The organism is Sediminicoccus sp. KRV36 (assembly GCF_023243115.1).
GTDB lineage: Bacteria > Pseudomonadota > Alphaproteobacteria > Acetobacterales > Acetobacteraceae > Roseococcus.
Genome location: NZ_CP085081.1, coordinates 1,643,643 through 1,697,735, shown reverse-complemented (window position 1 = coordinate 1,697,735; position 54,093 = coordinate 1,643,643). Strand labels below are relative to the sequence as shown.

Here is a 54,093-nt window from a genome sequence, read left to right as displayed (position 1 = left end):
GGATGGCCTCATCCACGTCATGCGTAATCATGAACGCCGTCTGCCCGGCCTCGGTGACGAGGCGCGAGACTTCCTCCTGGAGCGAGCCGCGCGTCAGCGCATCCAGCGCGGAAAACGGCTCATCCATCAGAAGCAGCTTCGGCGCGACGGAGAGTGCCCGCGCAATGCCGACACGCTGCTTCATGCCGCCCGAGAGTTGCGAGGGCTTGCGCTCGGCCGCCTGCGTCAGGCCGACGCGCGCCAGCGCCTCCCGCGCCGCATCCCGCACGCGGTGTTTGTCCCAGGAGGGGTTCCGGCAGGAGACGGCGAAGGCGACATTCTGCTCGGCGGTCAGCCAGGGCATCAGCGCATGGCCCTGGAAGATCACGGCGCGGTCCAGCGAGGGGCCGGTGATCTCCTTGCCATCCACCAGCACCACGCCATCGCTCGGCGCATCCAGCCCCGCGAGGATGTTCAGGATGGTCGTCTTGCCGCAGCCCGAATGCCCCACGAGGCAGACGAATTCGCCGCGCTCGATCCCGAACCAGACATCCTGGAAGACGGTGAGGCCGGGGAATTTGCGCGCGATTCCCTCGACGGAAACTATTTTCTGCGTCACTTCGTGCCGCCCCTCAGACGGCGCGCGGCCGCGTTCGCGGCCTTGCCTTCGGAACGCTGAAGCGTTCCGGCTCGGTTATTCGCCTTCGCACCCTTGGGGGTTGCGCCGGTTCTCGGGAGAATGCGCATCTTCCTATTCCTGCCAGGCCACGGCCTGGGCGATGAAGCCCAGCAGCCGGTCCAGCGCCAGGCCCACCAGCCCGATCATCAGGATCGCGATCACGATGTCGGCGATGCTGAGATTGTTCCACTGGTTCCACACCCAATAGCCAATCCCCGTGCCGCCCACGAGCATCTCGGCCGCCACGATCACCAGCCAGGCGATGCCGATGGAAATGCGCATGCCGGTCAGGATGGTGGGGGCGGCGGCCGGCAGGATCACGCGCATCGCCGTGCGCCAGCGCCCGGCTTCCAGGGTGCGCGCCACATTCAGCCATTCGCGCCGCACCGACGCCACGCCAAAGGCCGTGTTCAACAGCATCGGCCAGATCGAGCAGATGAAGATCACGAAGATCGAGGAGATATTGCTGTCCTTGATCGTGTAGAGCGCGAGCGGCATCCAGGCGAGTGGCGACACCGGCCGCAGCACCTGGATGAAGGGGTTCAGCGCCGCATTCAGCAGCGGCGACATGCCGATCACGAAGCCCAGCGGAATGGCGATCACGGCGGCCAGCAGGAACCCCGCCATGACGCGCCAGAGCGACCAGGCGATCTGGATGCCGATGCCCTGGTCATTCGTGCCGCGCTGATGAAACGGGTCGCTCAGCAATTCCAGCAGACGCTTGCCGATGGCGGTGGGGGCGGGCATCGCCGTCTGGCTGCCGCGCGCGGCCTCGGGGCTCAGCAACGCGGCCAACTCCGGGTCCACCGTCGCGGGGCCGCCGGTCGCACTTCCCTGCACCGCCATTTCCCACGCGAAGAGGAAGGCGAAGAGCAGCGCGGCCGAAAGCAGCGCGGCCCGCCAGACCGGAACCGTGGCGTTCATGGATCAGTTCCGCTTGATCGCGAAGCTCGCCATGTAGGCTTCGGGCTGCGTCGGGTCGAAGGTCTTGCCCAGGATGGTCTCGGTGCGCAGCGGATTGGCCGGCACCGCCATGCCCAGATCCCGCATCACGCGCCCGGCATCGAGGGCGAGGAAGGTCTGCTCAGCCACGGCGCGCCAATCCACATCGCGCGGCAACTGGTTCCAGCGGCGCATCTGCGTGAGGATCCAGACCGCCATGGAGTGATAGGGGAAGGGATCAAAGCCGATGCGGTTGGGTACGCGCTGCACACCGCCCAACCCATCCGCGAAGGTGCCGGTCAGCACCTGCTGCACCACCGTCAGCGGCTGATTCAGGTAGTTCGGGCCGTGGATGGCATTGGCCACCTCGACGCGGTTGGCCGGGTTGTTGGAATGCGCGGTCGCTTCCACGATGGCGCGCAGCAGCGCCGCATAGGTGTTGGGCGTATCGGTGATCATGCTGCGCGGCACGGCGAAGGCGCAGCAAGGATGCCCATCCCACAATTCACGCGTCAGCAGATGGATGAAGCCGACACCGTCAAACACCGCGCGCTGGTTGAACGGATCGGGGCCGAGGAAGCCGTCAATGTTATCGGCGCGCAGATTGGCCACCATCTCCGGCGGCGGCACGGAGCGGATCTGGATGTCGCGGTCCGGATCGAGCCCGGCTTCGGCCACATAGGCGCGCAGCAGGTAGTTGTGGATCGAGAAATCGAACGGCACCGCCAGGCGGAAGCCGCGCCAATCCTTCGGGTCGCGCTTGTCCCGGTGCTTGTTGGCCAGCGTGATCGCCTGGCCGTTGATGTTCTCGATGGCGGCGACCGAGAAGGGGATAGGGTTCGCCACGCCGATGCCGAGCGACATCGCGACCGGCATGGGTGCCAGCATATGCGCCGCGTCATATTCGCGGGCGATGGCGCGGTCCCGAATGACGGCCCAGCCAGCCGTGCGGATCACTTCCACATTGAGGTTATGCTTGCGGTAGAAGCCCATCGGATCGGCCATGATGATGGGTGTGGCGCAGGTGATGGGGATGAAGCCGATCTTGAGGTCGCGCTTCTCGGGCGCACCGGTCGCTTGCGCCATGGCTTCGCGTGCATTCTGCAGCGGCAGGAAGCCCTCGATGGCGGCGAGCAGGGTGCCGGCGCCAAAGGCGGTCAGCATGGCGCGGCGGGTCGAAGCCTCGGGGAAAGCCGCGCGCATCGCCGCCTCATTCACCGCCCGGCCGAGTTCGCCCGTGCCGTCACGCGGCGCTTCCTCGGCGCAGGTGAAATCGGCGCTGTGGCTGACACCGCAGCCGCAAAGGCGGTCGAACAACTTGGCCATGTGGCACTCCCTGGGGTTGGCGCGCGCCATGCATGAGTTGTGCCAGTTAGCGAGGGGGCGCCGCCCCCTCCCGCTCCCCCGGCAGGAAACTCAGTTTCCTGCACCTTCACCGAGTGGGGTGCAGGGGACTGGTTCCCTGCTGGGGGGCTCGGGGGGCAAAGCCCCTCGATCTTGTGCCTAACTCTTAGGCAGCCTCAAACCACCGGCGACCGCCCACCATCCACATTGATCGCCGTCCCGGTCACGTAACCGCCCTGCTCGCTCGCCAGCAGCAGCGCCATCGCCGCGAATTCCTCGGCCTTGCCGATGCGGCCGAGCGGCACGGAGCGGCCCTGCTCCTCCTTCCATTCCTCCCAGCTGATATTGCGCTTGTCGGTCGCGTGGCGGCGCACCCATTGGTCGCTCTCGATGATGCCCACCAGCAGCGCATTCACCAGCACGTTATCCGGCGCGTATTCATTGGCCAGCGCCTTGGTCAGCGCCATGCCCGCCGCGCGGCTCACGCTGGTCGGCGTCGAGGTCGCGAGTGGCGCCTTGGCGCCGATGTTCAGCACGTTGATGATGCGGCCCCAGCGGCGTTCCCGCATGCCCGGCAGCACGGCCCGGCACAGGCGCACGGCGGCCATCAGCTTGAGGCTGAGATCATCCTCCCACAGCGCGTCGGTGATATCGAGGAACGGCCCGCGCTGCGAAGTGCCGGCATTGTTCACCAGGATATCCATGGGCCCGAGTGCCGCCACGGCCGCATCCACCGCGGCGATGCAGCCCTCGGCCGTGCGGATATCGGCCGGGATGGCGGCGACGCGCGCGCCAGGTGCCGCCGCCTGGATTTCGGCCTTCGCGGCTTCGAGGGCCTCGGCGCCGCGCGCCACCAGCGCCACATGCCCGCCCGCCTTGGCAAAGGCCAGGCCCATGGCCAGGCCCAGCCCCTTGGAGCCGCCGGTGATCAGGGCCTTGCGGCCATCGAGGGTGAGTTGCATGCGACGATTCCTCCGTGTTTGAAGGTTATGGTGCCTGCCAATCCGGCCCGTCGTAAAGCCAGGCCATGCCCTCCCAGGCGGCCTCCGCCGGGCGGCCCGTCAGCATCGCGTCGCGCAGCTCGGCCCGCACATCGGCGGCGTGGTAGATATCGCCATAGAGGCGCGCCATGGATTGCACGCGGCCGGTGCGCAGCACGCGCGCGGCCTCATAGGCCGGCAGGGCGGCTTCGACGGGCAGGGCGGCCAGCATGTCCGTCAGGCACAGCGCATCCTCCAGCGCCATATTCGCCCCCTGGGCGAGGTATTGCAGCATGGGGTGCGCCGCATCGCCCAGCAGCACGGCGCGGCCATCCTGCCAGCCGCGCTTGGGCTCACGGTCACACAGCACCCAGTATTTCCAGGTTTCGATCTTCTCCAGCATGGCGCGCACTTCGGGCCGCGTGCGGGCGAAGTGCCTTTGCAGAAGCGCCGGGTCACCCGCCTCGTCCCAGCCTTCGGAATATTCGGCGCTGTGAAACACGGCGACGAGGTTCATGAGTTCGCCGCGGCGCAGCGGGTAATGCACCAGGTGCAGGCGGGGGCCGGCATGCAGCACCACCTCATCGCGCGGAATGCCCTGCGGCACCGCCTCCATCGGCAGCACGGCGCGATAGGCGATATGCCCCGAGACGACGGGCTTTTCGGCACCCAGCATGGCGGTGCGGATGCGTGACCAGAGCCCATCCGCGCCGATCAGCAGATCGCCCCGCTCGCTTGACCCATCCTCGAAATACAGCGCGACCTGGTCCCCGATCCGGCTGTAGTCGCGCGCGGCGCGGCCGGTGGTGAGCGCCACACCCGGATGCGCCGCGCAGGCGCGCAGCAGCACGCCATGCATGTCGCCACGATGGATCACCGCATAGGGCTGGCCGAAGCGCGCCTCGAAACCCTCGCCCAGCGGCACGCGCGTGATCTCATGGCCATGGATGGCGCAACGCATGACCAGCGCCCGGGGCATGGCGGCCAGGGCCAGCATCTCGGCGCGCACGCCCAGCCGGTCGAACATCTTGAAGACATTGGGGCCGAGCTGGATGCCGGCGCCGATCTCGCGGAACTCGGTGGTGCGTTCGAAGACCCGCACCGTGTGGCCGCGCTGCGCGAGGGCCAGCGCGGCGCCGAGACCACCAATGCCACCGCCGGCGATGAGGATCTTCATGAGGGGCCTCCACAAAAAAGACAGGAAAGGGCCTCCGGCGGCTGGGGCCGGGGCCCCAGCCGCCGGAGGCCTCTTTTTGACTTACGCCAACTCCGCCAGCACCGAAGGATGGAACAACTCCTCCGGCGAAACATCCCGCGCGGCCAGGCCATCGGCGCGGGCGAAGCGGATCATGGCGGCGATTTCCGCGCGGTTTTTCGCGAAGCCATAGGGCCAGACATCGCCGCCCATGGCGCGCTCCTGCTCCTCCATGGCGGCGGCGATCCAGGGCAGCGAGACGCGCAGCACGTTGACCAGGCGCAGCTCCTCCAGCGAGAGGCGGCGGGCTTCGGCGAAGGCGCGGAACAGCACCAGCGGCAGCCAGGGGTTGGCTTCCGCCACATCGCGCCGCACGGCCAGGCAATGCATGATGGGGAAGAAGCCGGTCTGCCCGAACCAGGCTTTTTCCGCCGCCGGATAATCCGGAAAAAGCCGCGCGATCTGCGGGTGCGGCGCGGGCGGGCGGGGCCCGATCATCGCATCCACGCGGCCTTCGCGCAGCGCCTGCTCGGGGCTTTCACCCAAGGGCGCCACATCGAAGCCATCCGGCAGGGTGATGGCGATGCGCTCGGCACCGATGCGCCATTTGATGCCGCGGGTGTCCACCCCATGCGTCTCGCGCAGGATGCCGCGCACCCAGAGGGCCGCGGTCTGCTGGTATTCCGGCAGGGCGATGGTGCGGCCGGCCAGATCCTCGGGCCGCGTGATGCCGCGATCGGTGCGGATATAGATCGCCGAGTGGCGGAAGGCGCGCGAGAGAAACACCGGCACGCCGATATAGGGGCTGTCGCCGCGCGCCGTGGTGGTGATGTGGCTGCCCATCGAAAGCTCGGAGACGTCAAAGGCGCGGTCCCGCAGGGCGCGGCGAAAGATATCCTCGGGCTCGCCCGGGAGGGCGATGAAATCCACGCCGGGAATTGGCACGCGCCCATCCAGCACGGGGCGCGTGCGGTCCGAGAGGGTGCAGGCCAGCGTGATACGCAGCTTGGTCATCAAACAAGATTCTCCGGCGTGAAAGGCAAGCGGTCCGGCCTGACGCCGAGTGCCGCGTGAATGCCGCCCGCAATGGCGGCGATGCTGGGCGCCATGCTGGCCTCGCCCGCGCCCAGCGGCGGCGCATCGGGCCGGGCGATGAGGTTCACATGCACGCGCGGCACATCGCGGAAGCGCAGCACCGGGTAGTTCTCCCAGGAATCGGAGGTGATGCGCGTGCCATCCGTGCGCGCCGATTCATGGAGTGCCACGGAGACGCCATGGATGGCGCCGCCTTCCAGCTGGTTCATCGCGCCATCGGGGTTGATCACCTCGCCCATATCGGCCGCGATATGCAGCGAGAGGCAGCGCACGCGCTCCTCGGCGCGGATATGGGCGGCAACGGCGCACCAGGCGCCGCTGTTCTTGTAGCGCGCAACGGCGATGCCCAGCCCCTCATTCTCCGGCAGGGTGCGGCCCCAGCCGGCCATGCGCGCCGCCTCACGCAGCACATGCGCCGCGCGCTCATCCTCGCAATGGCGCAGGCGGAAGGCGACGGAATCCTCTCCCGCCAGGGCCGCCAGTTCCTCCATCACACTCTCGATGGCCCAGACATGGATCAAGGCGCCCAGCCCGCGCAGGGCGGAGGTGCGGATGGGCATCTCGGTCAGCCGCGTCATCGTCGCCGCCAGATGCGGCACGCGATAGAGCGGCACCATGTTGCGCTGCGCGCCGCCGCCGCCGGCCAAGGGCGGGTTGATCGAGGGCGGGATGGGCTGGCCACCCTCCATCAAGGGCGCTGCCAGCAGCACGGGTGTGGCGATGCGCCCCGGCCGCCCGGAATGCCCGTTGGAGCGCACATGCACGCGCCATCCGCTGAGGTTCTTCGCCGCATCCAGCCCGGCCTCGATCTCCACCAGCATGGCCGGCGAATGCGGGGCCTGGGCCAGTTCCTCGGCCCGGGACCACAGCACGCGGATGGGCGCGCCGGGGCTGAGGCGGGCGCAGATGGCGGCATCCAGCGCCACGTCATCGGCGCCGTTATGGCCGTAGCAGCCGGCCCCTTCGACATGCTCGATGATGATGTGATCGGCCGGCAGCTTCAGCGCGAGGGCCAGATCGGCGCGCAGATTGTAGGGCCCTTGCGTATGGCTCCAGACGCGCAGCGTGGTGCCATCATACGCCGCGATGGCGCAGCAGGTGCCCACCGAACCATGCGCGATGAAGGGGCGGAAGAATCGGCGCGTGATGCGCTCTGTCGCCGCCACCGCCGCGCCATGCTCGGCGACGACACTCTCCTCGCCTGGTGCCGTGGCGAGCCAGTCGCGCCAGGCCAGCGGCAGGGGCGCGCCTTCGCTCCAACGGGCGGCGCGGGTCGCGCGCTCGGCCAGGCGCTCGGCCTCGGCTTCGGTCGGCGCGAGGACGGCCAGCACATCGCCATCGCGCAGCACGCCGGGTGGTGCGTGCAGCAGCCGGGCACCGGGTGCGGGCGGGCGGATCATCCGCGCATGGCGCATGCCGGCGAAGCGCAGGTCATGGATGAAACGCGCCTCGCCGAAGACCTTGGCCGGCAGGTCGAGGCGCGGCGCGGATGTGCCGGTGACACGGCGCTGCGCCGCGGGCTTGGGCCGCGCATCGGGCGAGGCTTCGGCATCCAGCAGGTCCCGTTCGGCGAAGGCGGCATAGGAGCCGACGGGGCCATCGGGGCCGAGGAAACGGCCATTCTCCACCCGCAATTCCGCCAGCGGCACGCCACTCGCCTGGGCCGCGACCGAAAGGCACAAGGCGCGCGCATCGGCACAGGCATGGCGCAGCGCCATGCCGCCTTCCTGGATGGAGAGGGAACCCGATGTCACCGCCTCATTCGGGCTGATGCCGGTGATGGTGGGTGCGACCAGGATGCGCTCCAGCGCCACGTCCAGCTCCTCGGCGGCGATCTGCGCGAGGGCCGTCAGGATCCCCTGCCCCAGCTCCACCTTGCCCGGATGGATGGCGACGCGGCCATCCGCCAGGAAGGTCAGCCAGGTGCCGAGGCGGCGATTGGCATGCAGGCTGCCGGGCAGCTTCGGCTTGTCATCCGGCGTGGCTCCGCCAAAGGCGAGGTTCATGCGCGCATTTCCTCAGCAGCCTTCATGATCGCGCGCAGGATGCGGTTGTGGCTGCCGCAGCGGCACAGATGCCCATCCAGCGCCACGCGCAGCGCCGCCTCATCGGGGGCCGGGTTCTCACGCAGGAAGGCCGCCGCCGTGACGATGATGCCCGAGAGGCAGAAGCCGCATTGGCCGGCCTGCTCCTCCAGGAGGGCTGTCTGCAAGGGGTGTGGCGCGGCGCGCGTGCCAAGCCCTTCCAGCGTGATCACATCGCGCCCCGCCACCGCCTCCATCGGCAAGGCGCAGGCGGGGACGGAGCGTCCATCCAGCAGCACATGGCAGGCGCCGCACGCTTCCGCCCCGCAGCCGAAGCGCGGGCCGTTCAGCGCGAATTCGCCGCGCAACGCCTGCAGCAGCGTGCCGTCGGCCGCATGCTCCACCGCCACGCCGTTCAGCGTGAAGCGCGTCACGTGGCGGTGATCCGCGCCATCCGGATCCATTCGCGCTGGCGCTCGATATCGCGCCGCAGGAAGGCGTCGAAATCCTCGACCGACATGGGCAGCGGCTGCGCGCCGGCCGCTGCCTGGCGCTCCCGCGTTTCCGGCCGTTCCAGCATGCGGTTCACCTCGGCATTGAGGCGATCCACGATGGCGCGCGGCGTGCCCGTCGGCGCCATCAGCCCGAGCCAGATCGAGGCTTCGTAGCCGGGCAGCGTCTCGGCCACGGCGGGCACGTCGGGCAGCAGCACGCTGCGCTGCGGGCCGGTGGTGGCAAGCCCGCGCACGCGCCCGGCGGCGATCTGCTCGCGCATGGTGGGGATGGCGTCGAACATGATGGGCACCTGGCCCGAAATCACCGCCGTGCGCGCCTCATTCGAACCGCGGAAGGGGATGTGCTGGATCTGCACATCGGCCATGGCGCGGAAAACCTCGCCCGCGATGTGATAGGGCGTGCCGGGGCCGCTGCTGGCATAGTCGTATTTGCCGGGATTGGCGCGCAGCAGCGCGATCAGTTCCGCCACGTTGGTGGCGGGGATCGAGGGATGCACCACCAGCGCGTGATAGGCGATGTTGATGGCGGCGACGGGGGCCAGATCCCGCATCAGCTGGTAGGGCCGGTTGGGCAGAAGCGTCTCATTGGCGGTGTGCGTATTGCTCATCAGCAGCAGCGTCTGGCCATCGGGCGGGCTCTTCGCCACCTGGTCGGTGCCGATGGTGGCTCCGGCGCCGGGCCGATTCTCGACCACGAAGGGCTGGCCGAAGGCCTGCTGCAAGGGCTCGGCCAGCAGCCGTGCGGCGACATCGGCCGAACCGCCAAGGCCGAAGGGCACGATGATCCGCACCGGCCGCTGCGGCCAGGATTGGGCATGAGTCCGGCCCGCCAGCAGCAAGGCGGGTGTGGCGAGCAGGATGTGGCGGCGTTGCGGCATGGCGGTTCCCCTTGGCATTGCGCGCACACATCGCCCACGCCCCGCCGCACCGCAAGTGGGGTGGGGGGCGCCGGCAAGAAAGCATTTCGACGCGGCGCATCCGCTGTGCCAGTCTCGCGCAGCGTCGCGATGTCGCCGACCAGATGAGGAAAGCCCGCCAAGATGTCACCATCCACCATGCGGCCCTGGCGCAAGGCGGCGCTGGGCCTCGCTCTCTGCCTCGCCGCCTGCGCCGAGACGCCGCCGCCCACCACCACCGCGCCCGCCCCGGCGGCGGCGCTGGAGCCCGAGGCCAGTGCCGCGCTGCGCCGCATGTCCGCCACCCTCACCGGAGCGGCGGCCTTCACGCTGCGCGTCAACACCCTGCGCGAGGCGCCCGCCGCCCCAGGCCAGACCATCCTGCTGAGTGGCACCACTGCCATCGCCATCCGCCGGCCGGACCGGCTCTATGCCAGCACCGGCAGTGACCTCGGCAGCTTCAACCTCTGGTATGACGGCCGCAGCTTCACCGCGCTGAACACCCACCAGAACATCTTTGCCAGCGAAGCGCTGACCGGGCCGCTGGAGCCAGCGCTCCATGCCGTGCAGGAGCGGCTGGGCGTCGCCCTGCCGATCCTGCCGCTGTTTGCCGCCGACCCCTACGCCACGCTGACGCCGCCGGGCACGACGGGCCGGCGGATCGGCCGCTCCATCATCCGCGATGTGGTGGTGGAGCATTTCGCGCTCAACGGGCCCAATGGCCACTGGGAAATCTGGCTGGAAGCCGCCGCCAGCGGCCTGCCGCTGCGCGTCTCCTATGTGGAGCCGGGGCCGGAGCGGCTGCGCGTGATCCTCGATTTCGAGACGTGGGACCTGCGCCCCCGCCTGCCCGAGAGCACCTTTGCCTTCACCCCGCCGCCCGATGCGGCCCGCGCCAGCTTCCTGCCACCCGGCCAAAGCCCGGCCGCCGCCGCCCTGACCCGGAGGACCACGCCATGATCCGCCCCCACCTGGCCCTTATCCTGCTCGGGCTTGGCGCCGCCACCGAGGCGCAGGCCTGGACCTCCGGCAGCGGCCCGCGCGGTGGCAGCTACGCGGCCGGCCCACGCGGGGCGGTGGCGGAAGGCCCGCGCGGCGGTGTGGCGGCCAGCGGCCCGCGCGGGGCGGCCGTGCGCGGCCCCGAAGGCAATGCCGCCGCCGTCGGCCGCTATGGCGGCGCCGCCGTGCGCGGGCCCGAGGGCAATGTCGCCTATGGCGCGCGGCCGGGTTACCCCGCGGCCCCGCTCTATCCCGTGGCGCGGCCACCTGCCGCGGTGATCCGGCCGGTGCCGGTCTATCCCGGCTATCCCACGGCCGGCGCGGTGGCGGCGGGCGTCGCGGTCGGCGCCGTGACCGGGGCGGCGGTCGCTGCCGCCGCGCGCCCGGCGGCGGGCCCCGCGCCGATGGCGATCGGCGCGGCCTACAGCAGCCTGCCCTCGGGCTGCGTCACGCAATCCGGCCCGCAAGGCACGCTGTTCCGCTGCGGCGATGCCTGGCTGCGGCCCTACATGCAGGGCACGGATGTGGTCTATGTCGTGATCCCGCCGCCCTGAGCCAGGGCGGGCCGTCACACGCTCCAGCTCTCCCGCTCATTCAGCAGCGCCGGGTCGAAGCCGGCCAGGCGCTTGTAGTTGGACGCCGTCTCGGTCAATTCGCGCTCGCTGATCACGGCATGCAGGTCGTTGAAGCCCTGCGGGGCGCGGCGATGCACCTCCTCCAGGATCAGGTCCGGGCCGAGGGCGCGGTTGGCCAGGGTCAGCTTCGCGGTCGGCGGCAGCCGCGCCGCCTCGTAGCGCGCCAGCCCCTCGGCGATGTCACCCGCACGCGCCAGGTGCAGCGCCAGTTGCCGCGCATCGAGGATGGCCTGCGAGGCGCCATTGGAGCCGATCGGATACATCGGATGCGCCGCATCGCCGAGCAGCGTGACCCGCCCCTCCGACCAGCGCTCCAGCGGATCGCGGTCCACCATCGGGTATTCCAGCACGCGCTCCGCACCCCGGATCAGCCCGGGCACGTCGAGCCAGCCCCAGTTCCAGGATTCGTAATGCGGCAGGAAGCTGTTGCGATCCGCCTCGCGATTCCAGTCCTCGCGGTTGAAGCCCTGCTCGACGGGCATGCGCATCTCCGCGATCCAGTTGGTCAGCACCTGGCCATCGGGCAGATGCCGGATCGGGTAGCAGACGAATTTCTGGTCATGATGCCCGGCCTGCACCATGGTCGCGCCCGTCAGGAAGGGGGGTGCCACGGTGGTCGCGCGCCAGAGCACGGCGCCCTGCCAGGAGGGTGCGCCCTCATCCGGCGCGAAGTGGCGGCGAATGGCGGAATGGATGCCATCGGCGCCGATCAGCGCGGCGCCCCGGGCCTCGGCGCCGTTGTCGAAATGCGCCGTCACGCCATCCCCGTCCTGCGCGAACCGCGTGACGCGATGGCCGGTGTGCAGCGGAATGCCCCGCGCGCGGCATTCCTCCACCAGCAGCATCTGCAGCATGCCGCGATGGATGCTGTATTGCGGCCAGCGATAGCCCGCCGCCAGGCCGCGATCCTCCCGCCAGATCTCCTGGCCATGCGCGCTGATGTAGCGCAGCTCCCGCGTGGCGATCCCGGTGGCGGCCAGCGGCTCCGCCAGCCCCAGCTCGGTCAGCTCGCGCACCGCATGGGGCAGCACGTTGATGCCGACGCCGAGCGGCCTGTACTCGGCCACCGCCTCGAAGACGCGCGGCGTGAAGCCCGCCGCCTGCAATGACAGCGCGGCGACGAGGCCACCAATGCCACCGCCGGCGACGAGGATCTCACCCATGGAGCGCGCCATGCAGCCACTCGCCCCACATCAGGCAGGCGGCATCCTCGCCCCGCCGCGTGACGATCTGCGCCCCCAGCGGCAGGCCGTGCGCGCCCTGCCCCGCCGGCACCGTCACGCAGGGCGTGTGCAGCAGGGTCCAGAGCGTGTTGAACATCGGGTCCCCCGTGTAATCCTGGCCCGCCGGCGCCTCATCCGGGGCGGAGGGCGTCAGCACCGCGTCATACCCCGCGATGGCGTCGTTGAAGGCCAGCTGCGCGGCGGCGAAGGCGGCACGGCCCGCGGCCAGCTTGGCGCGCGGCTCGCTCATGCCCCATTCCATCCGCTCGCGCAGGATGGGGCTCAGCTGGGCGCGGGCATGGTCCATCTCCCAGGCCAGCGCCTCGGCCGATTCCATGTTCATCACATGCGGATGCAGCGCCACCGCCTCGGTGAAGGGCGCGCCGAGGGTGATCAGCGTGACGGTCGCGCCAGCCTTGCGGGCCGCCTCGCTCACGCGCTCCATCAGCGCCGCCGTCTCCGGCGTGCCGGCCAGCCCGGGGGCGAGCACCAGGGCAAGCTTCGGCGCGCGGCCAGGCTTGGCCGCCGCGTGGTCCACGCCGGTCAGCGCCGTCATGCCCAGGGCCACATCGGCGATGGTCGCGCCCATGAGGCCGATGGTGTCCAGGCTCTCGCTCATCACCTTCATGCCGGCGCGGTGCAGCGTGCCGTAGCTCGGCTTGAAGCCGATCGCGCCGCAATAGGCGGCCGGGCGCACGATGGAGCCCGCCGTCTGCGTGCCGAAGGCCAGGTGCAGCACGCCCGCCCCCACGCCCGCGGCCGAACCGGAGGAGGAGCCACCCGGCGTGTGCGCCGCGTTATGCGGATTGGTGGTGGGCCCTGGGAAGCGCGTCGCGAATTCGGTGGTGACGGTCTTGCCGGCGATGATCGCACCCGCCCGCCGCGCCAGCGCCACACAGGCCGCATCGCTGCGCGGCCGGTGCCCGCCCCAGATCGGCGAGCCATATTGCGAGGGCTGGTCGGCCGTATCGATCACATCCTTCACGCCGACGAACAGGCCAGCCAGCGGCAGCTTCGCACCCGCCTTCACCGCCGCATCCACCCGCGCGGCCTGCTTCATCACCAATGCCGGCTCGAGATGGGTGAAGGCGCGCAAGACCGGCTCGCGCTCGGCGATGCGGCCGAGCATCACCTCGGCCAGGGCGGTGGCGGAAAGGCTGCCGGCGGCAATGCGGGCGGCGGCCTCGGGGGCGGGGAAGGATGCGGGATTGATCATGGGGCGGGAAGCTAGAGGGGATTTCCCGCGCGCGGAACCACCCCGCAGCCGCGGCGTTTCAGCGCCGCCGATCACCCGGCTCGGCTGTGCCGATGGAACGGGCGCACCCCCGGCGCGCCCCATCCCTACCTCGCCTCGGCCACACCTTGCGCGATGAGGTCCCCCAGCGCGCGCGCCAGGCAATCATTCAGCCGGTCCGTCATGGCGCCACGCTCCGCGCGCGGCGCGCGCTCCAGGTCGAGCGCGCTGGCTTCCACCCAGTACTGCATCAGATCATAGCGTTGGAACAGCGGCGCGCCGGCCGCCGCCGCCACCAGGCGCAGCTTGTCCCGATAGGGCTCGATATTCGTATTGGCGCGCAGGAAGCGCGAGAATTGCTGGTCCATCACGATCATGTCGGCACCACGCCGGCGGATCCGGTCGAGCCCCTGGAGCATCGCCTCGCCCATGTCATCGGGATCAAGGCCGCGCACCGCCTCGACCGTCCCGGCCTGCCACACGACGAGGTTGGGCATGCCCACATTCAGCCCCTCACGCAGCAGGGCCAGGTGGTCATGCACCGTGACACCCCGGCCACCGCGCACCGTCAATTCCACCCGCAGCCCGGGATGCGCCGCCGCGAGCAGGCTTTCCAGCCGGGCCGGCCAGGTGGCATCCGGCCCCGAGGCGCCCGGCCCGGTGATCGAGCCCGAGCCCAGCACCAGGATGCGCAGCACGCCCGCCTGCAAGGCCCGCGCCACGGCGGGCAAGGGCCGGACCGCGCCCGCCATTTCGGGCGGGACGTCGCAGCTCAGCGCATGGGCCGGCAGCGGCCCGGCGAGGAGGCCAAGGAGGAGGATGCTCCGCAGGAAGGGCATGCGCATGGTTCAACGAGCCTCCAATGGGGCAGACAGGACGGTTGCGGCAGGCAGGGCGGGCTCGCGCGGGCGCATCGTCCCGCGTGACCATTCGGCGACCCAGCCGACGAGGATGAGCGCGCACAGGCACAGCATGTTGACCGCCACCTGCATCGCCCAGCCGTCGCCGGCCTCCAGCATCAGCCGTGCCAGGAAGGAGAGCAGGATGCCGAAGCAGAAGACCGGCAGGCTATGCCGGCCCATCATGGCGAAGGGCTCCATCCAGACCGAGCGCAGGAACCGCCCCTCCCGCGGGACATAGGCCGCGACCAGGTAGGCCAGCGCGATGATGGAGGCGAGGCGCAGCGGATGCAGCGAGGTCTTGTCGATGCCGGCGAGGAACCCCGGCACCCAGAGCGGCCATCCCTCCATCATCCCCGGCCGGTCCGAGGCGAACATGGCCGCGAGGCCGAGGCCCAGCAGCAGCAGCGCGGCCCCCGTGCTCCAGCCACTGCGCGGCGGCAGGGCAATGGAGGGCGCGCCGCGCACCGACTGGCCGAGCAGGAAGCCCAGCACGAACAGCACCTGCCAGGCGAGCGGGTTGAAGAACCACCCCCCCTCCTGCCAGCGCGGGAAATTCACCCCCAGCGCCCGCGCGCCCAGCCAGAGCGTGAGCGAAAGCCCCAGCATCAGCCAGGGCCAGGGCCGCATCACCAGCCCCGGGATCAGCATGGTCAGCAGCACGATGTAGAGCGGCAGGATATCGAGGAAGGCCGGCTGGAAGCGCAGCAGCAAGGCCTCCAGCAAGGTGCGGTAGGGCTGCTCGGCGAAGGGGTCCAGCGCCAGTTCATCGAGGTAGATGGCGCGGTCCAGCGTGGCGGCCGAGAAGCCCACCTGCGCGGTGAACACCACCAGCAGGAAGATGTGCGCGACGTAGAGCTTGCTGACGCGCCGCACCAGGGCGGCGGCGGCCGGCGCCCAGCCCTGCCGGTCCGCCTGGCCGGCATAGGCGAAGGCGGCGGCATAGCCCGCCAGCAGGACAAACACCTCCGTCGCGTCCGAGAGGGTGAAGTTCTTGATGGTCAGGCCACTCAGCCAGTTTCCCGGCGTATGGTCCACGACGATCATCCACAGCGCGAGACCCCGGCAGAGATCGGCGCGCGGATCGCGCCGGGGCCGGGCCGATGCCGGGCTGGATTGGTTGGCGATTTCACTCATGCGCGCCTATATTAGCCATATGTGGCGCCTTGCAGTCCCCCTCCTTGTGCTCGGCCTGTCGGCCCCGGTGCTCGGCCTGTCGGCCCCGGCCTTCGCGGCGGGCTGCCCTTCCGCGCGCGAGGCACTGGCGCCACTGCTCGGCGTGCAGGCGGAGCTGGATGCGGGCGAGCCGCTGACCATCGTCGCACTCGGCTCCTCCTCGACCGAGGGGGCGGGCGCTTCCTCACCCCGGGCCAATTATCCCGCCCGGTTGCAGGCGCTGCTGCGCGATGCCCTGCCGGGGGTGGAATTGCGCGTCATCAATGCCGGGAAATCGGGCGAAACCTCGGCCGACATGCTGGCGCGGCTGGAACAGGATGTGCTCTCGCATGATCCGGACCTGGTGATCTGGCAGGCCGGCGGCAATGAGGTGCTGCAAGGCCGCGACCCCGAGCAGTTCCTGGCGCTGATGCGGCAGGGGCTGCGGCGCCTGCGTGCGGCAGGGGTGGAGGTGGTGCTGATGGACAATCAGCGCTCCCCCCGGATTCTCAGCGCGCCGGCCAGCCGCAGCTTCGATGCGGCCATGCAATCCCTGGCGCGCGAGGAGCGCGTGCCGCTTTTCGCCCGCTCCCGCCTGATGCAGCGCTGGCGGGATGCCGGCCTGCCGGATGCCGAGGTCCTCGCCCCCGATGGGCTGCACCACAATGACCGCGGCTATGCCTGCCTGGCCGAGGCCCTGGCCGCGTCCCTGCTGCGCTCGGCCGGGCTGCGCCCCGATCGCGAGACCCGGGTCGCGCGGCGCTGAGCGCATGCGCGTCACCACCACCTCCCTCCCCTCCGGCGCGCTGCGGCATGCCATCGGCGTCACCGCGCAGGCGCTGCCCCCGGTGCGGCCCGCCGCCCTGGTTGCCGCCTGGGAGGCGGCGCGCGCCTCGGCCGAGGCCGGGCTCTGGGGGCCGGCCCGGCTGATCGCCTTCGAGGATGGGGTGGAAATCGCCCTGACCGATGCGGATGCCGCCTGCTGGGCCGAGGCGATGGCCCGCCGGCAGGGGCTGGATTCGCTGGGCGATGTGGCGCTCTGCCTGCGCCTGCTCGCGCTGGTCGAGGTGCTGGGCCGGGCGAAATGGCTGCGCGGCTTCTTCACCATCACGGCCGAAGGGGCGGAATTCCACCCGGCCTTGCTCGCCGCCGCCGCCCGCGCGCCACTCGATACCACGGGGCGTTTCGAGGATGGCGCATTGCGTGCCATGCTGGCGCGGAGCATTCCCTATGCCCCGACCTGAAATTCCACCCAAGGAAAGACGCCCCCGCATGTTGCGCGCCGCTTGGCTCACCCCCGTCCTGGCACTTGCCGCCCCCCTCCTGGTGGCTTGCGGCGCCCCCAATTCCACTACGGCGCGCTTCGATGCGCCGACGCTGGCGCCACCCCGCCCGGGTGATCCGCGGACCAACCCGGCCGTGGCGCAGGCCTGCCGCGAACAGGCGGCGCGCGAGATCCAGCGCCAGGATCGCGGCCAGCTGCTGCGCGAGGATGAGAGCAATTCCCGCCAGGGCTCCGGCTTCGGCGCCCTGCCGGCCACCAGCCAATCCGACCTGCTGGGCCGGCAATTCCTGTTCGACCGGCGCATCAACGAGTGCATCCGCGCCAATACCCAGACCGACCCCTCGGTGCAGCCGGCCCCTGCCGCCACGACGCCCGCGGCCGCGCCCGCGCCCAGCACCCGGCGCCCGCGAACCACCCGCACGGGCACCTGATCTGGCCCCTTTCGGCGCGCTCAGCCGCGCCCTTTCCCACCGCGATGCGAGAATCTTCTTCTCGGCCAGCCTGACCGCCTGGACCGGGCTCTGGATGCACCGGATCGCGGTGATGTGGCTGGCCTGGGAGCTCACGCGCTCGGCCTTCTGGGTGGGCATGGTGGCGTTTTGCGACCTCGCCCCCGCCGTGATCTTCAGCCCCATCGCGGGTGCGGTCGCGGACCGCATGAACCGCGTAAAGCTCACCATGATCGCCCAGGGGGTGATCGGCGCGCAGGCGCTGGGCATCGCCATCCTCACCTGGGCCGGGGTGATTTCCATCGGCTCGCTGCTGGTGTTCGAGGTGATCGGCGGGATCGCGGCCAGCTTCGCGCAGCCCGCCCGCCAGGCGCTGATGCCGGGCCTCGTGCCCCGCGCCGACCTGCCGGCCGCCGTCGCCTGCAATTCGCTCTGCTACAATGTCGCGCGCTTTCTGGGGCCTGCCATTGCGGGGCCGATGGTGGCGCTCTGGGGCGTGGTGCCGGCCATCCTGTGCAATGTGCTGGCCTATGTCGTCGCCACTGCCAGCCTGCCGATGATGACGGTGGACCCCGGCCACATCCGGGGCCATGCGCCCGAAGCCTCCTTGCTGTCGGAAACGGCCGAGGGCATTCGCTATGCCGCCAACCACCCGGGCATCGGCCCCATCCTGCTGTTTGCCGGCATCAGCGCCATCCTGCTGCGCGGCGTGCAGGAGGTGCTGCCACCCTATGTGGAGCGGCTGTTCGGCCAGGGGGCAGCCGGGCTGGCGCTGCTGACGGGCGCCATCGGCGTGGGCGCGCTGGCGGCGGGGCTCTGGGTCGCCTCACGCGGGAGGCTGGCGGGCACCACGCGCATCGCCGTGCTGGCGACGGGTGGCCAGGCGGTCTGCGCCGTCGGCTTTGTCGCCACCGGGTGGTTTGCCTTCGCCGTGCTGTGTGGCGCGCTCTATGGGGCCTGCGCCTCGATCCACGGGATTTCGGTGCAGACCCTGGCGCAATCCGCCGCACTGACGCGGATGCGCGGGCGCACCCTGGCCCTGTGGGGCCTGATCACCCGCGCCTGCCCGGCGCTGGGCGCACTGGTGCTCGGCACGGCGGGCGAGGTGTTCGGCATGCGCCTGCCCACCATCATCGCCGCCTGCTGCGCCATGCTGGTGACGCTCTGGGGCGTGACACGGATGCGCGGCTGGGCCAGACATCTGGAAAATCCCACCCAAGGGTCCGATCCTGCCGCCTGATTCCCAGGTGCCGGGCGAATCGGCCCGACCAACCACGACAAGTGCCGCATGGCCGACCGGCCTTTGCGTTGGCTGCGCGCGACGAGGACGAAACGAAATGCTCAACACCGCGATCATTGGCATGGGCAATTGGGGCCGCACCCTGGTGAATTCCGTTCAGGGCAAGAACGGGACGGGCCTGCGCTTCGTCGCCGGCACCACCGGCACGCTGGACAAGGCGCGCGACTACGCCGCCGAAAAGGGCATCCGCCTTCACGCGACCTATGCCGATGTCCTGGCCGACCGCGAGGTGCAGGCCGTGGCCCTCGCCAGCCCGCACGGCATCCATGCCGAGCAGGTGATCGCCGCCGCCGCCGCCGGCAAGCATGTCTTCGTCGAGAAGCCCTTCACGCTGAGCAAGGCCAGCGCCGAAGCCTCGGTCGCGGCCTGCCGGAAGGCGGGCGTGGTGCTCGCCCTCGGCCATAACCGCCGCTTCCTGCCGGCCGTGGCGGAGATGAAATCCATCATCACCACGGGCGGCATCGGCACGCTGCTGCATGTCGAGGGCCAGTTCAGCGGCCCCGGCGCCTTCGCCTACAAGGAGGGGATGTGGCGCGCCGACCGCGCCGAAAGCCCGCTGGGCGGCATGGGCGGCATGGGCATCCACATGGTGGACATGATCATCCACCTGGCCGGCCCCTTCCGCGATGTGCGCGTGCAAAGCCACGCCAAGGTCAGCACCACGATCGACGACACGACGGCCATGCTGGCCACGCTGGCCAATGGCGCCACGCTGAACTTTGCCACCCTGGCGCTGGCACCCCGCTACTGGCGCGTAGCGCTGTTCGGCACGGACGGGCTGCTGGAATTGCGCGGCCATGAGCACCTGTTCTTCCGCGGCCGCGACGGCCAGGAATGGACCCGCGAATTCCCGGTGACGGATATCGAGCATGCCGAGCTGGAGGCCTTCGCCGCCGCCGTGGCCGGCGGCCCCGCCTATCCCTTGCCGCTGGATGAGGCGATTCACGGTGTCGCGGTCTATGAAACCATGATCGGCGCCGCCGCCTCGGGCAGCGCCTATGCGGTGCCGGCCTGACGCGGAATTTCAGCCGGGTGGCTTGCAACCGCCCGGCCCGCCCCGCATTCAAGCCCCTGGAGCCGGCGAAATTCCGGTGAAGCGGCAGGTCCATGCCCCTGATCGGTTGAAGCGGCAGCGCCGCGGGCCGTGATTCGGGGGCGCGACGATGTCACTGGCACAACGAAGGGCCACGCGATGATGAGGACTGGCGGCTCCGGCCCCTTCGGCTGCATTCCCGCAGCATGAGCGACCTCACCGAAGCCCAGGCCCCGCGAAAATTCTTTCGCGACTTCATCCGCCTCACCGGCCCCTACTGGACGCAGCCTGGCCGCTGGAAGCCGCGCGTCATGGTCGGGCTGCTGGCGCTGCTGGTCGTCCTGCAGGTGGCGCTGGCGATCCGGCTGAACATCTGGAGCGCTGACCTGTTTGACGCGCTGGAGCGCCGCTCGACCGAGCATGCCACCGCGCAGATCTTCGTCTTCCTGGCCATCCTGCTGGGGATCATGGTCACCAATATGGGCCACCTGGTCGTCAAGCGGCATTTGCAGCTGGATTGGCGCCGCTGGCTGACGCGGCGCGTCATCGGCGAATGGATGGAGGATGCGCGGCATTACCAGGCCGGCCTGATCCCCGGCGACCACGCCAACCCCGATGGCCGCGTGGCCGAGGATGTGCGCGTGCTGACCGAGGCCGCGGTGGATCTGGCCAGCACCTTCTTCTACTGCGTGCTGCTGCTGGTCACCTTCGTGGGCATCCTCTGGTCGCTCTCGGGCTGGATCCGCGTGGCGGGGCTCGATCTGCCGGGGCACCTCGTGCTGCTGGCGTTGATCTATGCCGGCATCGGCGCCGTCGTCGCCTTCATCCTGGGCCGGCCGCTGGTCAGCGCCACCGATTCCCGCCAGACCAAGGAGGCGGATTTCCGCTTCGAGCTGGTCCGCGCCCGCGAATGCGGCGAAGCCATCGCCATCGCGCGCGCCGAGGCGCCGGAGCGTGACAAGCTGGCTTCCCGCTTCGAGACCATCGCGCTCGCCTGGAAGGCGCAATCGGTCGGCCTCGCGCGGCTGATCGCCTTTTCCTCGGGCTATGCGGCGCTGGCCGCCGTGTTTCCCATCCTGGTCGGCACGCCGCGCTTCCTCGATGGCACGCTGACGCTGGGCCGGCTGATGCAATCGGCCCAGGCCTTCCAGCAGGTGACGGCCGCACTGTCCTGGCCGGTGGACAACCTGCCGCGCATCGCCGAATGGCGCGCCTCGGTCGAACGTGTGCTGGCGCTGGAGGAAGCGGTGCAGATCGTCGCCCTGGAAGCCGCGCGCACCGGCGATACGGCGATTGACCTGGACCGCGCGCCCGGCCCCTGGCTTGGCTTCGATGACCTGTGGGTGGCGGACCCGGATGGGACGGCCATGCTCTCAGGCTTTGATCTGCGGGTGCAGCGCGGCGAGCATGTGCTGATTGACGGCGACCCCGAAGCCGCGGCCACGCTGTTCCGCGTGCTGGCCGGCATCTGGCCCTGGGGGCGCGGCCATATCTATCTGCCGGTGGATGCCGAGATGGTGGCCGTCGGCCGCCGCGCCTTCCTGGCCGAGGGCACGCTGCGCCACGCGCTGGCGCTGCCCTCCCCCGCCGTCGCCGACCACCTGATCGTCCAGGCGCTGGAGGAGGTCGGCCTCGGCCGCCTGGTGGAGCGGCTGGATACCGAGGGGGATTGGGTGGATGCGCTGAGCGGGGCGGAGCAGCAGCGCCTCTCCTTCGCGCGGCTGCTTTTGCTGCGCCCGCAATGGATCCTGCTGGGCGAGGCGACGGATGCGCTGGATGCGGAAGCGGCCGATGCGATGCTGACGCTGATCACCAAGGCCCTGCCCGATGCCGCCATCGTCATGATCGGCCAGCATCCCGGCTCGCTGGAGCCCTTCGACCGGCGGCTGACGCTGCACCGCGCCACCAGCGGGGAAGTCCTGCTCAACGCCGTCTCGGCCCGCCGTCGGGCTGCGCGCGCCGCACGGCGGCCGGCCCTGCCGGTGGTGGATTGGCTGCGCAAGGGCTATGGCGGCAATGACTGAGTTCAGCGCTCACTCCGGGCGCTGACGCCGCGCCCGCGCATGGGGCGGGGTGGGCTCATCGCAATTCTCGCCGGCCAGGGTGAGGGTGATGGTGCTGCCATGGGCCGATTCATCATCCCCGGGCGGGCTGATGGCGAGCCTGGCGGCAGCCGCCGTGCCATCCGGCAGCAGCGGTTGCAGGGCGGTGATGTGAAACACCGCCTCCACCTCGCAGACGCGCAAATGGCCGCGCGCCTCCCGCGCGGCGTGCCGGCGGGTCGCGGCCAGGGCATCCACCGTCTGGATCATCGCATCCTGCAGCGTGAGGGTCGCGATGGGCTGCGGCGGGGGCGGCGGGGGCGGCGTGGCACAGCCCGCCAGCAGGAACGCGGCGAAGCCTGGGATGATCATCGCGCGATGGCGCATGGCCGTTCTCCTGCGGGGCGATCCGCGCCGGGCTGGATCGCCGCGCGGCCCATCATCGGGGGCGCGGCGCAGGCCGTTGCGGATCAGGGGCGGGTGGGAAGGCCCAACCCGCACGGCATGATGCGCCCGCTCGGGCTGGCTGGCCAGCGGGCGGGACGCCTTTCGCCAAAGGGCGGGCTGCGTTAAGTCTGCCGACCTTCCACCCAGCAGGAGCAACGCCCGAGATGAGCAAGATCAACCGCACCGGCAGCAACCAGATTCTGAGCAGCGCCGTCGAGTACCACAATTTCGTCTATCTGGCCGGCATCACGGCCGATGACCTGAGCCAGGACATCACCGGCCAGACCCGCCAGGTGGTCGCCAAGATCGACGCCCTGCTGGAGGCCAATGGCACGGACACGACGCGCCTGCTGCAGGCGCAGATCTGGCTGAAGGACATCCGTGACCGTGACGCGATGAACAAGGTGTGGGTGGAATGGCTGGGCGATGCCGGCCGTCCGGCGCGCGCCTGCGTGCAGGCCAATATGGCCGATCCGCGCCACCTGGTCGAAATCATGATCACCGCCTGCAAGTAATTCCAGGCGGGGACGAAGCGCTCCCCGCAAGAGAACAGAAGAACGCGCTGGCCTGTTCGGGCCAGCGCGTTTTTTATGCCAAAGACGTTAAAACATGATTATCGCCCACCGCGGCGATGCTGCCGCGGGCGGCGGGAGACTGGCGCGCCGAGTGTGACATTCTGGCTGCCACAGTGTTGCACACAGAGTCATACCCCTGGATTGCAGGATAATTATCCTGATTCTGCCCCCTCCACCCCCACCCTCCGGACGAATCACGGCGAATTACGCCGTGTATCAACGTCGCGGGTTGCCCGGACCGGCCCACCCGGATACCCCGAAACACGCCGAAACAATTCCATCCACCCAGGAGGTGTTCTGCATGCGTCTTAAGGTTGCCCAACTGACCATGTGCCTGATGCTCGCCGCATCGCCCTTCGCGCCGGAGGCCGCTGCCTCTCGCGGGGATGCCAGGTCTGATGTGCGGCCTTCCGCATCGCAATCGCGCACCAATTCCGCCGTGGCCCAGCGCCAGGCGCGGCCGCGCCAGACGCGCGCCGGCAGCTTTTCCGGCGGCCTGACCTGCGTGCCCTATGCGCGCTCGGTCACCGGCATGGAGATTTCCGGCAATGGGCGTGACTGGTGGCACAATGCCGCCGGCCGCTATGCCCGCGGCCAGCGCCCGCAGGTGGGTTCCGTCCTCGCCTGGCCGGGCTCGGGCTCCATGGGCTCGGGCCATGTCGCCGTCGTGTCGCGCGTGCTGAACGCCCGCATGATCGAGATTGACCACGCGAATTGGGGCGGCCCGGGCATCCGCCGCGGCACCGTCATGCACAATGTGAAGGTGATGGACGTCTCGGACGACAACTCCTGGACCCGCGTGCGCGTGCAGGTGGGCTGGACGGCCGAGAATTTCGGCCGCGAATACCCGACCTATGGCTTCATCCACAATCGCCCGGCCAGCAGCAGCTTCGCCGATGCGTCGGATGACATGATCCGCCCGGTGTCCTACTCCACCCGCAGCAGCGCCGCCCGCCGCGGCACAGCCGCGCGCGGCAGCGCCGCCCGCGGCGCGCCCCGCCCCGCCGCGATCCGCGTCGCCCAGATCCGCCCGGCGCGCCCCGCCCGCTGAACACGCCTGGATGAATGTGCCAGGATGCGGCGGTGAACCACCGCAGGATGTCCGCATGTTCGTCGCCACCAACCGCTTTCGCGTCATCCCCGCCCATGCCGGCGAGTTCGAGCAGGTCTGGCTGAATCGCGAGAGCCGGCTGCATGAATTGCCCGGCTTCGTCAGCTTCCAGCTGCTGCGCGGACCGCAGGCCGAGGATCACATCCTCTACTCCTCCTCCACACTCTGGGCCTCGCGCGCGGATTTTGACGCCTGGACGCGCTCGGACCAGTTCCGCCGCGCCCATTCCGGCGCCGGCAGCAGCAAGAACCTGACGTTGGGTCCGCCGAGCTTTGAAGGCTTCGACGTGCTCCAGACGATCAACCGCCCCTGATCGGCGCGGCTGCTGGAACACCGGCGTGATGGCATCGAGGGGCTCTGCCCCTCGCGCTCGCCGGCAGGGTGAAAACCTGCGTGGTTTTCACAGTTTCCTGCACCTTCGTTCGGGGGATTATTCCATCGAAGATCCAAGAAACTGGTTTCTTGGTGGGGGAACGCGAGGGGGCAAAGCCCTCTCGCTATCTGCCCTTTTCCAGCAACCTGCTGACAAGATGCGGCCGTCTCAGGCTTCCGCCCAGGCGGCCATGCCCTCAGAACCGCACGGACAGGCTGATCGAGCCATATTGCGCCGCCTCGGGCTGGGTGGAGAATTCCCGGCTGCGAAAGGTGTAGCTCGCCGTCAGCCGTGCCCGGCTGAGCATGAGCACCGCCCCCACGCTGGCATCCGCCACGCCGGGAATGCGCTCCACGCTGCGGCTGTCCTGGAGGCTGTTGCCATCGAGGAAAATGTTGCGCGCCACGGCGCGGCCCTCGATGCCGGCAAAGACATACCAGCTGAAGCCCTCACCCGGCTCGAAGAAGGCCGAGCCTGAGATGGCCGGGCGGTTGCGCGGCGGCCCGAAATCCGCCGTCAGGTTGTTGCCCAGGCGCAGCACCAGGCCGGCACTCGCATAGGTCAGCACATTGCCCAGGCTGCCCGTCAGGCTCGGCACCATGCCGACCGAGAGCCCGCCCACGCCCACCTCCTGGTTGAAGCGCCATTGCCGCGAGAGGATGAGGTTCACGCCCACCTCATCCTTGAGCTGATAGCTCCAGCCATTGGCGCGATCGAGGTTGCGCAGGCGGTGCACGCCGTTCTGCGCCTGGCGCCCAAGGGCCGAGGGCCCCACCACACCGACCTGCAATTCCAGCCCGCCAAATTCGGTGGCCGTGCTGGATACGAGGGAGACGGCGCCGTAGAGCCAGCCGGCATAGGGCCGGTCCTGCGGGTCGGGGTTGCGGCGCTGCGTGTCGCTGGGGGTGAAGATGTTCTGCCCGGCCGAAAGCCCCCAGCGCGGCGCGCCGCCCTGCGGAAACAGGAAATTGCCCGGGCGGTTGTTCAGCCAGGCCAGCCAACCAGGCGGATTCTCGGAGGCCGAGCGCCAGTCGAACTGAAGGCCGCTCGTGTAGTAGCGGTCCGTCCCGGCAAAGAGGTCGTTGTCATAGGAGACCGAGAAGCTGCCGGCCGGGTCCGCCTTGCGCGCGGCCGTGGCTTCGGCAGCGCGCGGTTCGGCGCCCCCTGTCTGGGCAACAGCCGGCGTCAGGCTGGCCAGGAGAAGCAGGAGGGTGGCGCCGAAGGGGCGGATGGGCATGCGGGGGCCTTTCGCGGCAATGCGCGCACAACGCCCCGGCTGGCCTAAAGGTTGCGCCCTCAGACCAATTCCGCGGATCGGTCCCAGAGATTGGGCACCACACTGTTGGTGTAGCCCGAGACGAAGCGCTTGCGCGCACTCGTCGCCCCGTCAAACACATGCCGTTCAATGGCGCCAATATTGCCGCCATAGACATGGATGGAGATGGAGGGGCGATCGGGGATGGCGTTTTCCACCCAATGCACATCCTCCTCGCCCGAGCCGACGCCGACCACTTGGCCCGGCGTCAGACGGTCCACCTGGCCCTCGCGCATGGGCTTCCCGGGCTCGGGGTGCATGGTGACGCTGACTTCGGCGCCGCGCAGCATGCCGACCAGGCCCCAGACCTTGTGGTTGTGGATCGGCGTGCGCTGGCCGATGCCCCAGACGAAGCTGACCACCGAGAAACGCTCCAGCGGGTCGCAATGCAGCAGATACTGGCGATAGGTGGGGCCGGGTTCGGCCAGCGCCTCGGGCAGCCAGTCATCATGGGCGATGAGGTCGGCCAGCAGCGCCTCGCCCTCGGAGAGCCAGCGCGCCTCGCTGGGGTCCTGGTCCGCGAGGCGCGTCATCGCCTGGATGTAGCGGCGCAACCTTGAGATATCCGGCATCAATTCTCTCCAAGTGCGCGCTTGGCAACAGCGGCGAGGAAGCCTGAGGCCGCGGGCAGCACGTCGTCATTGAAGTCATAGGCGGGGTGGTGCAATTCGCGCCCGCCATCGGCCGGGCCATTGCCGATCCAGACGAAGGCGCCGGGCACTTCGCCCAGGAACCAGGAGAAATCCTCGCCGGTCATGGCGGGCGGCAGGTCGCGGCGGATGGTGGTGACGCTGGCGGCGGCGGCCGCCGCCGTCTCGCGCTCGGCCGGGTGATTGGCGGTGACGGGCACGCCGCGTCGGAACCCCACCTCGGCAGTCAGGCCATAGGCGGCGGCGATGCCATGGGCGATCTCGCGCATGCGGGCCTCGATCAGGTCACCCACCGATTCGTCGAGCCAGCGCGCGGTGCCGGTCAGCTTGGCGCGGTTGGAAATCTGGTTCCCGGCCGTGCCGGCCTCGGCGATGGTGACACTGACCACGGCCGATTGCAGCGGGTCCACGTTGCGCCCCACGATGGATTGCAGCGCCACGATGGCGTGGCCGATGCCCAGCATGGGATCGCGAGTCATATGCGGCAGGGCGGCGTGGCCGGCATGGCCATCGAAGGTGATGTCGAATCGGGCGCCGGCGGCCATCACGGCCTTCTCATGGATGGCGATATGCCCGGCTTCCAGGCCGGGCCAATTGTGCCAGCCGAAGATGCGATCCATCGGGAAACGCTGGAACAGCCCGTCCTTGATCATGTGGCGGGCGCCGCCGCCGCCTTCCTCGGCCGGCTGGAAGACCAGGCGGACCGTGCCGGACCAGCTCGTATCCGCCAGCAGCAGGGCCGCGGCCCCCAGCAGGGCGGTGGTGTGGCCATCATGGCCGCAGGCATGCATGACGCCGGGCTTGCGGCTGCGATACGGCAGGGTCTCGTCCAGTTCCTGGATGGGCAGGGCGTCCATGTCGGCCCGCAACCCGACGCTGCGATTGCCCCCCGCGCCGGTGGAGGCCCGCCGCAAGGTGGCGACCACGCCATGGCCGCCCACCCCCGTTTCGATTTCCGTGACGCCGAGGGATTTCAGCTTTTCCACCACGAAGGCCGCGGTTTCGCCCTCATCCAGCGTCAGGCCGGGATGGGCGTGGAGGTGGCGGCGCCAGCCGGTCAGGGTGGTGTGAAGCTCTGGGTTCATCCCGGCAATCTAGGCGAAAAACACGCCGGATGGTAACTCTCCGCGCCGTTACGGTTTTTGAGGCAATTCTTTGCAGATGAAGCTTGATCTCGTTTACAAAGGTTGTATCTTGAAAGAGTTACCACCTTCCGGTTGCGCGGTCGGGTTCCTGGCGCCAAGCCATTATCCAAAACTGCGCAACCACCCCAAGGAGCGAGGCAGAATCTCATGAAATTCGCTGATATCGGCCAGCAGCTCCGCGCCTATCGTATGGAATCCGGCATGCGGGCCGAGGAGATCGCCGCCCGCCTCGGTGTCTCCCGCGCGGCGCTGTATCGCTACGAAAAGGGCGAGGTGATCAAGCTGGAGACGATCCGCCGCCTCGCGGAACTGCTGAAGGTCTCGCCGCTCTCCCTGCTGGGCATCGGCATCGAATATTTCGCCCGCCCCGCCGCCTTCCAGGAGCGGCTGCGCGGGCTGGAGGAGCAGGCGGACCAGATCCTGCTCGTCGGCGGCGCCTTCTGCTGGCAGATCACGGGCGAGGCGCTGGAAGGCGCCCTGGCCGAGGCCTGGACCCAGGCCGTGCCCGCCGGACCTGACCGCAATGTCGCGATCTCCCTGATCGAACAGGGGCTGGGCGCGCTCACCGCCCGCAAGCGCCTCTACACGCAAAAGCGGCCAAGCGTGATCGCCGTGCTGAGCGAAGCGGCCATCATCACCCTCCTCACCGAGGGCATCGCCGCCGGGCTGAACATCCCCGAGGCGTCCCGCAGCCGTGCGCGCATCGCCGCGGCGCAGGAGGCGGAGGCCATGGCCACGATCATGGAAACCGTGCCCATCGGCCTGCAGCTCGGCCTCGCCACCGGGGTGCAGCCGGCCGCACCCTTCATGGTGCTGCGCGGGCGGGACCGCGCGCATGTCATCACCTCGCCCATCGCCGCCGATGCGCCGCCCTCCGCCTCGACCGGCGTCGCCGGCATCACCGCCGCCGAGGAAGCCGTCTCGGTCCATCAGCGCGTGGCCGAGGCCATGTGGCGCGATTCGCTGAAGGGCAGTGAGGCCGCGGCGCGGTTGCGGCAATTGGTGCGCGAAACAAGGGCTTGAGGCTGAGGCCGGACGCCGTTCCGCTTGAGATTTGCGTGATCCCGGGTGTAGCCTTGCGCATTGCCAAGGAAACACCCGGACCGCAAAAGCGGTGAAAGCACCCCCCCCCCCATGCGCCTGCTCCATCTGGCTCTCGCCACGCCTGTCCTGCTGCTCGCCTGCGCGAGTGAGCCGCCACCGCCGCCGCCGCCCCGGCCCGTCGCGCAGCCGGCCGCGCCCAGCAACCAGGTGACCTTCCCGAATGCGGCGGAGATCGCGGCGGGCCGGCCCATCCGCATCCGCCCGGCCGCCAATTTCGGCGCCTATGGCGTGCTGCAGCCGCTGCCGGGCGCGCCCGCCTGCGGCGTGCTCCAGCAAGGCCGCAGCCCGCGGCCGCTGCCGGTGGCTTCCACCACGGGTGACGTGACGCCGGCCTTCAACATCGCCGGCCGCTGCCCGCGCAATGATGACGGGCGCGGCATGCCCTTCGTGCGGATGGACCGGGCCTGGACGCTGCCCAACGGCATCTACATGCAGGGTGCGCAGCATCACTGCCTGCTGCCCAATGTCGGCTCCAACGCGGTCTGCGTGCCGCGCAGCTGAGGGCGCGAGGGGTTTGGCTTTCCTGGATTCGGATTTCAGCGATAGGCCACGCCCCTGACGAAGGTGCAGGAAACCGGTTTCCTGCCGGGGTGCGCGAGGGGCTGGCCCCTCGCCCTCCATCACGAAGGTTTTTCAGCAGCCAACCGAAGCAATCCGGTGCCCTGCCGGTGTGCGAGCAGCAACCCAAAAATTGTTGAAAACAGAGGGCCGCAGCGGTGTCACCGTCTTCGCTACCCGCGCGCGAGGGGGTGATGTTCCTCCACCACCGCCCGCAGCCGCTCCTCCAGGACGCGCGTATAGATCTGCGTGGTCGCGATATCGGCGTGGCCCAGCAGCGTCTGCAAGGCGCGCAGATCCGCCCCGCGTGAGAGCAGATGCGTGGCGAAGCTGTGCCGCAGCACATGCGGGCTGACCTTCGCCGGATCGAGCCCGCCCGCCAGCGCCGCCTGCTTCAGCAGCAACCCCACCCCCTGGCGCGTCAGATGCCCATTCGCCCCGCGTGAGGGCAGCAACCATTTCCTGGCCGAAAGCCGCCCCTTGCCGCGCGGCACCAACCCCTCCTGCGCCGCCTGCGCCGCCTCCCGCGCGCGGCGGGAGATCGGCACCAGGCGCTCCTTGCGGCCCTTGCCCATCACCGTGACCAGGGGTTCCTCGGCGCGCAGCATGCCGGCGGGCAGCGTCACCAGCTCCGTCACGCGCAGGCCCGAGGCGTAGAGCAGCTCGATCGCCGCCACGGCGATCGGCGCCTGGGCTGGCGGGAGTTTTTGCGCCCCCTCCAGCAATTGCCCCACCTCCGCCTCGGTCAGGGCCTTGGGCAGGGAGGCGGGCGCGCGGGGGCTGTCGAGCAATTCCGTCGGGTCATCGGCGCGCAGGCCCTCCCGCGCCAGGAAGCGGTAGAATTGCCGCAAGGAGGAGAGGCGCCGGGCCTGGGTGCGCGCGGAAAATGCCGCCTGGGTGGCCAGCCAGCCGCGCAGATCCGCGGGGCTCGCCGCCACCGCGTCGCCGGGCAGATGGGCCAGCGCGCTTTCCAGATCGGCGCGATAGGCCTCCAGCGTGTTGCGCGCCGCGCCGCGCTCGGCCGCCATCATCTCCAGGAAGGATTCGAGGTGGCGGTTCACCGCGGCATGCCCGCGATCCGCGGCGTCAGCGCCGTCAGCCTGCGGGCCGCCGCTTCAACGCACCTGGAAGCGGTCATTGGGCAGGACGCGCTCCACCGGCGCGCTGGTGATGGCGGGCGGGAAGGCGCCGAGTGCCAGCAGCCCCAGTGCCGCGGCACAGAGCAACAGCATCAGCAAGGTCAGCACCGGACGGCGAAACATGGCGGGCTTGGCATCCCCTCGCGCAAGATAGGGATTGTGCTAGCCTTGGGGCCAGTGTCACGCAACCTCGCCCAGCCCGATTCCCTTCAAGCGCCGGCCTCACGAAGCATCGTGCTGGTCGGCATGCCGGGGGCGGGCAAATCCTCGATCGGACGTCGCCTGGCGGCGCGCTGGGGCTTGCCCTTTCGCGATGCCGATACCGAGATCGAGCGCGCGGCCGGCATTCCCGTCGGTGAAATCTTCGCCCGCTATGGCGAGGCGCATTTCCGCGAGGGCGAGCGCCGGGTCATCGCCCGGCTGCTGCAGGCGGATGGCCCCATCGTGCTGGCCACCGGCGGCGGCGCCTATGTGGATGCGCGCTCCCGCGCCGCGATCCGTGAGGCGGGGGCCATCACCATCTGGCTGAAATGCCGGCTTTCCACCCTGATGCGCCGCGTCGCCGGGCGCGACCACCGGCCGATGTTCGTGAACCAGGACCCGCGCGAGGTGCTGGAACGGCTGATGGCCGCCCGCCACCCCGCCTATGCCGAGGCCGATGTGACCCTGATCTGTTCCGACGAACACCCCGATGTGACGACGCGCCGCGTGGCCGATGCCATCGCCGCCCATCGCCCGCCCGAGCGGCTGCGCGTCGAGCTTTCCCGCAACGCCTATGACATCGTCGTGGGAGAGGGCGTGCTGAAACGCGCCGGCGCCGAGCTGGCGCAGCGGCTGGAAGGGCGGCGCGTGGTCATCGTCAGTGACCAGTCGGTGGCGCCGCTGCACCTGCCCATGCTGCGCGAATCGCTGGCCGATGGGGGCTTCAGCGTCGCCGCCGAATTCCTGGTGCCGCCCGGCGAGGCCAGCAAATGCTTCGCGCAGTTCGAGCGCCTGGTGGATGGCATTCTCTCCGCCAAGGCGGATCGCCGCCTCACCGTCATCGCCCTCGGTGGCGGCGTCGTGGGGGATCTGGCGGGCTTCGCCGCGGCCGCCGTGCTGCGCGGCCTGCCCTTCGTGCAATGCCCGACGACGCTGCTGGCCCAGGTGGATAGCTCGGTCGGCGGCAAGACCGGCATCAACACGAGCCACGGCAAGAACCTGCTGGGCGCTTTCCACCAGCCTAAGCTCGTCCTGGCCGATACCGCGACGCTGCGCACCCTGCCGCCCCGCGACTTGCGCGCGGGCTGGGCGGAGGTCGCGAAGCACGGGCTGCTGCAGGGCCCGCTCTGGGACTGGTGCGAGAGCGAGGGGCCACGGGCGATGCGGGGCGATGCCGATGCCCTGGCCCATGCCGTGCTGGAAAGCTGCAAGCTGAAATCCGCCGTCGTCGTGGATGACGAGTTCGAGATGAAGCCGGAGGGCGGGCGCGCCCTGCTCAATCTCGGCCACACCTTCGGCCATGCGCTGGAGGCCGAGTGCGGCTATGGCGGCGAATTGCTGCATGGCGAGGCTGTGGCCATCGGGCTTGGCCTCGCCACGGAACTCTCGGCCCGGCTTGGCCTCTGCTCGCAGGAAATGCCCGGCCGCGTGCGCGAGCATCTGCGCGAGATCGGCCTGCCAAACCGCATCGCGCAATTGCCGCGCGGCTTCACGGTGGCGCGGCTGATCGCCCGCATGCGCGCCGACAAGAAGGCCCGTGACGGCGCGATGCGCTTCGTGCTGCTGCGCGGCGCCGGCGATGCATTCACTGAAAGCGGCGTGGACGAAGCCATGGTCCGCGCCCTGTTGATCGAGGAAGGCTGCGAGCCATGAGTGAAAACAACCTCCAGGTGCTGCTGAAACGCCGCCCCGTGGGCGAGCCCGTGGCCGAGGATTTCGAGGTGGTGGAACGCCCCGTCCCCCTGCCCGGCCGCGGCCAGGTGCTGGTGCGCAACCGCTTCCTCAGCCTCGATCCCTATATGCGCGGCCGGATGAGCGACGCGAAAAGCTACGCCAAGCCCGTCGAGCTCGGCGCGGTGATGGAAGGGGCCACGGTGGGCGAGGTCGTCGCCTCGGATGATCCGAGCTTCGCGCCCGGCGATACGGTAATGGGCGGGCAAGGCTGGCAGCGCTTCTGCGTGATGGATGGCGGGCGCCTGCGCCGGGTGGATGTGGGGGAGGTGCCGCTCTCGGCCAATCTGGGCGTGCTCGGTATGCCCGGCCTCACCGCCTGGGTGGGGCTGGAGGATATCGGCGAGCCCAAGGCCGGTGAGACGGTGGTGATCAGCGCGGCCTCGGGTGCCGTGGGCCAGGTGGCCGGGCAGATCGCCAAGGCGCGTGGCTGCCGCGTGATCGGCATTGCGGGCGGTGCGGCCAAATGCGCCTTCGTGAAGGAGGAGCTGGGCTTCGATGATTGCCTGGACCACCGCGGCGACCTGAACGCGCAGCTTGACGCCGCCTGCCCCGATGGCGTGGACGTCTATTGGGAGAATGTCGGCGGCCATGTGCAGGCGGCGGTGTTTCCCCGCCTGCGCGATTTCGGCCGGATGGTGATGTGTGGGATGATCTCGCAATACAACATCGCCCCCGGTGCCGATGCCGCCGGTGCGCCGGCCGGCCCCAATCTGGGCCCCGTGGTGCGCAAGCGGCTGCGCATCCAGGGCTTCATCGTGAGCGACCATGGCTGGGAACGCTACGGCCAGTTCCGCGCCGTGATGCTGGGGCTGATCCGGGCCGGGCAATTGCGCTGGCGTGAGGATGTGGTGGTGGGGCTGCCGGCGGCACCCGGCGCCTTCATCGGCCTGCTCAAGGGCGAGAATTTCGGCAAGCTTGTCATCAAGGTGGAATAAAAACACAGGCTTGCAAAGCTGCCATGCTTGGCGCACATCCCTGGCATCACATTTCGTCCGGACGGAGAGACTTCATGACGCGTTCCCTGACCCGCCGCGCCAGCCTCGCCGCCCTGGCCGGAGCCAGCACCTTGGCGCTGCCCGCCAACCATGCCCGCGCCCAGGCGCCGCGCGAGTTTCGCCTGGGGCTGATCACGCCGCCCGCGCATACCTGGAACCAGCAGCTGACGGCCTGGGGCACGCGGCTTCGCGATGCCTCGAACGGGCGCTTCACGGTCACGCTGTTTCCCTCGGGCCAGCTCGGCAATGAGGCGGCGATGCTGCAGCAGATGCAGACCGGTGCCCTGGATATGAGCCTGCTGACGACCTCCGAGATCAGCAACCGCGTGGATGCCTTCGGCGCGCTGCACGCCCCCTTCATCGTGCCCAATATCGAGGCTGCCGTGGCGATGCTGCGCGGGCCCATCGCGCTCGGCCTGCTGAACGGGCTGCCGCAGGCGACGGGCTGCGTCGGCTTCCGCTATGGCATGGTCGGCATGCGGCAGATCATCACGCGCGACGCGACCACCACCCTCGCCGATCTGCGCGGCAAGAAGGTGCGCATCACGCCCGCCGCCCCCACGCGGGATTTCTTCACCCTGATCGGCATGGCGCCCACGCCACTGCCGCTGCCGGCGATTTTCGAAGCACTCTCCAACGGCCAGATTGACGGTGTGGACCTCGATTTCGAGAGCATCATCAACAACCGCTTCCAGGAAATCTGCAAGACGATGCTGCTGACCAACCACTTCGCCTTCCCCGCACTTGGGCTGATGTCGGCGCGCGTCTTCGCCACCCTTGCCCCGGCGGATCGCGAGCTGATCCGCGGCACGATGAGCGAGGCACTGGACGCGCTCTGCGATTCCATGCCGGAGCGCGAGGCGCGGCAAGGTGCGCAACTGCGCGCGAGCAACATGCAGATCCGCCCGGTGGGGCCGGAATTCTTCGGCGATGCGGTGGCGCAGTTCGATCGCGCCTGGGGGCCGCGGGCGCCGGCGCTGGCGCAGCTGCGCGCGGCTTATCCGCGCGGCTGAGGTGAGTTTGGTTGAATGCGAGGGGGCTTTGCCCCCTCGCGCTCCCCCAGCAGGAAACTCAGTTTCCTGCACCTTCGTCAAAATGCGGGTGCAGGGGACGTCCAGGGGCAAAGCCCTTCGGCAATTCACCTGATGCGCCGGCTCAGCCTTGCTGTTGCGTCCTTTGAGCGCGGCGCCCTGGTCCTCTGCATGGCCCTCGTCCTCGGCCTCGTCCTGCTCAACGTCGTCACCCGCAGCCTGAACTATTCCCTCTTCTGGGTGGATGAGGCGGCGGTCTTCGCGATGGTCTGGGGCTGTTTCATCGGCGCCTCGCTGCTGGTCCACCAGCGCATGGATTTCGCCGTCACATTGCTGACCGACCCATTGCCCAGCCGCCTGCGGCATCTGGCGCGCGTCCTCGTGGATGCGCTCGTGCTGGGCTTCGGCGTGCTGATGCTGGTGCTGTGCTGGTGGTGGTTCGACCTGCCGACGCTGATCGCCAGCGGCTGGAACCTCCAGGTCTTCTTCGAGGTGAATTTCAACGGCATCTACATGGAGCGCCCCACCACGGTCGGCCTGCCCAAATGGCCCTTCTTCCTGGTGATGCCCTGGTTCTCGCTCACCACCACCGTGCATGCCACCGCCAACCTGGTGGAGGATGTGGTGGCCATGTTCTCGGGCGAAGCCTTCGCCGAGCGGCAGGAGGCCGAGATTTGATCACCGGCATCGCCTTCGCCGGGTTGCTGTTCATTGGTGCTCCGATCGGCATCGTGCTCGCCCTCTCGGCGGCGGCCTATATCTTCGCCAGCAACAACCAGGTGCTGCTCGGCTCCTACCCGATCCAGATGTTCGGCGGTGTCGAGAATTACGGCCTGCTCGCCATCCCGCTGTTTCTCATGCTGGGCGAGGTGATGAACGGTGCCGGCATCACCACGCGCCTCATCGGCCTCGCGCGCGCCTTTGTCGGCACGGTGCGTGGCGGGCTTGCCTATATCAACGTGCTGGCCAATGCGCTGATGGCCAGCATCCTGGGTTCGGCCGCAGCACAGATCGCCATCATGAGCCGCGTCATCGTCCCCGAGATGGACCGCGAGGGCTATGACCGCCGCTTCTCCGTCGCCACCACCGCCTCGGCCGGCCTGCTCGCGCCGATCATCCCGCCCTCGATGATGTTCGTGGTCTATGCGGTGCTGGCGCGCGTGGCCACGGGTGACATGTTCCTGGCCGGCATCATCCCCGGGCTGATGATGACGGCGGGCTTCTTCCTGGTGATCTTCGTCGTCGGCCTCATCAGCCCCTTTCCCACGCCGCGCCCCCTCACCTGGCCCGATCGCTTCAAGCTGCTGCGCGATGGCGGCATGCCGCTGCTGATCCCGCTGGTCATCATCGGCAGCATCACCACCGGAATAGCGACCGCAACCGAGAGTGCTGCCGTCGCCTGCGTCGCGGCCTATCTGATCGGGCGGTTCGTCACGCGCGAATTCCATGACCGGGATTTGCCGCGCATGCTGCTGGCGGCGGGGCGCAACGCGGCCGTGGTGCTGTTCATGGTGGCGACGGCGGCGGTCTTTGGCTGGGTGCTGACCTTCGGCAAGGTGCCGCAGGATATCGCCGCCTGGATGCAGACCATCGCGACCGGCCCCATCTCCTTCATGCTGCTGGTGAACGTCATCCTGCTGGTGATCGGCACGGTGATTGACGGCATTCCCGGCCTGATCATGGTGGTGCCGATCCTGCTGCCCATCGCCACCGACATCTACGGGATTGATCCCGTGCATTTCGGCGTGGTCGTCTCGATCAACCTGGTGCTGGGGCTGGTGTCACCGCCGGTCGGCATCGCGCTGTTCATCGCGGCGGCCGTGACGAAGATGAAGCCCGGCGAGATCTTCCTCTGGACCATCCCCTATTGCATCACCACGGCGGTGGTGCTGGTCCTCCTCAGCATTTTTCCGGTGCTGACGCTCTACCTGGTGCGTTAGCGCCAGCAGGCCGCTGAGCCAACAAAAGCTGAGAGCGCTCTGCCCCGTCACGCTCCCCGACCAGCGTGAACGTCCCCGTGGTTTTCACCGCCTCCCGCGCCTGGCGCTTCACCTGATCGAAGGTGCAGGAAACCGGTTTCCTGCCGGGGAGCTCGAGGGGCTGGCCCCTCGATCCCACCGCGCGGAGGTGTTCCCTCGCGCGCGATCGCAACCCCGCCGCGCGGCCTATTCCGGCTCGACGCGCGCCAGGCGCAGCAGTGCCTGCGCCTTGTCGAAATCCCGCGCGATATAGCTGTCCAGCGCGGCGCCAGCCTCGAAGAGCGGCACGATGCCCAGGCCCGAAAGCCGCGTGCGGATCGCTTCCTCGCCCATGATGGCCTCCACCTCGGCTGCGATGCGGGCGGCGATGGCCTCGGGCACGCGCGGCGGCGCCCAGATGGCCCACCAGGAATGCGCATCCACGCTCGGGAAGCCGGCTTCGGCCGTGGTGGGGATATCGGGTGCGGCCGGGTTGCGCCGCGGGGCCGTGAGGGCGATGCCGCGCAGGCTGCCGGCCCGCACCGGCGGCAGCATGGCCAGCATCGGGTCGGTGTTCAGCCCAAGCCGCCCGCCCATCAGATCCACCAGGATGGGCGAGGTGCCGCGATACGGCACGAAGGTCACATCGGCACCCACCTGCCGGACGAATTCGATCGAGGCCAGATGCCCGGCCGAACCCAGGGCCGACACGCCGGCCGACCAGTCGCGCGGATTGGCGCGCATGGCGGCCGCCACCTCGGCCATGGTGGTTTGCGGGCGGGAGGGGTTGATGGCCATGAGGCAAGGCCCCTCACCCGTGCGGGCGATGGGCTTGAGGTCGGTCAGCGGGTCATAGCCCGGGGCGCGCATCACCAGCCGCGCAATGGTCTGCACCGAGGCCGAGACCAGCAGCGTGTAGCCATCCGGCGCCGCCTGGGAGACGGCGATGCCACCCACCGTGCCATTGGCGCCGGCGCGATTTTCGACCGTCACGGTCTGGCCGGTCCGCTCGGCCATGCGGGCGGCGATGGCGCGCGCCATGGTGTCCACCGAGCCGCCAGGCGCGAAGGGCACGATGATTCGAACCGGGCGCGTCGGCCAGGCCGGCTGAGCCACGGCAGGCTGAGCCAGGGCAGCGGCGGGCAGAAGGCTGGCGCCGGCTAAGGCTGCGCGGCGGGTGAAGCGGGCTGTCACGGTGACGGGATCTCCTGAATGCGGAGAACAGGTTAGCCTTCCCTGGGCAAGGGATCACCAGAAATTCATGGGCGGCAGCGATCAACCGGCCCGGCGCTGCTCCAGCGTGACGCGCAGCGCGCGCATTTCGCTCTCCAAAGCGGCAAGTCGCTCGCCCACCGGGTCGATTTCCTGCGCGGGCAGGCCGTAGCCCACGGTGATGGTCTCCGGGCAATCGGGGCCCGAGCAGCGGGCCGGAATGCCGACCACCGTGGTGCCATCCGGCACCGAAGCGACGGCGACCGCATTGGCGCCCACCCGCGCGCCACGCCCCACCGTGATCGGCCCCAGCACCTGCGCCCCGGCGCCAAGGATGGCGCCATCCAGCACATCCGGATGCCGCTTGCCGGCCTTGAGCGAGAGGCCGCCCAGCGTCACGCCGTGATAGATGGTCACGTCATCGCCGATGGTCGCCGTTTCGCCGATCACGACACCCATCCCGTGGTCAATGAACAACCGCCGGCCGATCTGGGCGCCGGGATGGATCTCGATGCCCGTCAGCATCCGCCCCAGATGCGAGGTGAAGCGCCCGAGGCCGCGCAGGCCGAGGCCCCAGAGCCCATGCGCCAGCCGGTGCCACAGCACTGCATGCAGCCCGGGATAGGAGAAGATGACCTCCGGCCAGGAGGGCCGCGCCGGATCACGCTCGCGGATGGAGCGGCCGAGTTCGATGATCTCAAGATTCATGCAAGCCAGCCTGGCACGGGCAGCCCCTTGGACCGAAGGAATTCCGGGTTGAACAGCTTGGACTGATAGCGCGCCCCGCCATCGCACAGGATGGTGACGATGCGGTGGCCCGGCCCCATCATCCGCGCCAGCTTCACCGCGGCCGCGACATTGATGCCGGCCGAGCCGCCGATGCACAGCCCCTCATGCAGCGTCAGGTCGAAGACCTGTTCCAGCGCTTCCGCATCCGTCACCTGGATCGCGTCATCAATGGGGGCACCTTCCAGATTGCCGGGCACGCGGGACTGGCCGATGCCCTCGGTGATGGAACCGCCCTCGCTCATCACCGGCGTGCCGGTCTTGCGCCAGGCATACAGCGCCGAGCCCATCGGGTCGGCCAGAACCACCCGCGTCGTCGCATCATGCGCCTTCAGCGCCAGGGCGATGCCGGCCAGGGTGCCGCCCGTGCCGCAGGCGCAGGTGAAGCCATCCACCCGCCCGCCGGCCTGGAGAATGATCTCGGCCCCCGTGGTGCGGCGATGCCCCTCGCGATTGTCCAGATTGTCGAATTGATTGGCCCAGACGGCCGAGCCCGGGGTGGCTGCGTTCATCTCCTCGGCCAGGCGGCGGGAGACATGCACGTAGTTGCCTGGATCCTTGTAGGGCTTGGCGGGAATGAGCCGCAGATCGGCGCCGATCATGCGGAGAAAATCGATCTTTTCCTGGCTCTGCGTCTCCGGCATGACGATGACGCTGCGATAGCCGCGCGCATTGCCCACAAGCGTGAGGCCGATGCCGGTATTCCCCGCCGTGCCCTCGACGATCACCCCGCCCGGCCGCAATTCACCGCGCGCCTCCGCCCCCTCGATGATGGCCAGCGCCGCGCGGTCCTTCACCGAGCCGCCGGGATTCATGAATTCCGCCTTGCCGAGGATGTCGCATCCCGTGGCGGCGCTGGCGCGGGCCAGGCGGATCAGGGGCGTCTGGCCGATGGCGCCGATGAGGCCGGCGACGGGGGTCGGGGAAATGGCGTTCATGGAGGGAGGATATCAGCCTGCGCCGGGCGTGAAACAAGAGTTTGATCCGGAGCAATGCGCGGGACGCGGGGAAATCATGCGAAATTCCCACCTATTTCACGATCAATTTACGTTGACCTACGCCGGATAAATCCACATATCACAAATCATGATCGTGTTAATTTCATCCCCGGCCCGATGTCTGCGGAATTGCAGCCCCGCCAATCCCTCAGACATATGGAGAATCCCAACATGAATCGCCGCCACCTCCTCGCCCTCCCGGCCCTCGCGCTGCCCACACTCGCCAGCGCGCAGGCCGACCGGCCCATCCGCCTGATCGTCCCCGTCGCACCCGGCGGCAGCCAGGATATCGTCGCCCGCCTCATCGCCCGGCATCTGGGGCCGGTGCTCGGGCAGAATGTCGTGGTGGAGAACCACCCCGGCGCCGGCAGCAATATCGGCTATGAGATGGGGGCGCGCGCGCGGCCGGATGGGCTGACGCTGATTGCCGGCTCGGACAGCCTGTCCATCAACAAGGGGCTGTTCCGCCGGCTCTCCTTTGATCCGGTGGAGGATTTCGCCGCCGTGGCGCAAGCGACCTCGGTGCCGCAGATCCTCGTCGTCCGGTCGGATTTCCCCGCCGCCCGGCTGGAGGATTTCGTCGCCTTCAGCCGCCGCAACCCGGTGGCCATCGGCACGCCGGGCAATGGCAGCCTGGCCCATCTGCTGATCGAACTGCTCCAGCAGGCGACCGAGACCCGCTGGACCCATGCGCCCTATCGCGGCGGCGCGCTCGCGGTGAATGACCTGCTGGGCGGCTCGCTCCAGGGGGTGATGATCAATATCGGCGCGGTGACGCAGCATGTGCAGGCCGGGCGTCTGCGCGGCCTCGCCGTCTCGACCGGCGCGCGCACCCAGGCCCTACCCGAGGTGCCGACCCTGGCCGAGGCCGGGCTCGCCAACATCGCCGTCGCCGGCTGGCACGGGCTGGTGGCGCCGCGCGCGACGGACCCCGCCCTCATCGCCCGCCTGAACCAGGCCGTGGGCGAGGTGCTGCGCCATCCGGAGCTGCGCGAGCGCCTGGCCGCCCTGGGGATCGAGCCGGTGGACGCCCCCCCGGAGGCACTGGCCGCCAAGCTGCGCGAGGATGCCGCCCGCTGGGCGCCCCTGATCCGCCGTACCGGGATGCAACCCGACTGAACGGATTGCTCCATTTTTGTTGACAAATCGTGACGATCAAGAACCAACTCCCTCAAGCAAAATAATTGCTGGGGGAAGTTCTGATGCGACCGCACGGTTGGACGGTAACATGCCTTGTGATGTGCCTTGCGAACGGCGCGGCTCAAGCCCGGGACAATATCGAGATCAACTACAACGTGGATGGCCAGACCGGCCAGCGGGGTTTCTCGACAGTTCAGGGCATCGTGGATGCGCTGTCCGGCAATGCGCTGAACAGCGTGGCGGGGAGCTACACCCCCAACTCCCCGGCCACCGCCGACATGAATATCCGCGGCATCCAGGGGGTGGCGAGCTACGCCGCCAATTCCCCCGCGCTGCGCGTGCAAATCCCGGTCGCCGGGCTGGACCGCACCTTCCAGGGCGCCACGCGTGAGGCCAGCGCGCGGCTCTTCCAGCGCTATCTGGAGGGCAGCGAGGGGTCCGGCACGCTCAACAACATCCTGCGCGCCGGGGTCCATTCCTCGCCGATCGATCCGGTGGCGGGCGGCCCCAATTCGGCGCTGACGCAGCTTTCGGTCACGGATTTCAGCGCCGCCGCCAATGCCTCGGCCGGGCGCGGCAGCGGCTTTGGCATCGGCGCGCGCATCGGCGGCTTCACCGCGGCGGGGTATGACAGCTACAATATGACACTGCCGATCGACGCGAGCTGGCGCATCACCGAGCGCGATACCCTCAGCTTCGACCTGCCTCTCGCCTATACGAATTCCGGCGGGGCCACCTCCTATGCGGCCAATGGCGGCGTGCTCTACCGCCGGCAGGTGACCGAGGATTGGCAGATGCAGTTCTCCGGCCGGGTCGGCGCCGCGGGCTCCATCGAATTGGGGGCGGGTTCGGGCATCTACGGCCTGGGGATGGTATCGAGCTACCGCTTCGCCCTCGGCGACGCCTGGCGGATGACGGTGGTGAACGCCATCAACTACGTTTCCACCTTCCCGGCGAGTATCGGCAGCATCTCGGTCAACTACAACGTCGCCAACACGGTGTTCCGCAATGGCATCATCATCAACCGGGACCTTGATTACCAATTGGCCGGGTTTCCGCTTTCCGTTTCGGGCTATGCGGTGGATACGCGCTTCGCGGGTTCGCCGGTCTATGTCCGCAACTTCCAGGAATTCGGCGTCTTCGTCGCACCCGGGCGGGAATCCCGCTTTGGCGTCGGGCTGCAGCTCATGACCGGGGACCGCGGGCTGTTCGGCGTGACGATGAGCACCGGCATCCGCTTCTGACGCCGCAGCCCCGCCTTGCGGCGCGGGGATGCCGCCCAACATCCTGGGCATGGCACTCCCCCCCGCCCAAGCGCCGAACCCAGCCCCGGCCCGGCGCCCGCGTCGCACCCTGAAAGGCCTGTTGCTGCTTGCCCTGGCGCCCTGGCTTGCGGCGTGCTCGGTATTCGGTATGCGCAGCGGCACCGAGGAACCCCCCTTCACCATCATCGGCCAGATCGGCGAGGTGGAGATCCGCCGCTACGCGCCGCGCCTGGTGGCCGAGATCGAGGTGGCGGGCGATGAGGCCAGCGCCCGCAACGCCGCCTTCCGCCCGCTCGCCGCCTATATCTTCGGCGAGAATGTCACGGGTGAGCGCATCGGAATGACGGCGCCGGTGGCCCAGGCGGGCGCCGATGGCGCCTGGCGCATCGGCTTCTTCATGCCCGCCCGCTACAGCCTGGACAGCCTGCCCCGCCCGCGTGACCCGCGCATCACCATCCGCCCCCTGCCGGAGGCGGATGTGGCCGTGCTGCGCTTCAGCGGCTTGCCCGAACCCCAGGCCGTGGCGCAGGCCGCTTCCCGCCTCGATGCGGCATTGGCCGGCAGCGCCTGGATGCCCCAAGGGCCGGGCGGCGCCTGGTTCTACGATCCGCCCTGGACGATCCCGGGCCTGCGCCGGAGCGAGGCCTGGCGGCCGGTCAGACGCAGCTGACCCGCGTCACATTCGCCAGGCCTTCGCCGCGCAGGGCCTGGGTCCCCGGCAGGATCGTCTGGTAACCGAGCGAGACGGTGAGCCGCTGCCCGGGGCTGATGGAGATCGGCGCGCCATTCGGCCGGTCCAGCACGCTCGCCGTGACATTGACCAGCACGCGGCGGGGCGCGGATTGCGTGTTGCGCAGCACCACCGAATAGGTCGCGCGGGTGGTGGCACCGGGCGTCACCCGCGTGTCGAACTGATCCGCAACCACGCCGCCCGAGCAATAGCTGGCGAACTGCGCCTGCGCCGTCAGCGGCAGGGCCAGCAATACGACGAGAGCCAAGAGGCGCGGCATGGGCTCATCTCCACCTGAGAAACGATACGTTAACCATTACATCCTGTGGTTGCCAATCGGCTTTACCAATCGCGTCGATCGGCTGGCTCAGCCCGTCACCATGGCGATCTTCCCGAAATGCGCATTGGCCTTCATGTGGGCCAGCGCCGCATGCACCTCATCCAGGTGGAACACCCGGTCCAGCGGCAAGGCGAGCTTGCCCGCCTCCAGCGCGGCCCAGAGGTCCTGGCGCATCAGGCGCACAATCTCCCGCACCTCCTCATTGCTGCGGGTGCGGAAGGTGACGCCGATATAGGAAATCCGCCGCGCAGCGTGCAGGTCGAAGTCGAAATCCGCCACGGCCCCGCCCAGGCGGCCGACATTGATGATCCGCCCCAGGATGCGCGTCGCCGCCAGCGTCTGGGAGACGAGCGGGCCGCTGATCTGGTCCACCACCGCATCCACGCCGCGCCCTTCGGTCGCGTCCAGCACCTGCTTCACCCAGGCCGGGTCGTTCGTGTCCACGGCCAGCGTCGCGCCGAACTCCGCGAGGCGGGCGCGCTTCTCAGGGTTGGTGGAGCTGCCCACCACCACCGAGGCGCCCATCAGCCGCGCGATCTGCAAGCCCATCAGCCCCACGCCGGAGGATGCGCCCTGGATCATGATGGCCGAACCCGGCGCGCAAAGCCCATGGGTGACGACAGCGTTGTGCATGGTCTGCAAGGCGACGGGCAGCGTCGCCGCCACCTCCCAGGACATGTTGGCATCGGGCACCAGGCTGACGCGCCCCCAATCGGCCAGCGCATATTCGGCGTAGCTCGCGGCCATGCCGCCCATGACGCGCATGCCGGGCTTGAGGTGGGCGGGGACCTCGCTGCCGCATTCGGCGATCTCGCCCGCGGCCTCCAGCCCGGGGATCGCGCCGATGCCCCCCACCGCGCCATGCGCATGCCCGGCCGCCACGCCCAGATCGGCGCGGTTCAGCCCGATGGCGCGCAGCTTCACCAGGATCTGCTGCGGCCCCGGCTTCGGCACGGGAACTTCCTGCAGGGCAAGGCCCTGGGCGGTGACGATGGCGGCTTTCATGAGCGGTGCTCCCCCTTGGACGGACACCGAACGTAAAGCGCATCACGCGCCGAGGTAAGGCCATGGGCCCGGTGGATTTTCCCGCGACAAGATGTGATGTTGCAGCCAACGGCGCAGCTTGCGCCCAAGCCGGCCGCAGGAGCCGCAGGGAAGGGCATGTCCACAGCGCCACCGATCCGCTCCATCCAGTATCTGCGCGCCTGCGCGGCCCTGATGATCGTGATCTATCACCTGGGCGTTCCGTTCAGCCGGGCCGGCTATACGGGGCCATGGCCGGCCGGCCTCGCGCATGGCGTGGACCTGTTCTTCATCATCAGCGGCTTCATCATGGTGATCGCCACCCAGGACCGCGGGGTGACGCCCGGGCTGTTCCTGCTGCGCCGGCTGCTGCGCATCGCCCCCCTCTACTATGCGCTGACAGGCTTCACGCTGCTGGTGGCGGCACTTCGCCCGCAGCTGCTGCAAAGCTTCATCTTCGAATGGCCGCATGTCATCGCCAGCGTCGCCTTCTGGCCGATGATCAACCCCGCGACGGGGGAGACGACGCCCGTCCTGATCCCCGGCTGGACGCTGCAATACGAGATGTTCTTCTACCTGCTCTTTGCCCTGGCGATGCCGGCCGGGCGCTGGAGCCTGCCGCTCCTCTGCGCCATGTTCCTGATCCTGGTGGCGGTCGGCCAGGCGGTGCCGGGCGGCACGGCGTTCACTTTCTTCACCGCACCGCTGATCCTGCAATTCGTCATGGGCGTCCTGCTGGGCCGGGCGTTCCAGCACGGGCGGCTGCCACGCGTGCCCGAAGCCCAGGCGAGGCTCTGGAGTGGCGTGGTCCTGTGCGGCATCCTCCTCGCGTCCATCGCTCTGGTGTTCGCGCCCCGCCTGCTGCCCGCGCCCTGGAATCCGCTGCAGAGCGGCGCCCTGGCGACTCTGGTGGTGGCCGGCCTGGTCTGGCTGGAAGCTCAGGGCCGGATGCCCGATTGGCGCTGGCTGCTGGTGGCGGGCGATGCGAGCTACGCCATCTACCTCGCCCATCCTTCCGTGCTCTCGGCCACGTCCCAGCTCTGGCGGATGGCCGGGCTGCCCAACAGCCTCTGGCTCCTGGGCCTGGCTTGCGTAGCGGCATCCCTCGCGGCGGGGTTCTTCCTGCATGCGGCGGTGGAATTGCCGCTGCGCCGGCGCTTCCGGCGCCTGACCCTCGCCCCTGCGCGCTGACCGGTCAGCGCAACTCGATCGCGTAGCGCAGCGCGCTGGTTTCCATCCAGGAAAGCCGGCGCTCCACCGGCCGGTCCATCACGTCAAAGGCGATGCGGGTGATGTGCATGACGGGCGCACCCGCCGCGCGGCCCAGCGCCTCGGCGATGGCGGGTGCGGCCGCGATGGCCGAAAGCTTCTCCTCGACGCGCATCACCGTGATGCCGTGATGCCGCTGGTAATGCACATAAAGCTCATCGCTGAGTTCCACGCCCAGCGGCAGGTGAAATCCCGGAAACAGGGCCGCCGGCAGGGCGATCTCCTCGACGATGGAGGACAGCCCGCCGACGAAGCGCCGGCGGAACAGCCGGTGCACGCGGGCACCCTTGGCCAGATGCAGGGCCCGCAGCTCATCGGGCCTGGCGGCCCTGGTATCCAGCCGGTGCAGCAGGCTGGTGGGGGTGGCGCGCGTGCCATCCACCGCCTCGGCCCGGAAGAAGTGGAACAGCGCGCGCTCGCTCGTCGCCTCGGTGACATAGGTGCCGATGCCCTGCCGCCGCTCGATCAGGCGCTGCGCTTCCAGCACGCCAAGAGCCCGGCGCAGCGTGCCCTGGCTAATGCCGAGTTCCCGCGCCAGCGCGGCTTCGGTCGGCAGCGCCTCGCCCGGCTTCCATTCGCCGGCCGCGATGCGCGCGCGCAAGGCCTGCTCCGCGCGCGCATAGAGCGGAGCGCGGGACAGCGGGTTCATGCGCGGCGGAGATTGGGCGCGGCGAGCCCCTCGATCATCACATTCACACAGGCGGGCTTGCCACTGGCAAAGGCGCGTTCCAGCGCGGCGGGCAGATCCTCGCCACGCTCGACGAATTCGCCGTGGCCGCCGAGTGCTTCCACCACGCGGTCATAGCGCGTGCCGGGCGCGAGCTCGCAGCCATGGGCGCGGTTGGCGCCGTAGTCGCGCGCCTGGATCTGGTATTCGGCATTCCATTTCGCGTCATTGCCGACGACCAGCACGAAGGGCAGGTCATGCCGCAGCGCCGTGTCGAATTCCGCCATGTGAAAGCCGAAGGTGCCATCGCCGCAGATCGCCAGGATGCGCCCGGCCGGCCGCGCCGCGCGCGCCGCGAGCGCGAAGGGCAGTGCGGCGCCAATGGCGCCCGCCACGCCATTGATGATGCGCTCGGGTGCTGTGAGGCAGGCCTGCATCCATTGGCCGATCTCGCCGCCATCCACCACCAGCACGGTCTCGGGCGTGACGAAGGGGCGCAGTGCCGCACCCAGCGTCGCCGGATGGACCGGCCCGCCCGGCTTGCCGGCCAGCGCTGCCCAGGCCGGCGGGCGATGCGCAATCGCCTCGCGCAGGGCGGCGGCCCAGGCCGCATTGGCATGCGGCGCCGCGCAGGTGGCCAGCGTGGCCGCCGCGTCCAGCGGTGCCGCCATGGCGGTCACGGCGAGGCGCGCGCCCAGGCCCTGCACAGCGCGGGCGAGCAGCTTCGCCTCGGGCTCGATCACCACCCAGCGCGCCTTCGCATCCACAAAGGGCGCGCGGCCAAAGCGCAGGGTGAAATCCAACGCCTTGCCCAGCAGCACCACGCAATCCGACTGCGCCAGCATCTCGGCGAAGGCGCCCAGCGAGGGGTCGCCCAGGCCGCGCGGGCTTTCCATCAGCGCGATGGGCAGGCCGAGCGCGGCTTCCAGCGCCGCCCGCGCGCGCCGGCCATTGGGCGTGTTCAGCGCAGGCCCGGCGGCGATGAAGGGGCGCTCCGCGGCATCAATGGCGGCCAGGATGGCCACGGCGCTTTCGGCCGAGAGCGCCATGGGGCGGGCTTCATAGGCGGCCTCGGCCGGCAAGGCGGGCGTGGCCTTGGCTTCCACCACATCGGTCGGCAGGGAGAGATGCACGGGGCCCGGGCGGCCGCTGCGCGCGATGGAGAAGGCGCGGGCGATGTCCCCCGCCAGCCCCGCCGTGGTCTGCGCCAGCCAGGCCGCCTTGCAGAGGGGGGCCGCCATCTCGACCTGCGGGGTTTCCTGGAAAGCGCCCAGGCCCAACTCGTTCAGCGGCGCATGGCCCGAGAGCAGCAGCATCGGCACCTCATCGGCCAGTGAGGTCGGCAGGGCGGCCACGGCATTGGAATGCCCCTGCCCGCCCGTCACCAGTGCCACGCCCACCTCGCCCGTCAGCCGCGCCCAGGCATCGGCCATGTGCACGGCCGCCGCCTCATGCCGGACATGGATGATCTCGATCCCCTGCTCAAAAGCAGCGTCATAGACCGGCATGATGTGGTTGCCCGAAAGGCTGAAGACGCGGGTGACGCCGCCCTTCTTGAGCGCGCCCCAGAGGATGTCGGCGCCGCGGATTTCGTGCTGCATGATGCGTCTCCTGCTCGTGAAGTTAATCTGCCCTGGTCTTGTGTCTTATACAAGACCAGGGCAGGATCACCCCATCGGGAGAGAACGCGATGGCCGATCTGAAAATCCGCATCTGGCGTGGCGATGCAACCGGCGGGGCGATGGAGGATTTCTCCGTCCCCGCGCGCGAGAACCAGACCATCCTCGACGTCGTCACCCAGATCCAGCGCGAGCAGGCGCCGGACCTCGCCTATCGCTTCGCCTGCCGGGTGGGCATGTGCGGCTCCTGCGCGATGGAGGTGAATGGCCGTGCCCGCTGGACCTGCCGCACCCATGTGAAGCGCGTGGCCGCCCCGGGCGAGGTGGTGGAAATCCGCCCGCTGGCGAATTTGCCGGTGATCCGGGACCTCGCCACCGACATGGCGCCCTTCTTCGACAAATGGGCCAAGGCGCAGGGCAGCTTCCAGCCCAAGGACGCGCCCGATGGCAGCGTGCCGGCGGAATTCAGCGTGGTGCCGCCCAACTCGAAGCAGCGCATGGAGGCCGATGCGGGCATCGAGTGCATCGGCTGCGGCGTCTGCTACGCCTCCTGCGACATCGTGGCCTGGAACAAGGATTACCTGGGCCCGGCCGCCATGAATCGCGCCTGGACGCTGGTGAATGACGTGCGCGATGGCGGCAACAAAGCGCGGCTGGATGCGGTGAGCGGCGATGCCGGCTGCCATTCCTGCCACTCCACGCAATCCTGCACCGAGCGCTGCCCGAAGAACCTCGACCCCTCCTCGGCGATTGCCGGGCTGAAGCGAAAGCTGTTCTGGGATTCGCTGCTGGGGCGGCGCTGAGATGGGCGCGCCGGGAGCGAGGCTCTGGGCCGTCCAGCGCATCACAGCGGCCTTTCTCGGCCTCGCCGTGGTGGTGCATCTGGTGACGATCATGCTCGCCGTGCGCGGCGGCCTCTCCGCCACCGAGATCCTGGAGCGCACGCGCGGTGCGACGCTCTGGTTCGGCTTCTACGCGGCCTTCGCGCTCTGCGCGGGGCTGCACGGGGCGATCGGGCTGCGCAATATCGCGGGCGAATGGCTGGGCTGGCGGGGGCGCCGGATGGACGGGCTCTGGCTGGCCATCGGCCTGCTGACCGCCGCCTTTGGCATCCGCGCGGCCTGGGGGCTGTATCATGGCTGAGCCGATGACCGCGCGCCCAGCACCCCCCCGCGCCGGCCGAGACCGCCAGCACCCGACTTATCTCGCCTTCCTGGTGCACCGCATCTCGGGGTTGTTGCTGGCGCTGTTCCTGCCCCTGCATTTCTGGGCGCTGGGCCAGGCTTTGCACGGTGCCGCAGCACTGGAGGGCTTCCTGCGCTGGACCGATACGCCGTTGTTCAAATTCGCCGACTGGGGCCTCGTCGTGCTGCTGGCGCTGCATCTGGCGGGCGGCTTGCGCGTGATGGCGCTGGAGTTCCTCGGCTGGCGGGCGAGGCAGAAGGATATGGTCGCGGCCTCGGCCGGTATCGCCATCGCCGCCGCGATCCTGTTTCTGCTCAATGTGGGCTGACGCGCTGCTCATCTCGGCGGGCAGCCTGCTGGCGGCCTTCTGCGCGAGCATCGCGGGCTTCGCCTTCGTGCTGGTGGGGGCGGCGGTGCTGCTGCAATTCATGGCCCCGGCACTGGTCGCGCCGGTGCTGGTGATGGGCAGCCTGATCGTCCAGGGCATCGGCACTTATGCGGTGCGGGATCACATCCCCTGGCAGCGGCTCTGGCTTTACGTGGGCACGGCGACACTGGGCTTGCCATTGGGAATCGCCATCCTCGCACTTGGCCCGGCGCGGGCCGTCGTGGCGGGGGTCGGGCTGCTGCTGGTGCTTTATGCGGGCTACACGCTGGTGCGCATCACCCTGCTGGGCGTGGCGGTCCGCACCATCGGGCGCGGCGGCAGCACGAAGCCCGGCATGGCGCGCCTCGCGTTGCGGCTGAAGTCCCCCAGCATGCAGGCCACACCGCGCAGCGATGCGGTGATCGGCTTCACCTCCGGCATCCTCGGCGGCATTGGCGGCTATGTCGGCGCGCTGGTCGGCATGTGGGCCGATGTGCAGGGCATGCCGCCGCAGGATACGCGGGCGCTGATGCAGCCCTTCATCGCCATCATGCAGGGCATCACCATCCTCGCCCTCGCCTTCACCGGATTTTTCACGCAGGAGGCGATCCTGCTCACCATCACCGCCGTGCCCGCGCTATTATTGGGCACTTGGCTCGGGCTGCGCGTGGGCAAGCGCCTGCCGGCCCAAGGCTTTCGCCTGGTGCTGCTGAGCCTGCTGCTCGTCTCCGGTCTTTCGCTGCTCATCTGAGGAAACGCCATGTCCGTCATCTCCACCCCGGAAAAACTGCGCGTGACACCGGACGCGATCGAGGAAGCGGCCAAGCTGCTTTACATCCGCGCATTGAAGATCCTGCCCGATGACATCAAGCAGGGCTTCTTCCGCCTCGATGCGAGCGAGACGGATGGCCTGGCGCGCTCCGTGCTTGCCACCATGATCGAGAACATCGAAGTGGCGGAGCGCACGGAAAACCTGCTCTGCCAGGATACCGGCATTCCCATCTTCAACGTGCAGATCGGCCGTGATGTGGAGCTGGATGGCTGGGCGCTGAAGCAGGCCATCGCGCGCGGCACCGAGCGTGCCACCCGCGAACACCCGCTGCGCAGTTCCGTGGTGCATCCCATCACGCGCATCAACGCGCATTCCTCCTGCGGGGCGCATGTGCCGGTGATCAACATTGATTTCGTCGAGACGCCGCGCACGCTGCGGCTGGAGATGATCCCGAAGGGCAGCGGCTCGGAGAACGGCTCCTTCCTGCAAATGCTCATCCCGGCCGATGGCCTGTCCGGCGTGAAGCGCTTCGTGGTGGATGCGGCAATCAAGGCCGGCGGCAAGGTCTGCCCGCCGACCATCCTGGGGGTGGGTGTGGGCGGCACCAGCGATCTCTGCATGCATCTGGCGAAGGTGGCGGCGACGCGGCCGCTTGGGACGGTCTGTGATGACGTGGAGGGTGCCAAGCTGGAGGTGGAATTGAGCGAGGCGGTGAACGCCCTCGGCATCGGCCCGCAAGGCCTGGGCGGCGACAGCACCGCCTTCGCCGTGCATGTGGAAATCGCGGCCACGCACATCACCATGAACCCCGTGGCGGTGAATGTGCAGTGCCATTCCGCCCGCCGCGCGAGTGCGACCTTCACGCCCGAGGGCGTGGTGATCGGATTCTAGCATTTCCCACGAAGTCGCTTCGCGCCTTCCCCCAGGAGATAAGCGCCATGGCCCATCATACGCTCCATATGCCCTGCACCGAGGCCGATATCCGCAAGCTCCGCGCTGGCGATACCGTCACCCTGCAGGACACGCTGTTCGGCATCCGCGATGCCACGCAGATCCACATGTTCGACCGCGGCCGCCGCACCCGCTTCGACCTGAACGGCCATGCTGTCATCCACACGGCGCCCAATGTGAGGAAGGTGGACCCGAGCAACACCAACCAGGCCGGCTACGAAGCCGTCTGCATCGGCACCACCACGAGTGACCGCATGGAGCGCTTCACCCGCCCGCTGATGGAGCGCGAGGGTGTCCGCATCATCATCGGCAAGGGTGGGCTGCGCGACGACAGCGCGCGCGCCTTCCAGGAATTGGGCGGCTGCTATCTCGCTGTGATCGGCGGTGCGGCGGCGCTGGAAACCACCTGGATCACCGCCATCGAGGATGTGGACATGGATGACCTGAACCCCGAAAGCCTGTGGCGCTTCGCCATTCGCGATTTCGGCCCGCTCATCGTCGGCATGGATAGCCATGGCGGCAGCCTGTACCGCGACGTGCAGGCCAGCGTTGAATCCCGCCGCGCCGCCGTTCTCGCCAAGCTCGGAGCGGCATGATGAGCGTCGCCGATTCACGCCTTCGGGCATCCGCCCTCCAGCGATCGGGGGGGCTTTGCCTCGCCGCCGATTCACGCCTTCGGGCATCCGCCCTCCAGCGATCGGGGGGGCTTTGCCACGCCGCCGATTCACGCCTTCGGGCATCCGCCCTCCAGCGATCGGGGACGATCTGATGGACCGCATCACCACTGACATCCTCGTCCTCGGCTCCGGCGGCGCTGGGCTGCTCGCGGCACTCCACGCCAAGGCCGGCAATCCGGAGCTGAAGGTCACCGTCGCGGTGAAGGGATTGCTTGGCAAATCGGGCTGCACGCGCATGGTGCAGGGCGGCTACAACGTGGCCCTCGCCGCCGGGGATTCCGCCGAGCGCCATTTCATGGACACGCTGGATGGCGGCAAATGGTTGAATGACCAGGACCTCGCCTGGACGCTCGTCACCGTGGCGCAGCGCCGCATCCGGGAATTGGAAAATCGCTGGGGCTGCTTCTTCGACCGCAACGCGGACGGCACCATCCATCAGAAGGCCTTTGCCGGGCAGACCTTCGACCGCACGGTCCACAAGGGCGACCTCACCGGCATCGAGATCATCAACCGCCTGGCCGAGCAGACCTGGGTGCGCGGCATCGAGCGGCTGGAGGAGCACCGCGCCCTCGCCCTGATCCGCAGCCAGGACGGTTCGCGCCTTTCCGGCGCGCTGCTGCTGGATATCCGCTCCGGCCGCTTCGTCTTCGTGCAGGCCAAGGCCGTGCTGCTGGGCACTGGCGGCGGGCCCACCATGTACAAATACCACACCCCCTCGGGCGACAAATCCTGCGATGGCATGGCGATGGCACTGCGCGTCGGCCTCGGCCTGCGCGACATGGAAATGGTGCAGTTCCACCCCACGGGGGTCCTGGCCGGCCCCGGCACGCGCATGACCGGCACCATCATCGAGGAAGGGCTGCGCGGTGCGGGCGGCTATCTGCTGGGCGGCGATGGCCAGCGCTTCATGCACAAATACGACCCCCGCGGCGAGCGTGCCACGCGCGACATCGTCAGCCGCTCGATGGAGCGTGAAATCCAGGCCGGCAATGTGAATGCCGAAGGGGGTCTCTGGATCGAGATGGGGCATCTGGGCCCCGCGAACGTCACCAAGCAGTTCAAGGGCATGGTGGAACGCTGCGCGGATATGGGCTTTGACCTGGCCGGCGGCCGCGTGCCCGTCGTGCCGACGGCGCATTACATGATGGGCGGCCTCGTCTTCCGCGCCGATGGCAGCACCGATCTGCCGGGCCTGTTCGCCGCCGGCGAGGATACCGGCGGCGTGCATGGCGCGAACCGCCTGGGCGGCAATGGTGTCGCCAATTCCACCGTCTTCGGCGGCATCGCGGGCGATGCCATGGCCGAATGGGTGCCCCGGCACGGGGCGCTGGAAGCGCCCGATGAAAACGCGCTGCGCGCGGCGCGTGACGCGGCCCTCGCCCCCTTCGGCAAGCCCGTGCGCCCGCTCAATCCGCTGCGCGACGCGCTGGCCGATCTCATGTGGGACAAGGCCGGCATCCTGCGCGATGCGAAGGGCCTGGCTGAAGCCAGCGCCGGGCTGGACGCCATCGAGGCGGAGTTGCAGCTGAGCGGCGTGAAGGATGGCGCGCGCGGCTTCAACATGAGCTGGGCCGATTGGCTGAACCTGGAAAGCCTGATCCTGACCAGCCGCGCCATCGTCGCCGCCAGCACAGCGCGCTGCGAAAGCCGCGGCGCCCATTGGCGGGAGGATTTCCCACAGACCGACGACAACGCGGCCGGGCTGCGCCACACGCTGGTCACGCTGGAGGATGGCGCGGTGAGGCTCGATTGGCGCGAGGTGCGCTTCACCCGGCTCAAGCCCGGGCAAAGCATGCTGGCGACGGCCGCGGAATAGGCTGCGCTTAAGCTTTCCTCAAAGACTTCCGCACCACTCTGCCGCCATGCATGACGCCGGAAGCCATCGGATGCCCCCCTCCCCTGATGCCGCGCTCTTTGCCGCGCTGGTCAATAGCCGCCCCAGCCCCCCGCGGGACGAGGCGGCGGAACTCGCGGATCTCGTGCTGCGCCTGGCCAGCGCGGTGCGGCAGACCACCGTGGCGCTGCGCGAAGCCTCGGCGTGCCTCGCGGGCGAGGAGGTCGGCACCAGCCTCGCGGAGCTGCTGGCCCGGGCCGAGGCGGCCTCGCTCGATCAGGCGAATTGCACAACGGCGCTGATCCGGCACCTGGCGCCCAGGCTGGCAGCCGCTTGAGGCAGGAAAGGTGCTGGCCGATGAACGACGCGGGGGTGGCAACAGGCAAAAAAGGGGCCTCCGGCGGCTGGGGCCGCGGGCCCCAGACCCCATTTCCTAACAATGACTTAAGTGACTCTTCCGGGAGGAGAAATCTGAGGCAGCATGGCTGCGCCTCGCCGCCTGAGGCGCGGCCTCAGCCGGCTTCCCGAACGCGGCCCGGCTTGTGCACCTTCACCGCACTCTGCTCGGCCAGGATTTCGCCGATGGTTTGCCGCAGCAGCCGGATGTCGCGGATACGGCCGAAGCTCGGCCGATGGAACAGCGCCACATCGCGCATGTGCTGCCCGCCGGAGATGCGCCGATACGCCACCATGTCATCCAGCAGCGCCCCCACCTGGATGGCCAGTTGCGGCATGAAGGAGACGCCGGAACCCGCCGCGATCATCTGCCGCAGCGTCTCCAGGCTCGCCGCCTGCAGATCCGCCGAACCCTCCCGCAGGCGGGAGGGGCAAAGCTGCATCGCCTGTTCGCGCAGGCAATGGCCTTCCGCCAGCAGGATCAGCTCGGCCACCGGGATATCCTCGGGCTTCACCACCTCGACCTGCGCGAGGGGGTGGTCGCGCGGCACGGCCAGGGCCAGCTCCTCGCGGAACAGCGGCAATTCGGTCAGCTCCGCCTCGCCGATCGGGCTGGTGGCCAG

General features: G+C 69.3%; 57 protein-coding genes (2 of these 57 running past the window's edge). 30 read left to right on the top strand and 27 right to left on the bottom strand.

Annotated features, from left to right (window positions below; genetic code table 11):
- The 9 genes from LHU95_RS07670 to LHU95_RS07630 form a co-directional block, all read right to left on the bottom strand.
- Window positions 1-598 carry the 5' portion of an ABC transporter ATP-binding protein gene (locus LHU95_RS07670; protein ID WP_248710777.1) on the bottom strand. The gene continues 254 nt to the left of window position 1, outside the view, so the window shows 598 of its 852 coding nt (coding positions 1-598); it begins with the start codon at window positions 596-598; its stop codon lies off the left edge, out of view.
- A gap of 132 nt (window positions 599-730) precedes the next feature.
- Complete coding sequence (gene ntrB / locus LHU95_RS07665; protein ID WP_248710776.1) at window positions 731-1,582, bottom strand: nitrate ABC transporter permease; 852 nt, start codon at window positions 1,580-1,582, stop codon at window positions 731-733.
- A 3-nt stretch (window positions 1,583-1,585) separates the two neighbouring features.
- Window positions 1,586-2,926 (bottom strand): CmpA/NrtA family ABC transporter substrate-binding protein, encoded by a 1,341-nt coding sequence (locus LHU95_RS07660; protein ID WP_248710775.1) that lies wholly within the window; start codon window positions 2,924-2,926, stop codon window positions 1,586-1,588.
- Window positions 2,927-3,120: 194 nt separating this feature from the next.
- Window positions 3,121-3,906 carry an SDR family NAD(P)-dependent oxidoreductase gene (locus tag LHU95_RS07655; RefSeq protein WP_248710774.1) on the bottom strand — a complete coding sequence of 262 codons (786 nt, stop codon included), beginning with the start codon at window positions 3,904-3,906 and terminating at the stop codon, window positions 3,121-3,123.
- Window positions 3,907-3,931: 25 nt separating this feature from the next.
- Window positions 3,932-5,101 (bottom strand): 3-hydroxybenzoate 6-monooxygenase, encoded by a 1,170-nt coding sequence (locus LHU95_RS07650; protein WP_248710773.1) that lies wholly within the window; start codon window positions 5,099-5,101, stop codon window positions 3,932-3,934.
- Between the two features lie 81 nt (window positions 5,102-5,182).
- Entirely contained in the window at window positions 5,183-6,133 is a 951-nt protein-coding gene (locus tag LHU95_RS07645; RefSeq protein WP_248710772.1) for an ABC transporter substrate-binding protein, read from the bottom strand.
- Window positions 6,133-8,220, bottom strand: a complete 2,088-nt coding sequence (locus LHU95_RS07640) for a molybdopterin cofactor-binding domain-containing protein (protein WP_248710771.1) — start codon at window positions 8,218-8,220, stop codon at window positions 6,133-6,135. Before LHU95_RS07640 ends, LHU95_RS07645 begins: the two co-directional genes overlap by 1 nt.
- Window positions 8,217-8,672, bottom strand: coding sequence for a (2Fe-2S)-binding protein (locus tag LHU95_RS07635; RefSeq protein WP_248710770.1), 456 nt, complete (start codon window positions 8,670-8,672; stop codon window positions 8,217-8,219). Before LHU95_RS07635 ends, LHU95_RS07640 begins: the two co-directional genes overlap by 4 nt.
- Window positions 8,669-9,631 (bottom strand): tripartite tricarboxylate transporter substrate binding protein, encoded by a 963-nt coding sequence (locus LHU95_RS07630; protein WP_248710769.1) that lies wholly within the window; start codon window positions 9,629-9,631, stop codon window positions 8,669-8,671. The genes LHU95_RS07635 and LHU95_RS07630 overlap by 4 nt, the downstream gene beginning before the upstream one ends.
- Before the next feature lie 162 nt (window positions 9,632-9,793).
- On the opposite strand from LHU95_RS07630, the gene LHU95_RS07625 reads away from it, so the two are divergent.
- A complete protein-coding gene (locus LHU95_RS07625; RefSeq protein WP_248710768.1) occupies window positions 9,794-10,609 on the top strand; it encodes a DUF2092 domain-containing protein in 816 nt (271 codons plus the stop codon).
- On the top strand, window positions 10,606-11,202 hold the full coding sequence (locus tag LHU95_RS07620; protein WP_248710767.1) for a hypothetical protein: 597 nt from the start codon (window positions 10,606-10,608) through the stop codon (window positions 11,200-11,202). The genes LHU95_RS07625 and LHU95_RS07620 overlap by 4 nt, the downstream gene beginning before the upstream one ends.
- A 14-nt stretch (window positions 11,203-11,216) precedes the next feature.
- Here the strand turns inward: LHU95_RS07620 and LHU95_RS07615 are convergent, their stop codons facing one another.
- The 4 genes from LHU95_RS07615 to LHU95_RS07600 form a co-directional block, all read right to left on the bottom strand.
- On the bottom strand, window positions 11,217-12,446 hold the full coding sequence (locus LHU95_RS07615) for a flavin-dependent oxidoreductase (RefSeq protein ID WP_248710766.1): 1,230 nt from the start codon (window positions 12,444-12,446) through the stop codon (window positions 11,217-11,219).
- On the bottom strand, window positions 12,439-13,722 hold the full coding sequence (locus LHU95_RS07610) for an amidase (protein ID WP_248710765.1): 1,284 nt from the start codon (window positions 13,720-13,722) through the stop codon (window positions 12,439-12,441). The genes LHU95_RS07615 and LHU95_RS07610 overlap by 8 nt, the downstream gene beginning before the upstream one ends.
- 125 nt (window positions 13,723-13,847) lie before the next feature.
- On the bottom strand, window positions 13,848-14,585 hold the full coding sequence (locus LHU95_RS07605) for an SGNH/GDSL hydrolase family protein (protein ID WP_248710764.1): 738 nt from the start codon (window positions 14,583-14,585) through the stop codon (window positions 13,848-13,850).
- A 3-nt stretch (window positions 14,586-14,588) separates the two neighbouring features.
- The gene (locus tag LHU95_RS07600; RefSeq protein ID WP_248710763.1) at window positions 14,589-15,776 is read right to left on the bottom strand and encodes an OpgC domain-containing protein; all 1,188 of its coding nucleotides are present in this window, start codon (window positions 15,774-15,776) and stop codon (window positions 14,589-14,591) included.
- On the opposite strand from LHU95_RS07600, the gene LHU95_RS07595 reads away from it, so the two are divergent.
- The 6 genes from LHU95_RS07595 to LHU95_RS07570 all read left to right on the top strand — a co-directional run bounded on the left by LHU95_RS07595 (window position 15,775) and on the right by LHU95_RS07570 (window position 21,885).
- Window positions 15,775-16,560, top strand: coding sequence for a GDSL-type esterase/lipase family protein (locus LHU95_RS07595; protein WP_248710762.1), 786 nt, complete (start codon window positions 15,775-15,777; stop codon window positions 16,558-16,560). The two genes, LHU95_RS07600 and LHU95_RS07595, sit on opposite strands and share 2 nt — an antisense overlap.
- 4 nt (window positions 16,561-16,564) lie before the next feature.
- A complete protein-coding gene (locus tag LHU95_RS07590; protein WP_248710761.1) occupies window positions 16,565-17,038 on the top strand; it encodes a hypothetical protein in 474 nt (157 codons plus the stop codon).
- A gap of 28 nt (window positions 17,039-17,066) precedes the next feature.
- Entirely contained in the window at window positions 17,067-17,510 is a 444-nt protein-coding gene (locus LHU95_RS07585; protein ID WP_248710760.1) for a hypothetical protein, read from the top strand.
- A gap of 94 nt (window positions 17,511-17,604) precedes the next feature.
- On the top strand, window positions 17,605-18,768 hold the full coding sequence (locus tag LHU95_RS07580) for an MFS transporter (protein ID WP_248710759.1): 1,164 nt from the start codon (window positions 17,605-17,607) through the stop codon (window positions 18,766-18,768).
- Window positions 18,769-18,865: 97 nt separating this feature from the next.
- The gene (locus LHU95_RS07575; protein WP_248710758.1) at window positions 18,866-19,843 is read left to right on the top strand and encodes a Gfo/Idh/MocA family oxidoreductase; all 978 of its coding nucleotides are present in this window, start codon (window positions 18,866-18,868) and stop codon (window positions 19,841-19,843) included.
- A gap of 224 nt (window positions 19,844-20,067) precedes the next feature.
- Entirely contained in the window at window positions 20,068-21,885 is a 1,818-nt protein-coding gene (locus LHU95_RS07570) for an SbmA/BacA-like family transporter (RefSeq protein WP_248710757.1), read from the top strand.
- Between the two features lie 9 nt (window positions 21,886-21,894).
- On the opposite strand, the gene LHU95_RS07565 is transcribed toward LHU95_RS07570, so the two are convergent.
- Complete coding sequence (locus tag LHU95_RS07565) at window positions 21,895-22,290, bottom strand: hypothetical protein (protein ID WP_248710756.1); 396 nt, start codon at window positions 22,288-22,290, stop codon at window positions 21,895-21,897.
- Between the two features lie 224 nt (window positions 22,291-22,514).
- On the opposite strand from LHU95_RS07565, the gene LHU95_RS07560 reads away from it, so the two are divergent.
- The 3 genes from LHU95_RS07560 to LHU95_RS07550 all read left to right on the top strand — a co-directional run bounded on the left by LHU95_RS07560 (window position 22,515) and on the right by LHU95_RS07550 (window position 24,349).
- Window positions 22,515-22,865 carry a RidA family protein gene (locus tag LHU95_RS07560; RefSeq protein WP_248710755.1) on the top strand — a complete coding sequence of 117 codons (351 nt, stop codon included), beginning with the start codon at window positions 22,515-22,517 and terminating at the stop codon, window positions 22,863-22,865.
- Window positions 22,866-23,226: 361 nt separating this feature from the next.
- Window positions 23,227-23,976 carry a CHAP domain-containing protein gene (locus tag LHU95_RS07555; RefSeq protein WP_248710754.1) on the top strand — a complete coding sequence of 250 codons (750 nt, stop codon included), beginning with the start codon at window positions 23,227-23,229 and terminating at the stop codon, window positions 23,974-23,976.
- 55 nt (window positions 23,977-24,031) lie between these two features.
- Window positions 24,032-24,349: an antibiotic biosynthesis monooxygenase gene (locus LHU95_RS07550; RefSeq protein ID WP_248710753.1), complete on the top strand. Its 318-nt coding sequence runs from the start codon at window positions 24,032-24,034 to the stop codon at window positions 24,347-24,349.
- Between the two features lie 256 nt (window positions 24,350-24,605).
- Here the strand turns inward: LHU95_RS07550 and LHU95_RS07545 are convergent, their stop codons facing one another.
- Genes LHU95_RS07545 through LHU95_RS07535 form a run of 3 tightly spaced genes read right to left on the bottom strand, consistent with a single transcriptional unit; the run spans window position 24,606 to window position 27,459 of the window.
- Window positions 24,606-25,646, bottom strand: a complete 1,041-nt coding sequence (locus LHU95_RS07545; protein ID WP_248710752.1) for a lipid A deacylase LpxR family protein — start codon at window positions 25,644-25,646, stop codon at window positions 24,606-24,608.
- Window positions 25,647-25,705: 59 nt separating this feature from the next.
- On the bottom strand, window positions 25,706-26,296 hold the full coding sequence (locus LHU95_RS07540; protein WP_248710751.1) for a cysteine dioxygenase: 591 nt from the start codon (window positions 26,294-26,296) through the stop codon (window positions 25,706-25,708).
- Entirely contained in the window at window positions 26,296-27,459 is a 1,164-nt protein-coding gene (locus LHU95_RS07535) for an amidohydrolase (protein WP_248710750.1), read from the bottom strand. The genes LHU95_RS07540 and LHU95_RS07535 overlap by 1 nt, the downstream gene beginning before the upstream one ends.
- A gap of 207 nt (window positions 27,460-27,666) precedes the next feature.
- Here LHU95_RS07535 and LHU95_RS07530 point away from each other — a divergent pair, with 207 nt between their 5' ends.
- Together LHU95_RS07530 and LHU95_RS07525 are read left to right on the top strand one after the other, a co-directional pair.
- Entirely contained in the window at window positions 27,667-28,542 is an 876-nt protein-coding gene (locus LHU95_RS07530) for a helix-turn-helix transcriptional regulator (RefSeq protein WP_248710749.1), read from the top strand.
- Window positions 28,543-28,653: 111 nt separating this feature from the next.
- Window positions 28,654-29,124, top strand: a complete 471-nt coding sequence (locus LHU95_RS07525; RefSeq protein WP_248710748.1) for a hypothetical protein — start codon at window positions 28,654-28,656, stop codon at window positions 29,122-29,124.
- A gap of 230 nt (window positions 29,125-29,354) precedes the next feature.
- On the opposite strand, the gene LHU95_RS07520 is transcribed toward LHU95_RS07525, so the two are convergent.
- Window positions 29,355-30,242 carry a tyrosine recombinase gene (locus LHU95_RS07520; protein WP_248710747.1) on the bottom strand — a complete coding sequence of 296 codons (888 nt, stop codon included), beginning with the start codon at window positions 30,240-30,242 and terminating at the stop codon, window positions 29,355-29,357.
- A gap of 54 nt (window positions 30,243-30,296) precedes the next feature.
- Window positions 30,297-30,443, bottom strand: a complete 147-nt coding sequence (locus LHU95_RS07515; RefSeq protein WP_248710746.1) for a hypothetical protein — start codon at window positions 30,441-30,443, stop codon at window positions 30,297-30,299.
- Window positions 30,444-30,479: 36 nt separating this feature from the next.
- Here LHU95_RS07515 and aroB point away from each other — a divergent pair, with 36 nt between their 5' ends.
- From aroB to LHU95_RS07490, 5 genes are all read left to right on the top strand, one after another.
- Window positions 30,480-32,174: a 3-dehydroquinate synthase gene (gene aroB / locus LHU95_RS07510; protein ID WP_248710745.1), complete on the top strand. Its 1,695-nt coding sequence runs from the start codon at window positions 30,480-30,482 to the stop codon at window positions 32,172-32,174.
- A complete protein-coding gene (locus LHU95_RS07505; protein ID WP_248710744.1) occupies window positions 32,171-33,190 on the top strand; it encodes an NADP-dependent oxidoreductase in 1,020 nt (339 codons plus the stop codon). The genes aroB and LHU95_RS07505 overlap by 4 nt, the downstream gene beginning before the upstream one ends.
- 74 nt (window positions 33,191-33,264) lie before the next feature.
- On the top strand, window positions 33,265-34,263 hold the full coding sequence (locus LHU95_RS07500) for a TRAP transporter substrate-binding protein (RefSeq protein WP_248710743.1): 999 nt from the start codon (window positions 33,265-33,267) through the stop codon (window positions 34,261-34,263).
- A 132-nt stretch (window positions 34,264-34,395) separates the two neighbouring features.
- Entirely contained in the window at window positions 34,396-34,959 is a 564-nt protein-coding gene (locus tag LHU95_RS07495) for a TRAP transporter small permease (protein ID WP_248710742.1), read from the top strand.
- On the top strand, window positions 34,956-36,221 hold the full coding sequence (locus LHU95_RS07490; protein WP_248710741.1) for a TRAP transporter large permease: 1,266 nt from the start codon (window positions 34,956-34,958) through the stop codon (window positions 36,219-36,221). The genes LHU95_RS07495 and LHU95_RS07490 overlap by 4 nt, the downstream gene beginning before the upstream one ends.
- A gap of 225 nt (window positions 36,222-36,446) precedes the next feature.
- Here the strand turns inward: LHU95_RS07490 and LHU95_RS07485 are convergent, their stop codons facing one another.
- From LHU95_RS07485 to LHU95_RS07475, 3 genes are all read right to left on the bottom strand, one after another.
- A complete protein-coding gene (locus LHU95_RS07485) occupies window positions 36,447-37,433 on the bottom strand; it encodes a tripartite tricarboxylate transporter substrate binding protein (RefSeq protein WP_248710740.1) in 987 nt (328 codons plus the stop codon).
- Window positions 37,434-37,514: 81 nt separating this feature from the next.
- Window positions 37,515-38,159, bottom strand: coding sequence for a serine O-acetyltransferase (gene cysE, locus LHU95_RS07480; protein ID WP_248710739.1), 645 nt, complete (start codon window positions 38,157-38,159; stop codon window positions 37,515-37,517).
- Complete coding sequence (locus LHU95_RS07475; protein ID WP_248710738.1) at window positions 38,156-39,175, bottom strand: cysteine synthase A; 1,020 nt, start codon at window positions 39,173-39,175, stop codon at window positions 38,156-38,158. Before LHU95_RS07475 ends, cysE begins: the two co-directional genes overlap by 4 nt.
- A 231-nt stretch (window positions 39,176-39,406) precedes the next feature.
- Here LHU95_RS07475 and LHU95_RS07470 point away from each other — a divergent pair, with 231 nt between their 5' ends.
- From LHU95_RS07470 to LHU95_RS07460, 3 genes are all read left to right on the top strand, one after another.
- Window positions 39,407-40,354: a tripartite tricarboxylate transporter substrate binding protein gene (locus LHU95_RS07470; RefSeq protein ID WP_248710737.1), complete on the top strand. Its 948-nt coding sequence runs from the start codon at window positions 39,407-39,409 to the stop codon at window positions 40,352-40,354.
- A 119-nt stretch (window positions 40,355-40,473) separates the two neighbouring features.
- Entirely contained in the window at window positions 40,474-41,619 is a 1,146-nt protein-coding gene (locus tag LHU95_RS07465) for a hypothetical protein (RefSeq protein WP_248710736.1), read from the top strand.
- 121 nt (window positions 41,620-41,740) lie between these two features.
- Entirely contained in the window at window positions 41,741-42,310 is a 570-nt protein-coding gene (locus LHU95_RS07460; protein WP_248710735.1) for a heme-binding protein, read from the top strand.
- On the opposite strand, the gene LHU95_RS07455 is transcribed toward LHU95_RS07460, so the two are convergent.
- Both LHU95_RS07455 and LHU95_RS07450 read right to left on the bottom strand, forming a co-directional pair.
- A complete protein-coding gene (locus LHU95_RS07455; protein ID WP_248710734.1) occupies window positions 42,297-42,650 on the bottom strand; it encodes a hypothetical protein in 354 nt (117 codons plus the stop codon). The two genes, LHU95_RS07460 and LHU95_RS07455, sit on opposite strands and share 14 nt — an antisense overlap.
- Before the next feature lie 87 nt (window positions 42,651-42,737).
- Window positions 42,738-43,715, bottom strand: coding sequence for a zinc-binding dehydrogenase (locus tag LHU95_RS07450; RefSeq protein WP_248710733.1), 978 nt, complete (start codon window positions 43,713-43,715; stop codon window positions 42,738-42,740).
- A 156-nt stretch (window positions 43,716-43,871) separates the two neighbouring features.
- Here LHU95_RS07450 and LHU95_RS07445 point away from each other — a divergent pair, with 156 nt between their 5' ends.
- Window positions 43,872-44,924, top strand: coding sequence for an acyltransferase (locus tag LHU95_RS07445; RefSeq protein ID WP_248710732.1), 1,053 nt, complete (start codon window positions 43,872-43,874; stop codon window positions 44,922-44,924).
- Between the two features lie 4 nt (window positions 44,925-44,928).
- On the opposite strand, the gene LHU95_RS07440 is transcribed toward LHU95_RS07445, so the two are convergent.
- Window positions 44,929-45,651, bottom strand: coding sequence for a GntR family transcriptional regulator (locus LHU95_RS07440; protein WP_248710731.1), 723 nt, complete (start codon window positions 45,649-45,651; stop codon window positions 44,929-44,931).
- Window positions 45,648-47,270 (bottom strand): thiamine pyrophosphate-binding protein, encoded by a 1,623-nt coding sequence (locus LHU95_RS07435; RefSeq protein ID WP_248710730.1) that lies wholly within the window; start codon window positions 47,268-47,270, stop codon window positions 45,648-45,650. Before LHU95_RS07435 ends, LHU95_RS07440 begins: the two co-directional genes overlap by 4 nt.
- A gap of 89 nt (window positions 47,271-47,359) precedes the next feature.
- Between LHU95_RS07435 and LHU95_RS07430 the strand changes: the two genes are divergently transcribed.
- From LHU95_RS07430 to LHU95_RS07395, 8 genes are all read left to right on the top strand, one after another.
- Window positions 47,360-48,091, top strand: a complete 732-nt coding sequence (locus tag LHU95_RS07430; protein WP_248710729.1) for a succinate dehydrogenase/fumarate reductase iron-sulfur subunit — start codon at window positions 47,360-47,362, stop codon at window positions 48,089-48,091.
- Window position 48,092: 1 nt separating this feature from the next.
- Entirely contained in the window at window positions 48,093-48,431 is a 339-nt protein-coding gene (locus tag LHU95_RS07425; RefSeq protein WP_248710728.1) for a succinate dehydrogenase, read from the top strand.
- Complete coding sequence (sdhC, locus tag LHU95_RS07420; RefSeq protein ID WP_248710727.1) at window positions 48,424-48,801, top strand: succinate dehydrogenase, cytochrome b556 subunit; 378 nt, start codon at window positions 48,424-48,426, stop codon at window positions 48,799-48,801. The genes LHU95_RS07425 and sdhC overlap by 8 nt, the downstream gene beginning before the upstream one ends.
- Window positions 48,791-49,591: a sulfite exporter TauE/SafE family protein gene (locus tag LHU95_RS07415; protein WP_248710726.1), complete on the top strand. Its 801-nt coding sequence runs from the start codon at window positions 48,791-48,793 to the stop codon at window positions 49,589-49,591. Before sdhC ends, LHU95_RS07415 begins: the two co-directional genes overlap by 11 nt.
- A 9-nt stretch (window positions 49,592-49,600) precedes the next feature.
- The gene (locus tag LHU95_RS07410; RefSeq protein ID WP_248710725.1) at window positions 49,601-50,503 is read left to right on the top strand and encodes a fumarate hydratase; all 903 of its coding nucleotides are present in this window, start codon (window positions 49,601-49,603) and stop codon (window positions 50,501-50,503) included.
- A gap of 47 nt (window positions 50,504-50,550) precedes the next feature.
- Entirely contained in the window at window positions 50,551-51,159 is a 609-nt protein-coding gene (locus LHU95_RS07405) for a fumarate hydratase C-terminal domain-containing protein (protein ID WP_248710724.1), read from the top strand.
- Between the two features lie 172 nt (window positions 51,160-51,331).
- Window positions 51,332-53,056, top strand: coding sequence for an FAD-binding protein (locus tag LHU95_RS07400; RefSeq protein WP_248710723.1), 1,725 nt, complete (start codon window positions 51,332-51,334; stop codon window positions 53,054-53,056).
- Window positions 53,057-53,126: 70 nt separating this feature from the next.
- Complete coding sequence (locus LHU95_RS07395; protein ID WP_248710722.1) at window positions 53,127-53,411, top strand: hypothetical protein; 285 nt, start codon at window positions 53,127-53,129, stop codon at window positions 53,409-53,411.
- Window positions 53,412-53,586: 175 nt separating this feature from the next.
- On the opposite strand, the gene LHU95_RS07390 is transcribed toward LHU95_RS07395, so the two are convergent.
- Window positions 53,587-54,093: the 3' portion of a LysR substrate-binding domain-containing protein gene (locus tag LHU95_RS07390; RefSeq protein ID WP_248710721.1), read on the bottom strand. The gene runs 447 nt beyond the window's last position; the window shows 507 of its 954 coding nt (coding positions 448-954); the start codon falls outside the window, past its right edge; the stop codon is at window positions 53,587-53,589.

Excerpts from the sequence above, each read along its gene's own strand:
- LHU95_RS07540 (WP_248710751.1), bottom strand. The coding sequence starts at position 26,296 with ATGCCGGATATCTCAAGGTTGCGCCGCTACATCCAGGCGATGACGCGC.
- LHU95_RS07575 (WP_248710758.1), top strand. The coding sequence starts at position 18,866 with ATGCTCAACACCGCGATCATTGGCATGGGCAATTGGGGCCGCACCCTG.
- LHU95_RS07405 (WP_248710724.1), top strand. The coding sequence starts at position 50,551 with ATGGCCCATCATACGCTCCATATGCCCTGCACCGAGGCCGATATCCGC.
- LHU95_RS07560 (WP_248710755.1), top strand. The coding sequence starts at position 22,515 with ATGAGCAAGATCAACCGCACCGGCAGCAACCAGATTCTGAGCAGCGCC.
- LHU95_RS07445 (WP_248710732.1), top strand. The coding sequence starts at position 43,872 with ATGTCCACAGCGCCACCGATCCGCTCCATCCAGTATCTGCGCGCCTGC.
- LHU95_RS07580 (WP_248710759.1), top strand. The coding sequence starts at position 17,605 with ATGCACCGGATCGCGGTGATGTGGCTGGCCTGGGAGCTCACGCGCTCG.
- LHU95_RS07435 (WP_248710730.1), bottom strand. The coding sequence starts at position 47,270 with ATGCAGCACGAAATCCGCGGCGCCGACATCCTCTGGGGCGCGCTCAAG.
- LHU95_RS07470 (WP_248710737.1), top strand. The coding sequence starts at position 39,407 with ATGAATCGCCGCCACCTCCTCGCCCTCCCGGCCCTCGCGCTGCCCACA.
- LHU95_RS07440 (WP_248710731.1), bottom strand. The coding sequence starts at position 45,651 with ATGAACCCGCTGTCCCGCGCTCCGCTCTATGCGCGCGCGGAGCAGGCC.
- LHU95_RS07515 (WP_248710746.1), bottom strand. The coding sequence starts at position 30,443 with ATGTTTCGCCGTCCGGTGCTGACCTTGCTGATGCTGTTGCTCTGTGCC.
- ntrB (WP_248710776.1), bottom strand. The coding sequence starts at position 1,582 with ATGAACGCCACGGTTCCGGTCTGGCGGGCCGCGCTGCTTTCGGCCGCG.
- sdhC (WP_248710727.1), top strand. The coding sequence starts at position 48,424 with ATGGCTGAGCCGATGACCGCGCGCCCAGCACCCCCCCGCGCCGGCCGA.
- LHU95_RS07525 (WP_248710748.1), top strand. The coding sequence starts at position 28,654 with ATGCGCCTGCTCCATCTGGCTCTCGCCACGCCTGTCCTGCTGCTCGCC.
- LHU95_RS07400 (WP_248710723.1), top strand. The coding sequence starts at position 51,332 with ATGGACCGCATCACCACTGACATCCTCGTCCTCGGCTCCGGCGGCGCT.
- LHU95_RS07535 (WP_248710750.1), bottom strand. The coding sequence starts at position 27,459 with ATGAACCCAGAGCTTCACACCACCCTGACCGGCTGGCGCCGCCACCTC.
- LHU95_RS07615 (WP_248710766.1), bottom strand. The coding sequence starts at position 12,446 with ATGGGTGAGATCCTCGTCGCCGGCGGTGGCATTGGTGGCCTCGTCGCC.
- LHU95_RS07395 (WP_248710722.1), top strand. The coding sequence starts at position 53,127 with ATGCCCCCCTCCCCTGATGCCGCGCTCTTTGCCGCGCTGGTCAATAGC.
- LHU95_RS07565 (WP_248710756.1), bottom strand. The coding sequence starts at position 22,290 with ATGCGCCATCGCGCGATGATCATCCCAGGCTTCGCCGCGTTCCTGCTG.
- LHU95_RS07650 (WP_248710773.1), bottom strand. The coding sequence starts at position 5,101 with ATGAAGATCCTCATCGCCGGCGGTGGCATTGGTGGTCTCGGCGCCGCG.
- LHU95_RS07415 (WP_248710726.1), top strand. The coding sequence starts at position 48,791 with ATGTGGGCTGACGCGCTGCTCATCTCGGCGGGCAGCCTGCTGGCGGCC.
- LHU95_RS07585 (WP_248710760.1), top strand. The coding sequence starts at position 17,067 with ATGTTGCGCGCCGCTTGGCTCACCCCCGTCCTGGCACTTGCCGCCCCC.
- LHU95_RS07545 (WP_248710752.1), bottom strand. The coding sequence starts at position 25,646 with ATGCCCATCCGCCCCTTCGGCGCCACCCTCCTGCTTCTCCTGGCCAGC.
- LHU95_RS07530 (WP_248710749.1), top strand. The coding sequence starts at position 27,667 with ATGAAATTCGCTGATATCGGCCAGCAGCTCCGCGCCTATCGTATGGAA.
- LHU95_RS07605 (WP_248710764.1), bottom strand. The coding sequence starts at position 14,585 with ATGCGCATGCCCTTCCTGCGGAGCATCCTCCTCCTTGGCCTCCTCGCC.
- LHU95_RS07500 (WP_248710743.1), top strand. The coding sequence starts at position 33,265 with ATGACGCGTTCCCTGACCCGCCGCGCCAGCCTCGCCGCCCTGGCCGGA.
- LHU95_RS07645 (WP_248710772.1), bottom strand. The coding sequence starts at position 6,133 with ATGACCAAGCTGCGTATCACGCTGGCCTGCACCCTCTCGGACCGCACG.
- LHU95_RS07620 (WP_248710767.1), top strand. The coding sequence starts at position 10,606 with ATGATCCGCCCCCACCTGGCCCTTATCCTGCTCGGGCTTGGCGCCGCC.
- LHU95_RS07555 (WP_248710754.1), top strand. The coding sequence starts at position 23,227 with ATGCGTCTTAAGGTTGCCCAACTGACCATGTGCCTGATGCTCGCCGCA.
- LHU95_RS07465 (WP_248710736.1), top strand. The coding sequence starts at position 40,474 with ATGTGCCTTGCGAACGGCGCGGCTCAAGCCCGGGACAATATCGAGATC.
- LHU95_RS07475 (WP_248710738.1), bottom strand. The coding sequence starts at position 39,175 with ATGAACGCCATTTCCCCGACCCCCGTCGCCGGCCTCATCGGCGCCATC.
- LHU95_RS07550 (WP_248710753.1), top strand. The coding sequence starts at position 24,032 with ATGTTCGTCGCCACCAACCGCTTTCGCGTCATCCCCGCCCATGCCGGC.
- LHU95_RS07595 (WP_248710762.1), top strand. The coding sequence starts at position 15,775 with ATGCGCGCCTATATTAGCCATATGTGGCGCCTTGCAGTCCCCCTCCTT.
- LHU95_RS07570 (WP_248710757.1), top strand. The coding sequence starts at position 20,068 with ATGAGCGACCTCACCGAAGCCCAGGCCCCGCGAAAATTCTTTCGCGAC.
- LHU95_RS07450 (WP_248710733.1), bottom strand. The coding sequence starts at position 43,715 with ATGAAAGCCGCCATCGTCACCGCCCAGGGCCTTGCCCTGCAGGAAGTT.
- LHU95_RS07640 (WP_248710771.1), bottom strand. The coding sequence starts at position 8,220 with ATGAACCTCGCCTTTGGCGGAGCCACGCCGGATGACAAGCCGAAGCTG.
- LHU95_RS07505 (WP_248710744.1), top strand. The coding sequence starts at position 32,171 with ATGAGTGAAAACAACCTCCAGGTGCTGCTGAAACGCCGCCCCGTGGGC.
- LHU95_RS07410 (WP_248710725.1), top strand. The coding sequence starts at position 49,601 with ATGTCCGTCATCTCCACCCCGGAAAAACTGCGCGTGACACCGGACGCG.
- cysE (WP_248710739.1), bottom strand. The coding sequence starts at position 38,159 with ATGAATCTTGAGATCATCGAACTCGGCCGCTCCATCCGCGAGCGTGAT.
- LHU95_RS07610 (WP_248710765.1), bottom strand. The coding sequence starts at position 13,722 with ATGATCAATCCCGCATCCTTCCCCGCCCCCGAGGCCGCCGCCCGCATT.
- LHU95_RS07660 (WP_248710775.1), bottom strand. The coding sequence starts at position 2,926 with ATGGCCAAGTTGTTCGACCGCCTTTGCGGCTGCGGTGTCAGCCACAGC.
- LHU95_RS07630 (WP_248710769.1), bottom strand. The coding sequence starts at position 9,631 with ATGCCGCAACGCCGCCACATCCTGCTCGCCACACCCGCCTTGCTGCTG.
- LHU95_RS07655 (WP_248710774.1), bottom strand. The coding sequence starts at position 3,906 with ATGCAACTCACCCTCGATGGCCGCAAGGCCCTGATCACCGGCGGCTCC.
- LHU95_RS07495 (WP_248710742.1), top strand. The coding sequence starts at position 34,396 with ATGCGCCGGCTCAGCCTTGCTGTTGCGTCCTTTGAGCGCGGCGCCCTG.
- LHU95_RS07590 (WP_248710761.1), top strand. The coding sequence starts at position 16,565 with ATGCGCGTCACCACCACCTCCCTCCCCTCCGGCGCGCTGCGGCATGCC.
- LHU95_RS07625 (WP_248710768.1), top strand. The coding sequence starts at position 9,794 with ATGTCACCATCCACCATGCGGCCCTGGCGCAAGGCGGCGCTGGGCCTC.
- LHU95_RS07425 (WP_248710728.1), top strand. The coding sequence starts at position 48,093 with ATGGGCGCGCCGGGAGCGAGGCTCTGGGCCGTCCAGCGCATCACAGCG.
- LHU95_RS07455 (WP_248710734.1), bottom strand. The coding sequence starts at position 42,650 with ATGCCGCGCCTCTTGGCTCTCGTCGTATTGCTGGCCCTGCCGCTGACG.
- LHU95_RS07430 (WP_248710729.1), top strand. The coding sequence starts at position 47,360 with ATGGCCGATCTGAAAATCCGCATCTGGCGTGGCGATGCAACCGGCGGG.
- LHU95_RS07600 (WP_248710763.1), bottom strand. The coding sequence starts at position 15,776 with ATGAGTGAAATCGCCAACCAATCCAGCCCGGCATCGGCCCGGCCCCGG.